Origin of the sequence: Hymenobacter cheonanensis (genome assembly GCF_030581075.1) — a bacterium.
Lineage (GTDB): Bacteria > Bacteroidota > Bacteroidia > Cytophagales > Hymenobacteraceae > Hymenobacter.
The window spans coordinates 57,101-111,525 of sequence record NZ_JAUQSW010000013.1 but is presented as its reverse complement, the minus strand read 5'-3'; the positions used below and the strand labels follow the sequence as shown (position 1 = coordinate 111,525).

Sequence of the window (54,425 nt, the reverse complement as noted above, 5' to 3'; positions counted from 1 at the left end):
AACATCGGCTCAGTGGGTAAGCCCAAGGACGGCGACCCGCGAGCGGCCTACCAACTGCTGCACCTCGACTCAACCACCAAGCTCACCGACCCCGGCAGCGTGCGCGCAGAACTGATTCGCGTCGAATACGACGTGGAGAAAGCGGCGCGGGCGGTGGAGGACTCCCCGCTGCCGAATGAATACGCCGATATGCTGCGCAAAGCCTATTAAGCTACTCGCCCGATGACCATCCAACCACTCGCGGAAGACCACTGGCCCGCCGTGCGCGCCATTTACGAGCAAGGCATTGCCACGGGCAACGCCACCTTTGAAACGCAGGCCCCCGAATGGCAGGCCTGGGACCGGGCGCACCTGGCCCACAGCCGCTTGGTCGCCGTTGATGACGCTGGCACGGTGCTGGGCTGGGCCGCGCTTTCGCCCGTGTCGAGCCGCTGCGTGTACGGCGGCGTGGCCGAACTCAGCATCTATATCGCCGCCGGTGCCCGGGGACAGGGCGTGGGCCGGCAGCTGCTGCAGGCCCTGATTGCGGACTCGGAGGCCCAGGGCATCTGGACGCTACAAGCCGGTACTTTCGAGGAAAACGCAGCCAGCATTGGCCTGCACACGCAGGCGGGCTTTCGCGTCATCGGCCACCGCGAACGAATCGGCCAGCACCACGGCGTGTGGCGCAACACGGTGCAGATGGAGCGGCGCAGCACCACGGTCGGCGTCGCATAAATCACTTCTTTCCATGACAACCCTGAATCAACCCCTGCCTGCCGTCCCGGCCCCCGCCGCGCTGGCCGAGAAGAAACTCTCCGGCCTCGACCGGGGCCTCACGCTCTGGATATTCCTGGCCATGGCGCTGGGCGTCGGCCTGGGCTACTTCGTGCCCGGCATCAACGGGGCCATCAACTACTTCTCGGTAGGCACGGTGAACGTGCCGCTGGCCATCGGGCTGATTCTGATGATGTATCCGCCGCTGGCCAAGGTGAAGTACGAGCAGCTGCCCACCGTCTTCAAAAACACGCGCATCATCGGCCTCTCGCTGTTCCTGAACTGGATTCTGGGGCCGCTGCTCATGTTCCTGCTGGCCATCTGGCTGCTGCCCGACAAGCCGGAGTACATGATGGGCTTGATTCTCATAGGCATTGCCCGCTGCATTGCCATGGTGCTGGTCTGGAACGACTTGGCCGATGGCAGCCGCGAGTACGCCGCCGGCCTCGTAGCGCTCAACTCAATCTTTCAGGTGCTGTTTTACTCGGTGCTGGCCTGGCTGTTCATCACCGTGCTGCCGCCCTACTTTGGGCTAAAAGGCTACGTGGTGAACATCGGCATCTGGGACATTGCCCAGAGTGTACTCATTTACCTGGGCATCCCGTTTGCGGCTGGGTTTCTCTCGCGCACCGTCCTGCGCCGGCTGAAAGGCGATGCGTGGTACGAGAACGTGTATATCCCGGCTATCAGCCCCATTACGCTGGTGGCGCTGCTGCTCACCATTGTAGTCATGTTCAGTCTCAAGGGCGAAACCATTGTGCAGGTGCCGCTCGACGTGCTGCGCATTGCGCTACCGCTGGCCCTGTACTTCGGCATCATGTTCGTACTCAGTTTTGCCGCTGGCAAGTACCTGGGGGCTGACTACGCCGAAAATGCTTCCATTGCCTTCACCGCTACCGGCAACAACTTTGAGCTGGCCATTGCGGTGGCCATCGGCGTGTTCGGGCTCAACTCGGGCCAGGCCTTCGCTGGGGTCATCGGCCCGCTGATTGAGGTACCCGCCCTGATTGCGCTGGTGAATCTGGCCTTCTGGTTCCGCCGCCGCTGGTACGGCGGCAAAACGGTGGCCGCGGCCGTCTAACCCTTTGCTGCTTTTCCCCCTTCACATGTCAGACAAGAAAAACGTGCTAGTGCTGTGCACCGGCAACTCCTGCCGCAGCCAGCTACTACACGGCTACCTCCAGCAAGAACTCGGCGACAGGGCCGCCGTGTACAGCGCCGGCGTCGAAGTGCATGGCCTCAACCCCCGCGCCGTGCGCGTGATGGCTGAGGACGATGTAGATATCAGCTACCACACCAGCAACCACGTCGATGAGTACGCCGCCGTGCCATTCGACTACGTCATTACGGTGTGTGACCACGCCAACGAGGTGTGCCCCGTATTTCCGTCTGTTGCAAAGAAACTGCACCACAATTTCCCCGACCCGGCAAAAGCCACTGGTACTGAAGAAGAAATAATGGACCAATTTCGCAGCGTGCGTGACCAGGTCAAGACTTACGCACACGACTTCCTGCGGGCGCAGTTCCAAGCCTCGTAGGCCAGCCCTGGCAAGCGCAGTCAGCAGGCCTAGCTGTCACGCTCGCTATTCACTACGTCCGGATTGAGGTCAATCAGAATGCGGAGAGGGGCAAAGCCATCGGGCAGGAAATGGTCCAGATTGTTGTAGTCCCGATAACTTGCATCGCCTTTTTCTCGCGCGTAAACCTGGCGGTAAGCGGGCGTGTATATCTCGGCCGCACTGTACTTTCTTGCGGTCGGCGGCAAGGGGCGAGGGCAGCAGAAGATGCTCCGCAGCGGTTCCACCAGGTCAGGAAACACTTCGCTGAACTTCATTGGAGTGGTGCGAGTGACCGTTTTATGGATGTCGAGCGCTTTCACCAGGCTCAGGCCATAGTCTCCGATGGGGGCTACCCCGTGGCAATCCTCCTTCGTTGGGCGGGTCGATGGCAAGTTGGTCTTCGATTTCCCCACGTAGAGCAAGTAAAACGCCTGACTACCGAACAGTCGCTCGTGCAGCAGCAGCTTGTGCCACTGATGCAACTCACCCTTCACCTTTACTTTCAAGTCGTTGAACTCCCCTTCGTGCGACATTACCTTGGCTTGCAGCGCGTACCAATCGTACTGACCGGTCCCGTCCCCTATGAACAAATCAATGTCGTTGCCAAACGCGGTTTCCACCGGCCACGAAGTTTTGTACACCTTAACAGTGGCTGGACTGCTCCGATGAGTGAACCTTACCAAATCCAGGATGAAATGGTCGGTCATCCCCAACTCCGAGAAACTCAGCTCATGGCGAAAAACATCCGAGAGATGGCGGTATACCCGTTGGGATAAGTAGCTGGAATACTCACAAAGGCTCAAAGGCGGGTAGCCAAGCAGAATCGCCTCCAAAACTGGGTCGTTTAACATCATCGGGGGGGTAACTCAGGAAACCGAGCGCGCAATTTTGAGCATGGCCGCCGGCGAATCGCCGAACTTGCACAGCGCCTCGCAGTGCTTGCGCAGCTCCGAAAACAGAATGTAGCGGATGGTCGCGCCGGCGGCCCGGATGGCCGGGCGCGAAAGCTGGGCCTGCACTTCCTTTTCGCGGGCGTCGGGCACCACCAGGTACAGCGCCGTTTCGTGCTCGGGCATGGAGAAGGCCAAATCTGTGAGGCGCAGAATGCCGCTGTAGATGCTGGTGCTTTTCTCCACCTCGAAGGCCGCCACCACGCGGTTGGTGCCGGGCGCGAACCACACGATGTCGATGAGGCGGATGGTGCTGGCCACGTCGGCGGGCACGGGCAGCTCGGGGTGCTGGTCGAGGCACAGGAAAGACAGTTTCTGCCCACCGCAGAGGCGGTTGCGGTCGTTGATGGCCGTGGTCACGTCGCAGCCCAGGGCCTTGCCCACGCGCAGCAGGTGGTGCTGCATCTCGGTGTGCTGGTTTTCCTCCTGGGCTTCGGTCTGGACCTCTTTGTGGCGCTTTTGGGCTTGCTGCTGGTACTTGTCGCGGTCCTCGTCGGTGGCAAACTGCTGGTCGCCGGCAATCATCTTTTTCACGCCCACGTCGAAAAGCAGCCCGCTCAGCGCGCCGTAGTCGAGGCTCAGGTGCTGGCGGTGCTCCTGGTTGAGGTCGCGCAGCCGGTCGCGCATGCGCAGGTACTCGGACCAGGAACCGAGCTTGATTTTCTCCCCGAACAGGGCATTGAAGCCGTTGACGATGGCCGTGTTGCAGGGCGGCATCAGCGTGGGGTGCAGGAAATACAGGATGCTGGCCACGGCCGGCCCCAGCCCCTTTATTTTGCGGCGGTCGAGAATATCAATTTCGCGCAGCAGCTGCTGCTCGGTGGTGGCGGCCAGGCAGCTTTCCAGAAACTGGCCGAAGGCGCGCTTGTTGTCCTCGTGCTCGTAGATGTCGGGGATGCGCAGCTTGGGCTTCCAATAAAAGGGATGCGCCGCGCCCTGAAACACCTGCTTCTGCTCGCTGATGACGCTGAGCACAAATTCGAGTGAAGTCCCTTTAAAGTCGTTGCCGAAGCTGCCGGCTTTGATGTCCTTCACCACCTGCTGCACCCCGCGCCGGATGGAGCGGAAGGCTTTCAGACGTTCCTCGTTGTTGATGAACCAGGTGTTGTAAACAGACTCGGAATCAGCTTTGTATTGCTGGATGAGCGGCGGTAGCGCGGCGGACATAAAATGGGATAGGCCAATGGAACCACTAAGATGCGCAGAACCCCGGGGTCCACAAGCTAGCCGCCCGGAATTCAGTGCCTGAGTCGGCTGCTACGGCCTAATGTGTCATGCCGGGCATGGCCATTTCCGGCATGTCCATCGGCTGGCCGGGGCGCATCGAGAGGTCGCCATACCGGGCAGCCACGTAGTAGCCCGCCGCCAGCATGAGCAGGGTGAGCACCGTGACCAGGGCTTTGCGTCCGGCCGACACCTGACCGTCGCCGGCCATATTCATGCCGGGCATGGCGTGCCCAGCGTGCGCGCTGGCGGTCTTTGGGGGCATAGCGTGTGACATGCCGGCCATGGCCATGCCCGCGTGCTGGTGCTCAGCGGCCACCGTAGCCCCGCCTTTGCCCAAGGCCCGCTCGGTGCCCATGCCGTGCTTGAGTTGATGCTTGACCAGCCACCAGTTGATGGGGTAGGCCATGGCTACGCCCACCAGCGTGGCGGCCGACATCGATGCCCAGAACCAGGGCGAGCTGGCTTCCATTGCCCGCATGTCGCGGCTCATCAGCAGCACCATCGTGGGCAGCATGCCGGCCATCATGGCATTCATCGACATCCACTCCGGCAGAAACGAGCTGCGCAGGGCCTGCCAGTAGCTCATGTTCATCATGTCCTTCATAAACAGGGCCTGGAAGATGAATAGCCCGAACAGGAAGCCTGCCGCGTATTCAATCCAGATGTCGGTGCCCATGCTCAGGCCGAAGTAGCCGGTGATGGCGGCGGCCACAATGATGCCAGTGGCGTCGCCGGCGGCGCAGTGAATCGTCGAGCCCACGGCCTGCTTCCAGAGCGGAGCCACGAACTGCTCGTGGGTGCCGGGCGACGGCTCGCGGCACGAAAACCAGTACACCAGCAGCCCCACCGGCCCGGTGTAAAGGGTGACCAGCACCCAGCCCCACTTCATGACTTTCATTTCCGGGGTGCGGGTAAACAGGTCCCAGGCCACGTAGGCGACAGATAAGAGCGTGAGGCCGAACCAGACCCATAACAGCCATTCCGGGGCCCAGGGAGTATGATGCATGTTCATAGGCAGGAGCAATACCCTTGACAGGGGAGTAGCCGAACCAGCTCCTGGCCCCCTGCAAATCCGGGTTATGGGTTGATAGCTTCTACAAACGAGCGGCTTTCACACAGGATTTGCACCAACCAAGCTCCCGCTTGCATAATTTTTAACCGCTGACCAGCGGCGCTTACACAACAGAAAAGGCAGCCCTGGCGGGGCTGCCTTTTCGTGCGAGCTGTTGAGCGAAACGCTACTTGTTGCGCGTGAGCCAGTCCTGCAGCGCCAGGATTTCCTGCCGCTGGTCGGCAATAATGGCCTGGGCCAGGGCGCGGGTGGTATTCTCGCGGCCGTGCACCAGCAACGCCTCCGAGTTGTCGATGGCGGCCTGGTGGTGGTCGACCATCAATTGCGCGAAATCATAATCCGGCCGGCCCGTGATGGTGCGCTTGTCGCTGCTGGCCATCATCTTGTCCATGTTGGTCTTCTGCAGTTGGGTGAATTGCGGCACCAGCGGCGAGCGGGGCTGGTGGCCGCTGAGGAAGGCGTTGAACTGCGTGATTTCGGCCTGCTGCTTGGTAATGATGGTCTGGGCCGTCGTTTTCATCTCCTGGTTGGTGCCGCTTTTCAGCTCCTCCTGCGCCATTTTGATGGCCGCTTCGTGGTGCAAGACCATTTGGGCCGCGTAGTCGTGGTCGGGGTCCTGGGTTTTGGCCTGCGCGTCCATCTTCGTCATCATGTCCATCATGATGGTCATGTACACGCTGTCGTGGGTGGGGTCCATGTCGTGGCTTTTGGAGCAGGAAGCCGCGAAAAGCCCCAACAGGGCCAGCAGGAGCAAGGGTAAACGGAGACGGGGCATAGTCTTTATGAAGCTTTGATGAACCCCCATAACACCAGGACCCGCCCGTTGGATTTTACAAATCCCCGCCATTTCCTTGCATAATTTCCGGGGTCGTTCACTGTTCCGGCTCGTCGGCCGCGCCGCGGTTGATGATGGGCAAAATCTGGTACAGCATGTCCTTGGGAATGCCCAGCATATCGCGCTTCTCCGCGTAGTTCTCCAGAAACAGGGCAAAGGGATGCACGCTTTGCATCTGCCGCTGCTCGTCCTCGGCGTCGCTGATACCAGCCCAAGTTGGGGCCCGCAGATAGGCCACGTACTCTTCCAGCACGTCTTCGAATACCAGCCGCCCGTCGCGGAAATCCTCGTGGTAGGCCAGAAGCGTATCCACGTCGATGATAATCAGCGGGCGCACGTTGTGCACCAGCAGCCCTTCCTGTGCCAGCTTGGCCAGCTCTTCCTGAAACCAGTCGTTGACGACCACGTTCAGGCCGGGTTGGTTATAAAGCCGGTCGTGCACCACCAGCACCGGGTAGATTATCAGCTCGGCCGGGTCAAAATCGGTATCGAAAGGCAGCTTGTGGCGGAGCAGCCGGTCCACGTTGTTGGCCAGCTGCCTCGCGGCTTTGGGATGCTGGTCTTCGTCTTCGTAGAACTTCTTCTTTACCTCGTCCAGGTAGGTGGCGAAGTCGTGGCCGGCCTTGGCAACCTTGTTTACCCACACATCTTTCGACTCGAACAGCACGGCCCGGTTGGCGTGGCGGAAATAGTAGTCGGGCTCGGATTGCCCTTTCAGCTGCCAGCCGTCGAGGATAGCCCGGCCGCTCAAGGCCAATCCCCGGCCCCGAAAGGTGGCATCGAGCAGCATATACATGAGGTACTGCTCCGAGAACAGGTCGCAGTACACCGAGCGCCAGTCGGGCTCCCGCTGGCTTTTCGGCAGGGACTGGTTGGCCAGATTAAACTGAAAATACAGCCCCTTGTGCATGGCTTCCACCACCAGCACCGGGTAGGGCAGCACAAAAGTGCCCGGCGTTTCCTCTACCAGCGGGGTAGCCCGCAGACTGGTGAAATCGGCCTTATCCAGCTTCTGGCCTTCGCGCAGCGCAAAGCGCTGCAGGAAGGCCCGGTCAGCTTCATAGTCCGGCTGACTATCGGGTATCTCCACGGAGATGCGCCCCGGATTTTCCGCCTGCATGACGGGCTTCGTGACGCCGCTGAGCTTCCGGAAATACTCGGGCCAGTCCTGGCAGCCGAAGCGTTGCAGAAAGGCTTGCAGCAACGGGGCAAAACGCGCCTCCGCCTCCAAAAACTCGAATAGCCGGACGGACTTAATGAGCTGCAGGACGGCGATATTGAGCAGGCGCAGGTTCACCAGCTCAAAGTCGGAGAACGTCAGCGCCAACGTCATGGCCGCCAGTGGCTGGGTCGGGAGCAGCACCTTCGCCGCGGCCGACGCTTGCTCCTGCTCCGCGATGTACGGGCCGTTCAGCACCAGACACGCTTTAAACAAGCTCTTCTCCAATTCGGCCGACGACTTGGTGTCGGGCTCATCCGGCAGCTCGAAGCAATAATAGTAGAGCTGCAGCACCGTTTTGGGGTGCAGAAAGCTCAGCCGGCCATGCCCCCGGTTTTGGAGCACCTTCGCCCGGCAATACACCTCGTTGGCAAACAGCTGGCTGTGAGTGCCAAAGAACTGCTGCATGTCCGTGATATGGTTTCGCTTGGGGGCCGGCACCTGGCTGAGGTAGCCCAGCAGGTGCGACACGCATTGCAAGCGCCGGAGCCGGCTGATGCCCGCGAGGTACTGCTCAATGGGCAGGGCGGGCTCGGAAAAGAGGTAGGTGAAATCGACAAGTAATCCTCGGGTCATAAGCAGTGCAGGAGCCGGAAAGCTAAGTGAATGGCTCCTGGTTTGATGAACAGAAAAAAACAGGCCGGCGTTAATTACGCCGCCGCTTTTCTCCTGCTAATCCTGCACCTACCCACTTACTCGCCACTAAATCAGCGAGTCGAGGCTGCGGCGGGCGTGGCTGGCCGGCCCCAGCCGCTGAAACTCGGTGGGCGTAAGGCCGGTCACCTGCCGAAACTGCCGCGAGAGGTGGGCCGGGCTGCTGTAGCCCAGCTGCTGGGCCACTTCGGCAATGGACAACTCCCCGTAGCCAATCAGCTCCTTGGCGCGCTCCACCTTCTGGCGAATGATGAACTTCTCAATCGTGAGGCCTTCGGAAGCGGAGAACAAATGGGAAAGATAGTGGTAGTCCTTGCCCAGGTGCTCGACCAGATAATCCGAGTAGTTGAGCAGACGCGGGCCGGGTGGCGGGTAGTGAATCAGGGCCACCAGCAGGGTTTTAATGCGGTCCACGAGCTGGTCGCGGGGGTCTTCCAGCAGCTCGAAGCCGGCCTCCTGCAGGCTGGCCCGAATGGCCGCCCAGTCGGGAGCCGTCCCGTCGGGCGTGGACACGTCGGCCTCGCCCAGCGCCACGCGGTGCACCTGCAGGCCCAGCGCGGCCATTTCTTCCCGCACCACCCGGATGCATTGCGGGCACACCATGTTTTTAATCAGCAGGCGGTGCGAGCCGGGTGGGGGCAGGACGTGGGCAATGCTAACGTCGGCGTGCATAGGATGCGGCATTATTTCACGACCAGGCTACCCCGCAGCATGCCCATGCCGCAGGTAAACTCAAACTTGCCCGCCTGCTGGGGCAGCAGCTCCACCAGCGTGGTTTTGAAGGCCGGCAGGTCGCGGCGGATGCTGAAATCGGGCATCAGCAGCTCCTCCGAGCAGCTGTTTTCCTCGTCGCGGTAGAAGCTCAGCTGCACGGGCTTGCCGCGCTCCACCTCAATCACGTCGGGCGAGTAGCCGCCCTTCACGGTGATGGCCACCTCCTGCACGCCACCCGAGGAAGACACGGCGCTGGCCGTCTGGCGGGCCGAGAAAAAGAAGTACCACAGCACAAACCCGGCGAGGGCCAGGCCGCCGACGGTTACCAAAATGGCGGGCGTATCCATAAGAAAGCGAAATTAATGATTGTCGAAGCTGCGCAGGCGCAGCGAGTTGGTCAGCACCGATACCGAGCTGAGGGCCATGGCCCCGGCCGCGAGCATGGGCGAGAGCAGGATGCCGAAGAAGGGGTAGAGCAGCCCGGCCGCCACGGGAATGCCGAGCGTGTTATAGATGAAGGCGAAAAACAGGTTCTGCTTGATGGTGCGGATGGTTTGGCGGCTCAGCTCGATGGCCGTCACCACGCCGTTCAGGTCGGAGCGCATGAGCGTAATGCCGGCCGCTTCCATCGCCACGTCGGTACCCGAGCCGATGGCCAGCCCGATGTCGGCCTGGGCCAGCGCCGGCGCGTCGTTGATGCCGTCGCCGACCATGGCCACGGTACGGCCCTCGCCCTGCAGCTCCTTCACCTTGCCGGCCTTGTCCTGGGGCAGCACCTCGGCGAAGAAGCGCGTGATGCCGACCTGGCCGGCCACCTGGGCCGCCGTTTCAGTGTTGTCGCCGGTCATCATCACCACCTCGATGCCCAGCGCCTGGAGCTTTTTGATGGCGGCAGCCGACGTGTCGCGCACGGTATCGGCCACGCCCACCAGGCCCACGGCCTGGCCCGCCACGGCAATGTAGAGCACGGTTTTGGCCTGGCTCAGCAGTTGCTCGGCCTGGGTTATCAGACTCGGGGCGAGGCTTACGCTTTCGTCGGCCAGCAGGCGGCGGTTGCCAATCAGCACGGCCTGGCCGTTTACGGTGGCGGCGGCCCCTTTGCCCTCCACGGCCCGGAAGCCGGTGGCGGTCAGGCTGGCGGCACCCTGCGCGTCGGCGTGGCGCACCACGGCCTCGGCCAGTGGGTGCTCGCTCTGGCGCTCCACGGCGGCCACTACCGGCAGCAGCTGGGCGGCCTCCTGGCCGGGCAGCGTCCAGAAGTCCGTCACGGCGGGCTCGCCCTTGGTAATGGTGCCGGTTTTGTCGAGCAGCACGGTGTTTACCTGGTAGGCTTTTTCCAGCGCCTCGGCGTTACGCACCAGTACGCCGTGCTCCGCGCCCTTGCCGGTGCTCACCATGATGGCCGTGGGCGTGGCCAGCCCCAACGCGCAGGGGCAGGCAATAATGAGCACGGCCACGAAGTTGACCAGCGCCAGCGGCAGGCGGGTGCCGGCCGGGGCCAGGTCAAACCAGATAACGAACGTGAGAATGGCAATGACTACCACCGTGGGCACGAAGATGGCGCTGACCTTGTCGGCCAGTCGCTGAATGGGGGCGCGGCTGCCCTGGGCGTCTTCCACCAGCTTCACAATCTGCGAGAGCATGGTATCGGACCCCACTTTGGTTACCCGAAAGCGGAAGGAGCCGGTTTTGTTGAGTGTGGCCCCGAACACGGGGTCACCCACCTGCTTCTGCACCGGCAGGCTCTCGCCCGTGAGCATGGCCTCGTCCAGCGCCGAGCTGCCTTCGGTGATGAGGCCATCGGTGGCCACCTTCTCGCCGGGGCGCACCACCACCAGGTCGCCCAGCTGTACCTGCTCGATGGGCACATCGACTTCCGCGCCATCGGGGCGCACCACGCGGGCGGTTTTGGCCTGCAAACCGATGAGGCTGCGCATGGCGGCCGAGGTCTGGGTCTTGGCCCGCAGCTCCAGCACCTTGCCCAGCAGAATCAGGGCAATGATGGTGGCCGTCGTGTCGTAGTACACCTCGGGCATCAGGCCCCGGCTGGTGAAGAAGCCGGGCACCACCGTCGCCGCCAGGCTATACAGAAACGCCGCGCCGGTGCCCACGGCAATCAGCGTATCCATGTTGGCGGCCCGGTGCTTAAAGCCGTTCCAGGCCGACACGTAGAACTCGCGGCCGCTGTAGAGCAGCACGGGCAGCGTGAGCAGCAGCAGGGCGTAGTTGAGCCACTGCATGTTGACGCGCGCCATCATGGCCGGCCAGAGCATGAGCATGCTCAGCGGCATGATGATGAGCGCCAGCCCCACGGCCACCCAGAAGCGGCGCTTGAGCTTCTGGTAAGCCAAGGCTTTCTGGCGGTCGATTTCGGCGCTGCGCTCGGCGGCGCTGGTATCGGGGGCGCGCTCCACCACGCCGTAGCCGGCGTTGATAACGGCTTCCTTCAGCGTAGCCGGAGAGGCCTGGGTGGGCACGTAGTCCACGGTGGCCTTCTCGGTGGCAAAGTTGACCATCGCCCGCTGCACGCCGGGCGTGCGGCTGAGCGACTTCTCGACGAAGGACGCGCACGAGGCACAGGTCATGCCTTCGATGTCGAGGGTTTCGGTTTTAGTGGCAGGTTCCATAAAAAGTAGCGTAGGGAGTGGTTTTTGGGCAGTTCAATCGGTTGGCGAAAGCCCATAATCACGCTACAAAGGAACGGCTACCCCATGGCGAAGTTGGTACTAAATACCGCCGCAGAATTGCATAATTTGACGGGCGGGCAAGGTCAGCCGGCACCGTGTTTGACTATTATTTATCGTCGGTATCCGGATATTCGTCCTCGTGCGCAGTAGAGGCTACCGCGTTGCGAAAGAACAGCAGATTGGCCTGCTCAGCCAGCGCTTCCTCCTGCTCCCCCCACTCTTCGCCCTCCAGATACATAAGGTCGTAGCTTTCCAACGAATCAAATCCGCCGGCCTCCGTGGCAATGCCTACAAACTTCTTCGTCTTACCAAAATTACGAAACTTCACCGCCAACCCGTAGGCTTGCAGCATCTCAAATCGCTCGGCTCGGTACTCCAGCTTGGTCTGCTCTGCTCGCCGTGGAAGCAACAGGAAAATGTACTGCACCCCACTGTCCTCAAGTGCACCGGTATGCCGCACCCGGTACTGGTCAGGCTCTGATTGCACAATCATATCCCGAAAAGCCCGGGCCAACATCCGGCGGCTCAGTCGGGGTTCCCGCGCCATGATGCGCAGGCCGGCCTCCCGGTCAGCAAATGTTGAGGTGGCACTCAGCGGGTATGCTTTGTCCTCGGCGGTGTTTTCGTAGATGTACTTAATCAGGCCATCCCAGCCATAGCTGACCTGGTCGGCCGCAAGTCGGGCCCGGAACTGGTCGCTGTGAACGAAGCCATCCCAAAAGCCTTCTTCGATGTGCAGCCCCTCGTACCCCGGGGAAATCGGGAAAATATGCCGCCCGAAGGTGGGGCTGTTCTCGTCGTGGTCGGTATTGCGCAGGTAGTAGGCCAGCAAATCATCTTCGCCAGCGGCCCACACTTTCAGGCCTCGCTTCGATAATAAGGCTTCCTTTTTCTCCAGGTAAGCCACAAAATCAGAAACGGTATCCAGCATGCGCATCACAGCTGCCAGCGACGCATCATCAAAAACGTGTACGTACTCTTTGGCAGGGTCTACCAAACCCAAGGTGAAAGGTTTGGGCTTAAAGCGCCGGGTGTCGTAGTGAGCCGCGCCCGTAATTTGATTGTCGAGCATCAGGCTGCCGGTACCGCCATATTCTGCCTGACAGGGTTCTGAAGCGCCGTGCGCGACCACGATTCGGTGGACCTTCATGACCGCAGCCGCCGGCAACGGTACCGGAAATGGATGTTGGCATTCTTTATCCAGAAACACACGGTCAGGGTACTGCTTCAGCCACCGCTCGGCCCCGTAAAGCTGGTCGGCCCCGGCGGCGACGGCCCGCTTATACCACCGAGTCCAGTTGAGCACCGGGTCGTCGGTGGTGGGGTACTCGCAATGTTTGCTGGAAAAGATAATGACGTGCTCGTCAAACACCACCAGCATGTCGCACAGCTCTTTGCCTTCACTGCCTTTGGCACTGGCACTCTGGTCGCGAAACGGACTGGCGTAGCTCCACAGGGTTAGAAAAGACCGTTCGCCAAGCTGGGTGAGGTATTGCTCAGCGGGCGTCCCACCGGGGTTTTTGGGTAAAGAGGGCATAAGCTGTCTGGGGTAGGAAAGTCTGGCCAGCCTGTTTTCAGGCAGCCCGGAAGAAAGAACACCAAACTACCTACTTTCGCTCCTTATCCTGCATTATCCATTATCCCCCACCTCGCTTAGCCTATGTTGAATCCTAGCAAATTTGAAGACCTTTTCGCCAGCGACGATGCCACCTACGAAATCCCCAAATACCAGCGAGCCTACGCCTGGATTGACAAACAGTTGGACCAGCTACTGACTGACCTACGCGAGCAGCCCGTGGGCAAGGATTACTACTTGGGGCACTTTCTACTGGAACGGCCGGACATTTCGAAACGACACTACTACGTCATTGATGGGCAGCAGCGGCTGACTACGGTGGCCGTATTTTTCAGTTGCCTGATTGCGGAGCTGGAAAAGCGAAAAGCCAACGGGGAAACGCTGGTCGACCTGGATGGGGGCCCGGTGGATACGTGGCGCTGGGAAGAACGGTACCTGATACGGCGAGGACTGCGCCGGTTCCGAACGGTGGCCGTGGACGATGAGTTTTTCCGGCGCGCCTTCATTGACCGGCAGCCCAATGCCGAGCCCGACCCAGGCCGCCAGTCGCAGAAGCGGCTCCTCAACGCCCGGCAGGTATTGCAGAAAGCATTGGCCGCAGAGGCCGAAACAGCCACCTTACTACGCTGGGCGCATTTGCTGGCGACGGCCAGCGTTTCGGCGTTTGAGGAATCCGACAAAGTGCGGGCGACGCAGATTTTTGCTTTTCAGAACGACCGGGGGGCCAAGCTCACTACGCTTGAAAAGCTAAAGGCCTACGTGATGCACCGCGCGTACCTGGATGATGAGACGGCGCAAGCTTCTCACACGATTGACCACGTTGAGCGCATTTTTGCGGATATCTACACCCTCACCGAAGAAATTGACCTGGGCGAAGACACCGTCCTGCGCTACCATAACATCGCCTTCGGGGCGAGTTGGGAGGATGCTTTTGAGAACTTCAAGGTAGGGCTCCGCGCTGCCGCGCCCGCCGCCAAATCCTCCTGGATTACCGAGTACTGCGACAGCCTGCGGCAATCATTCCTGACGGTTCGGGAAGTAACCCGGCAGGCAGCCGGGCATAGCCATGTCACCGGGCTGCTTTTTCTACGCAGCGAAGACAACTGGCCCCTCATCCTGAAAATCCAACGGCATCACGGCCGCGACCAGGCACTGTGTGAGCGCCTGTACCGGCTCATGGAAATCGTGAGCTTCAAGCTGGAATTTTCGACCGGCGACTACCGCACGCATGAATTTCACGGGCTAGCTAAGAATTATCATGGCAAACCCGAGGCATTGAGCCAGACGTTGCGCGAGCAGGCACAGAATGGTTTCCGGTGGTGGTGGACCTTTACCCAGAACTTTCACGACCGGCTCGACGGGGACCAACACTACGACCGAGTGACCCGCTACCTGCTCTGGCAGTACGAAAACTGGCTGCGCCGCGCTTCGCCCAATAGCATGCCGGTTTCAGGAGCCGACTTTCTCAACGTATGGCAGGTGGCACGTTGGGAAGGCACGCTCGACCACATCACACCGCAGCACCCTCACGACACTTCATACGAGGAGGAATTCAGTAAAACGCGCTTGCACAACCTGGGTAATCTGGCGCTGCTGATGCTCGGCCCCAATGCCAGCAAGCAGAATAAGCTGCCACAACACTGCATTCCCATTTTTGCCAACTCGACCTACCTGGCCGACCGGGAAATCGCGGGTATCCTCCAAGCGGAAGGCAAATGGGAGGAGCCACAGATTCTTGCCCGCAAGCAGCGTATCGTCGACTTCGCCAAATCCTATTGGGCGGTGCCGGCCAACTAGTCAATTACCACTATTCACAAAGCGGCCGGGGTTCAGCAGCGGGGCAAATACCTCGCTGCCGAACCCCGGCCTGCAATTGCTTCGAGCACGCCGACTTATAGAGCCACTACTCGACTTTGCCGGGTTTTAATCGTTGTGGACGCCGAAACGCTCAGGCCAAAGGCTTGTCGCATGAACTCCAGCAGCACTGCCGTGCGCGTCACCAGCAGATGGCGTTGCCGGCCACGGCCGCTGTTCACTTCCTCGGTGATGATGCCCGCCAGCTTTTTCTCCTGGGCCGGGTCGTGCCGCAGGTAGTTGCCGGTGTCCCACACGCCGCCACCACTGATGCCTTCTAGGTCCGGGGTTAGGTGTGGGTCAGGATTGGTAGCGGAAACCACTAGCCCCGTGGCGTTGAGCACCAGATGGGCAGCGCGTTGCAGTCCCTTGCTTGCCAGGTTGAAGTCCGTTGCCTCCGGCGCTTGCAGGAAGTATGGCTTCGGATGAACCGCACCGCCGTAGACTTTGGTCTTAGTGGCCGGATAGCCAACCAGCAGGTAGTTGCCGGTGAGGGTCTTCTGCCGCAGGGACAAGTCACCCAGCACTAAGAACTGGTGGGCCTGCTGCAACTCCGCTATCTGCGGTGCGTCGCTCAGCTCAAGTACGGCCAGGTCAATGACGGTCGGTTTCGTGGAACACCACTTGCCGGCCAGCTTCACTTCGTAATCGCCCAGCACCACGTAGGTGTTGCTGGTGGCACCCTTCATAACATGGGCGGCCGTTGCCACGAAGTAGCGGTTGTCAATGGTCAGCAGCACGCCGCTGCCGAGGGCTTCGAATCGGTCGTCGCCGTTGTACCAGTAGAACTGGATGGTTGATTGCAGTATCGCCTCGGTGGCGATACCTAGTTGTTGGGCTTTCAACTGCGAAAGCGCTTGGATTTCCGGCGTAGTAGCCATACGTAAAAAGGGTAAAAAATTAAGTTATTGATTGGGACGGCTAGAATTCACTCTTAACAACCCCTCTCACAGATAAATACGAAATCCACCCTGCCACTTGGAAAATGGCCCTGAATTATTTTTGATGCCCCTTGGCTTTATCAGGCAGTTACCAGCAAACAGCTTATAAAATCACGCCAGCAACTTGCATAATTTTGCTTTTCCGCTCGGACTAGGATATATCCAAAATGGAAGCTGATGGCCCTGAGTTGCTCAGTAACGCCATTTTATCAACCTGCGCCCACCTCGCGCAAACCACCACCGGAACCCTTTCGCGGCATTGCGGGTAAAGAAGCAGCTCTACTCTTCTGAGGAGAAGAGTCTAATTTTGCGGTTGCTTCATGCCCGTTATGTTCCGTAGCCTGTTCCCCTTCCGCCGTTTGCTGGCGACGAGCTTCCTGCTCGTCTTCGTCAACGTGTTCGTGGGGCAGTGCTGGTGCGCAACGGTTAATCCGCTGCCGCCGGCTCCGCTGATGGCGGCCACGGACCACCACCAGGCCGAGAAGCCGGCGCACCCCGGCTGCCATGGCCACGGCGCGGTGGCGAAGCATTCGACCAAGCAGCACGGCCACGGCCACCCGACCAAGCCGGGCACCAGCCACGACTGCTGCAAGGACAAATCGGCGTCGCTGCTGTCCTCGCTGACGACGCCCGCCCAGAAGCACTTATTCATGCCCGCCCCGGCTGTACTGCCGGCGGCTATCGAGTTTCATTTCCGGCCCCTGGCTGGCAAGTGGGACCGCACGGCTACGGTGGCCCTGGTTCCGCCCCGGCACCTCAAGCCCAAAATACCCGACATCCGCATTTTCATCCAGTCGCTGACTGTCTGATTCTTCCGACGCGCTAAGGCTCGCGCCGGCATAGCTATGCTATGTCCGGGGCGGGCCTTTTCGTTTGCTCGCTCGCGTGGCTAAGCTGCGCCCCCTTCCCCCATTTTCCTAGTTTTCCCTCCCCCGCAATGAAGAGTTGCTGTCAGGAGGCCGGTGCGCCGCCCTCCCGTGGGCCGGGCCGTCGCTGGCTGTCCTACCTGCTCTACGCCGGGCTGGCTGCCGCGCTGGGCTTCGTGCTCTGGCAGCAGTGGCAGGCGTAGGCCCCAACGGCCTTTTCGGCCCCGCATTTCCCATCCCATACCCGTTCTCATGAACCGCTTTCTTGTTCCGCTGCTGGCCGCTGCCAGCGTTATCACCGTTGCCAGCTGCTCCTCGGATTCGTCCAGCAGCAGCGCCACCAACACCGTTACCACGCCCACCGGCACCGCGCCCGACAGCACGGCCGAACACGCCGGGGGTCACACCTACGCCTGCCCCATGCACCCGGAGGTGACCAGCACCAAGCCCGGCGAGAAGTGCCCCAAGTGCGGCATGGAGCTGGTCCACAACGACCAGGTGAGCAACGGCAAAAGCTACCAGATGCAGTTCGAGCCGAAGCCCATGCAGCTGGTGGCCGGCCAGCCCGCCACGCTGACCTATACCCCGCAGGAAGTCGGCAACGAGAAAGCCCCGGTGCCGCTGGCGTTAGTGCACGAGAAGAAAATCCACCTCATCATCGTGCGCAAGGACCTGTCGGTGTTCGACCACGAGCACCCCGAATTCACGGCCGATGGCAACTACAAAGTACCGTTCACCTTCCCCAAGGGCGGTGAGTACGTGCTGTTTCAGGACTACACGCCTGACGGCAGCGGCCACCAGCTCGGCCGCCAGGTGGTGAGCGTGCAGGGACCCAAGTACACGCCCGTCAAGTTCAGCAAAGACCAGCTGCAGTGGAGCCAGGATGGCTACCAGGCCACCCTCGCATTTGACAAAGAACTGAAAGTAGGGCAGCTGCTGGGCATGAAAATCAGCCTGAGCAAGAACGGGCAGCCGGTGACGGACCTGGATAAGTACCTCGGGGCGCTGGGCCACGTGGTGGTCATCAGCGAAGACACCGAGCGCTACCTGCACGTGCACCCCAACGACCAGGCCGACAAGGGCCCGGTCATCGGCTTCAACACCAACTTCGAAAAGCCCGGCCTGTACCGCGTTTTCCTGCAATTCAACCACGGCGGGCAGATTCACACCGGCGACTTCACCATCAACGTGAAGGCCTAGCCCGCGCCCATACACCTCATTTTTTCACCTTCAATCCCAACCCAAACCCCATGAAAAAGTCCGCATTTATCCTCGCCGCCCTCTGTTCGGGCACCCTGCTGCTGGGCAGCTGCAACGCCGACAAATCGGCCGACACCACGGCTACTGAGACGACCTCGGCCACGGCCGACACCACCGTTGCGGGCGGCGACATGGCCGGCATGGACCATTCGAAAATGGCGGACGGTGCCGCCGGCGCTTCGCCCCTGATGGCCTCCATGAACGACATGATGGCCAAGATGGACGCCATGAAAATGAAGGGCAACACCGACCACGACTTTGCCCACATGATGCTGGAGCACCACAAGGGCGCGGTGGCCATGGCCGACATCGAGCTGCGCGACGGCAAGGATGCCACCATGCGCCAGATGGCCGAAAAAATCAAGGCCGACCAGCAGAAGGAAATCGGCGAAATGGAGCCCATCGCTGAACGCCTCGACTCGGCCCCGACCAACTACAAGACCCAGGACCCGGCCGACCCCTTCACCGCCCAGATGAAGGCCTCAATGGCTGGCATGATGAAAAACATGCCCCAGATGGTGGCGGACCCGGACATGAACTTCAACATGCTCATGACGGTGCACCACCAGAGCGCCGTGGACATGGCCAAAGCCGAGCTGGCCCACGGCAAGGACAGCAAGCTCAAGGAGATGGCGCAAATGATGATTGATGCCCAGCAGAAGGAAATCCAGCAGTTCAAGGACTGGCACACCAAGAACGAGGGCAAGATGAAGACCTCGGCCGCCGTGTACGAGTGCCCGATGGGCTGCGAAGGCAGCCGCAGCAACAAGCCCGGCAAGTGTCCCACCTGCGAGATGGATTTGGTCAAAAAAGCCTAATCCCACTCCAAATACACCGCTACAGTCCTCCATGAAAATGCTTCGCACCCTCTTCGCCGCGCTGGCTTTGCTGGCCGCCGCGCCCCTCGCCCACGCCCAGCACGCCGAAATGGCGGCCGGCGAAACCCACGCTCACGTGGCCCCCCACGGCGGCGTGGTGCGCTCGGCCAGCCCCTACCACCTGGAGCTGGTGGCCCAGCCCACCGAGTTGGCCTTCTACCTGCTGGGAGCCAAGATGAGCGCCGTGCCCAACAAGGGCATGAGCGGCTCGGTGCTGGTGCAGCTGACCACCAATGCCACCGTGACCGTGCCGCTGGCCCTGGCCGGCGACGACCACCTCACGGCCAAGCTGCCCGCCGGGGCCAAGGTGCGCACGGCCATCGTGACGCTGAACACGGCCGACGGCAAAGCCCTGACCGTGCGCTTCGACAAGCTGGACGAGGCCCACGCCCACAAAGCCGTGGGCGCGGCCTTTGCCTGCCCCATGCACCCCGAAGTAGCCGCCACCGCGCCGGGCAAATGCCCGAAGTGCGGCATGGCGCTGGTCAAAAAATCCTAGCTACCGGCGCGGTCCGACTCCGGGCCGCCCTTCGTGTCCCGCTCCCCTCCGTCGGCTGCCGGCGGAGGGGCCAGCGGCCTAACTCATGCTTATGAACAATCTTCCCATTCGCCAGCGCCGGTTCGGGCTCTTGCTGCTCCTGCTGGTACTGCTGGCCGGACCGGCGGGGGCGCAGCAGGTCGTGGTGCGCCTCGACAGCGCCGAGCAGCAGGCCCTGCGCCGGCACCCGCGCCTGCGCCAGTCGGCTGAGGAAATCGCGGAGCAGCGCGCCCTGAAGCGCGGCAGCTTCTCGCCCACCAACCCGGACTTTCTGTTTTCCGCGCCCACGGGCGAGCGGTGGGCCCCGGGCGTAGTGCAAACCATTGATTTCCCCACGGTGTACCGCCGGCAGGCCCAGGCCGCGCAGGCCGGCATCACCCTGGCCGAGCGGGGCCTCGACGTGAACCGCGCCACCGTGCGGCGCGACGTGCGCCAAGCCTACCTGAGCCTGCAGTTCGCCGAGGCACAGGTGCGCCAGCTCACCTACCAGGACAGCTTGTTTCAAACGCTGCAAGTGGCCACCGACCGCCTGTTCAAGGCCGGCGAGGTAACGGCCTTGCAGCGGGTGAGCACCGAAGCCGAAGCCCGGCAGGTGCGCAACCAGCTCGACCAGGCCGTGGTGGACCAGCGTTCGGCGCAGCGCCGCCTAGGCCTGCTGCTCGGGCAGCCGGAAGCCAACCTCACCGCCGATGCCGACCTGCGCCAGACCGGCCCCGAGCTGGCCCGCGCCGGCGCGGAGCTGCTGGGCACTCTACCCCAGCAGGACAGCGCCGCCGTGGCCCTGAGCCCCACGCTGGCTTACTACGGCCAGAACGTGGCGCTGAGCCAGTCGGGCATCAGCCTGGTGCGGGCGCGGCGTACCCCGGCCCTGACGCTGGGCTATCAGAATCAAGCCTATGAGAACTCCGTAGTTAAGTACCGCTTTCAGTTCGGCGTGTCGGTGCCCATCTGGTTCTGGACCTACCGCGCGCAGCTGCAGGCGGCCACGGCGCGCAGCAAGGCCGCCCAGGCCCAGCTGCAGGTGCAGCGCCTCGACCTGGGCACCCAGTACCAGCAGGCCCTGGCCGACACGCGCAAGTTCGCCGCCTCGCTCACTTACTACGAGCAGACCGGCCTGCCCCAGTCGCGGGCCATCATCAGCCAGTCGCAGCGCCTGTTTAAGGCCGGCGAAATCAGCTACCTGGTGCTGATTCAGAGCCTGAACCAGGCCTTTACCATTCAGAATACCTACCTGACAACCATCCGTGACTACCGTCAGGCCATCGTTGCACTTAACTACCTGCGGGGACAATAATGAAGAATCTCCTCCTGCTTTTGCTGGCCCTGCTGCTGGCCACCGGGGCCCGCGCCCACGGCGGCGAAGACCACGGCGACGCGGCCAAACCCTCGGCCGGGCCGGTGGCTACCACATTCTCGGTGGCGGCGCTGTCCGAAAGCTTCGAGCTGCTGCTGCGCTTCGAGCCCCTGACCAAGGGCAAAGACGCGGACATGCGCCTTTTCATTTCGGACTACGCCACCAACGCGCCCATCAAGGGGGCTAAGCTGACCGTGACCTGCCCGGAAGCGGCCGACCTGAAGTTTGCCGTCAGTGAAAAGTCGCCGGGGGCCTATCTGGTCGAGGGCGTGTTTCCGGCTAATAAGAAGTATAGCCTGGCCGTGAACATCGTGGCCGGCGACAAGGCCGATTTGATGCTGCTCTCGGGCATCGAGGTCGGCAAGCTGCTGCCCGTAGCGGCGGCACCGGCCGCCTCGGCTCCGGCCCTCATCGGCTCCTGGAAAACCGTGCTGCTCCTCTTTGGGGCCTTTGCGCTCGGCATTGCCGCCACTGCCCTGGTTATGCGCCGCCGTCGCCCAGTAGCGGCCGTCCCCACTTCAACGCCCGCTGTTTATGAAAACCACGCATAAGTTTCTCGCCGCCACGGCCGCCCTCAGCCTATCCTTTTCCGTGCTGCTGCCCCCGCCCGCCGCGCTGTGGGCCCACGGCGGCGAAGACCACGGCGGAGCCGCACCGGCTTCGACCGGTGTGGCCCTGACCGATGCCGTAGCTCTGCCCAAGGAAAGCCAGTTCCTGTTCGGGGTGCGCACGGCCCTGGCCGGCTACTCCGATACCTATAACCGGCTGACACTCTATGGCACCGTGGCCTCGGCCGCCGGGGGCGAAGGCCGGGTAGTGGTGCCCCAGACCGGGCGCATCGTGAGCCTTTCGGCCAAGGTGGGCCAGCCGGTACGCGCCGGGCAGGTGCTGGCTGTCATCGACCAAACGCTCGATGCCACCCAGCAAATCGGCCTCAGCACCGAGCGGGCCAACGCCCAGGCCGAACTGCGCGCCGCCCAGCAGGACTACGCCCGCCTGCAAACCATCGCCGACATCGCGGCCCGCAAGGACGTGATAGCCGCCGAGCTGCGCCTGCGCCAGGCCCGCCAGAACGCGGGCATTCTCAACGGGCAGGCCAGCAACCGCCGCGTCACGATTACCTCGCCCATCAGCGGCACGGTGGACGTGTTCACCCTCGCGGTGGGCCAGCAGGTGACCCAGGGCGACGAGCTGTTTCGGGTGCTCAACCCCGGCAAGCTGCGGGTAGAAGCCCAGGTGTTCGCCCAGGACTTGGACAAGATTCCAGAAGGAGCCCAGTTTCAGGTGGAAGGCCTGCAAGGTCAAACCGGAAGCGCCCCGGCCCGGCTGGTGGTGTTCAGCAATGTGGTGAACCCGGTGAACCAGGCCCGCCAGCTGGTGCTGGAACTCGACCCCACCGGTACCAACCTGTTCCGCGCTGGCCAGGCCGTGAACGTGCAGGTGCTGGGCCGCAGCGGCGGCGGCAAAAAGCAGCTGGTGGTGCCCACTTCGGCGCTGACCGATTTGAACGGCAAGCCTGTGGTCTTCGTGCACACCGACCCCGAAACCTTCAAAATCCACTACGTGCAGCCCGGCTCCGCCAACGGCGAGCAGACGGTGCTGCTGGGTGGCGACGTGAACGAGAACGACCGGGTGGTGAGCGTGGGCACCTACCAGCTCAAATCCATCTACCTCAACCAATAGCGGATGCTCGATAAAATCATTCGTTTTGCCCTGCAAAACCGCCTGCTCATGCTGGCCTTTGCCGTGGGCCTGCTCATCGCCGGCACCTACACGGCGCGCCAGTTGCCCGTGGACGTGCTGCCCGACCTGGACCGCCCTCGCGTGACCGTGTTTCTGGAGGCTGCCGGCATGGCCCCCGAGGAAGTGGAAGCTCTGGTAACGCTGCCCGTGGAAACGGCCCTGAACGGGGCCACCGGCGTGGCGGCCGTGCGCTCTAACTCGGCCATCGGCCTGGGCATGGTGTTCGTGGAGTTCGACTACGGCACCGACATTTTCACCGCCCGCCAGATTGTGGCCGAGAAGCTGCAAACCGTGAGCGGGCAGCTGCCCACTGGTATCACGCCGGTGCTGGGGCCCATTTCCTCGGTCATGGGCCAGATAATGCTGGTGGGCCTCTCGGGGGGCAGCCAGACCAACGCGGCCGACCTGCGCACGCTGGCCAACTACACCGTGCGCCAGCGCCTGCTCAGCATCCCCGGCGTGGCTCAGGTCATCCCCATCGGCGGCGATAATCTCCAGTACCAGGTGCTGCTGGACATGCCCCGTCTCAACGCCACGGGCCTGACCGTGACGCAGGTAGAGGAAGCCCTACGCCGCTCCAACCTCAACACCACCGGCAACTTCTTCGACCGCAACGGCTCGGAAGTCCTCATTCGCAACCTAGGGCGGCTGCGCTCGGTGGCCGACATCGAGAATATCATTGTCGGCTACCGCGAAGGCTCGCCCATCAGCGTCAAGCAGGTGGCCAACGTGGCCTTCGGGGCCCGCTTCAAGCGCGGCGACGGTAGCGTAAACGGCAAGCCCGCCGTCATTCTGAGCATCGAAAAGCAGCCCGGCACCGCCACCGTGGGCCTGACCCAGGCCGTGGAAAAAGCACTGGTCGAGTTGAAGCCCTCGCTGCCCAAGGATGTGCAGGTGAACACCCGCCTGTTCAAGCAGGCCGACTTCATCGAGTCGTCGATTACCAACGTCGAAGAGGCCCTGCGCGACGGGGCCATCCTGGTGGTCATCGTGCTGTTTGCCTTTCTGCTGAACGTGCGTACCACCTTTATTTCGCTGGTGGCCATCCCACTATCGCTACTGGTCACGGCGCTGGTGTTCCGCTTCGCGGGCATTTCCATCAATACTATGACCCTAGGGGGGCTAGCCATCGCCATCGGCGAGCTGGTCGATGACGCCATTGTGGACGTGGAAAACGTGTTCCGGCGACTGCGTGAAAATCAGCATTTGCCCAACCCTAGGCCAGCCTTACAGGTGATTTACGCGGCCTCCTCGGAAGTGCGTAATTCTATCGTGTACGCCACCATCATCGTGGTGCTGGTGTTCCTACCGCTGTTCGCGCTCGAAGGCATGGAGGGGCGCATTTTCGCGCCGCTGGGCATCGCCTACATCACCAGCATCGTGGCCTCGCTGTTCGTGTCGCTGACCGTGACGCCGGTACTCTGCTACTACCTGCTGCCCCAGATGAAGCAGATTCGGGCCGCCGAGCAGGAGGGTGGCCTCGTGCGCTGGCTCAAGCGCAAGGACACGGGCCTGCTCAACTGGGGCCTGACCCACCCGAAAGTAGTGCTCACGGTCACCGGGCTGCTGTTTGCGCTGGCGGCCTCGCTGGTGCCCTTCTTCGGCACTGAGTTTCTGCCGCCCTTCAACGAGGGCTCGCTCACGGTCAATTTCTCAGCCCCGGCCGGCACCTCGCTCACCGAGTCCAATAAGCTGAGCACCCTGGGAGAGGAGCAGATTTTGCAGCTGCCGGAAGTGGCCTACACGGCCCGCCGCACCGGCCGCGCCGAGCTGGACGAGCACGCTGAGTCGGTGAACAACTCCGAAATCGAGGTGGCCTTCAAAACGGAGGCTGAGTTGAAACAAGTGGGAAAAAAGATGCGCAGCCGGGAGGAAATCCTCTCCGACCTGCGCCAGCGCCTGGCCCTGATTACGGGCGTTAACGTCAATATCGGCCAGCCCATCAGCCACCGCCTCGACCACCTGCTGAGCGGCGTGCGGGCGCAGGTAGCGATTAAAGTATTTGGTAACGATTTGCTGGAATTGCGCCGCTACGCCAACGAAATCCGCACGGCCGCCGGCGCGGTGCCTGGTGTAGTAGACCTGCAGGTCGAAAAGCAGGTCCAGATTCCGCAGCTGCTGGTGCGTCCCCGCGACGCCGCCCTGCGGGCCTACGGTCTGGAGCGCGGCCAGGTGGTGGCCACGCTGGAAACGCTGTTTCAGGGCGACGTGGTGTCGCAGATGCTCGACGGCCAGAAGCGCTTCGACCTCATCGTAAAGCTGCCCGAAGCCCAGCGCAACGACATCGCCACCATCGCCCAGACCCGCATCGAAACGCCCTCGGGGGCCCTGATTCCGGTAAGTCAGGTCGCTGACGTGAGCTACGAGCCCGGCCCAAACACCGTCAACCACGAAAACACCCAGCGCCGCATTACCATCTCGATGAACGTGGCCGGGCGCGACCTGGGCAGTACGGTGAAGGAAGTACAGGCCCGCATCAACCAGCAGGTGAAGCTGCCGGCGGGCTACTACTTGACCTACGGCGGGCAGTTCGAAAGCCAGCAGTCGGCCTCGCAGAAGATACTTTGGCTGAGCCTATTCTCGCTGGCCGGCATCTTCCTGGTGCTGTACGCGCACTTCAAGTCGGGGCTGCTGGTGGGCCAGATTATGCTCAACATTCCGCTGGCCCTCATCGGCTCGGTGGTGGCGGTCCTGCTCACGGGCGGCACGTTCAGCATTGCCTCGCTGGTGGGCTTCATCACGCTCACCGGCATTGCCTCGCGCAACGGCATCATGATGATTTCGCACTACATCCACCTCGTGGAGCACGAAGGGGAGCAGTTCAGCAAGGAGATGATTATCCGGGGCTCGCTCGAACGGCTGGTGCCGGTGCTGATGACGGCCCTGGTGGCGGCCCTAGCCCTGGTGCCGCTCACGCTGGCCAAAGACGCGCCGGGCAAGGAAATCCTCTACCCGGTGGCCACCGTCATCCTCGGCGGCCTGCTCAGCTCCACTTTCCTCGACATCGTGGTGACGCCGGTCGTGTTCTGGCTTTTCGGCGCTAGGGCCCTGGCCCAGTACCAGCGCGGCCACCACGAGGTCAGCCTCGAGGCCCACCCGCCGGAGCTGGATGCCCAGCCCCTGACGCCGCCCGCCGACCTGAGCCCAGTAGGCCGGACTTATTAAGCTATTAGCCAACCCTTCACGCTCACTACTATGTCCACGTCGAATGCGCAGCAGCACTGGGAAACGGTGTATGCCACTAAACAGCCCGACCAGGTTAGCTGGACCCAACCCGTGCCGGCTACCTCGTTGGAATTCATTCACTCGTTCCCACTTGACAAGCAGGCCCGGATTATTGACGTGGGCGGTGGCGACAGTTGCTTGGTGGACTTTTTAGTAGCGGAGGGCTACCAGAATATTACCGTGCTGGACATCTCAGCCACGGCCCTGGCCAAAGCGCGCCGACGCCTAGGGGCCCGCGCCCAGCAGGTAACGTGGGTGGTATCGGATGTGCTGGCCTTTACCCCCAGCGTGCCGTTCGATGTGTGGCACGACCGGGCGACGTTCCATTTTCTGACGACGGCCGACCAAATCGCCCGTTACCTCTCCCTGGCTCAGGCGGCTATCCGGCCGAATGGCTACCTGACCATTGGCACTTTCTCGACGGCGGGCCCCACGAAGTGCAGCGGCCTGGAGGTGCACCAATACGACGAGCAGGAGCTGGCAGCGACGCTAGCACGCGGATTTACGAAAATCCGATGCCGGACCGAGGACCATGTTACGCCTTTTGAAACGACCCAAAACTTCCTTTTCTGCTCCTTCCGGCGGCTTGTATCGCGCCTGGCAGCTTAGCCCATCCGATACTATGCGGCTTCCCTTATCCACCCTTCCTGAAGATGCCGGCTGTGTGCTCTACATCAAGCACATGGTCTGCGCGCGGGGTATTCGGGTAGTACGGCGGGAGCTGGAAAGCCTGGGGCTGCAGGTAGTGGAGGTGCGGCTGGGCGCCGCAATGGTTATGGGCCCAGCCGAGCAGCTCGACTGGGCCCGCATTCGCCAGGCGCTGGCCACGGCTGGCTTTGCCCTGCTGGAAAGCCCCACGCAGGCGCTGGTTGACCGGGTGAAGCTGGCCGTGGCCCAGCTGCTGCGGCAATCCGGCAACACGCTGCGGCACCGCGAGTTCATTCCCGCCCTGGCCCTGGAAATAGGCCTCAGCCGCCGCCGCCTGCATACGGCCTTTGCCCAGCTGCCCGGCCACGAAAGCCTCCTCAGCTACATCACCTGCCAACGGCTGGCCTATGCCCAGGAATTGCTGGCGACTTCCCGGCTCGACATCGGGCGCATAGCCCGGCAGCTGGGCTACGGCAGCCTGGCGCACTTTTCCGGGCAGTTCCGGCGGTTTGCGCAGTGTGCTCCGTCAGCCTACCGCCAGCAGGTGGCAGTCGGCCTCCAGCCCGAAACCGAAGCCCCAGCGCTAAATGATGCAAGCCTTGAGGCAATTGATATAAAACCAGGCCAAGCACGGCGGGTATAAGCAAGAATAGCTGCGGCTTACCCTGCTCCACTTTAACGTTTTTACTCATGCACGCTCAAAACCAATCTCTCCTCGACGCCCTCAACGCTTGCATTGCCGCCTGCGAGCACTGCGCTACCGCTTGCCTGCAGGAAGACGATGTAAAGATGATGGCCCGCTGTATCAGCCTCGACCGTGACTGCGCCGACGTGTGCGCCCTGACGGCCCGGCTAGTGGCCCGCGGTTCGGAGCACGCTGCTCATTTGCTGCGCGAGTGCGCCGAAGTGTGCAAGGCCTGCGGCGACGAGTGCGCCCAGCACACCCACATGCCGCACTGCCAGGCGTGCGCCGAAGCCTGCCGCCGCTGCGAAGAAGCCTGCCGCCAGGGGCTGCAAGCGGCCTAGGCTGGTGATAGTGGCGAACGGCCGCCGGAAATCATGCAAGCCAGGAGCGCAATTCTACACCCTTTGAGGGCCACTTTGGCCACCGCTTTGCGTGTTGTATTGCCATGGGCCCGGTTCGGGTACCCTCACCCCACTTCGTCATGAAAACCCTGCGCTTCACCACCAATATCAATTGCGGCGGCTGCCTCAAGGCCGTTACGCCGGCTCTTAACCAGCAGGTCGGAACCGGCAACTGGCAGGTCGATACGGCTAACCCCAGTAAGATTCTAACCATTACCTCGGCTACGCTCACGCCAGAGGAAGTAGTGCACGCCGTCGAGCAGGCCGGTTTCCGGATTCAAGCTGCGTAAGCTTGGCACCTAGTTCATTACCGCGCCCGGCAGCATTTTGCCGGGCGCTTTTATTTCCAGCACCGATGAAGAAAAGCAGCTATACCACCTTTTTCCTGATGCTGGCCGCCTCCTTCGTGGTCATGCACGTCATCACGTACCTGAACACCTACGAGTGGGACCATATCTACCCCAGTATCAACCGCTTCTACATGACCACACTCATGGTGTCGGCAATGGGGCTGCTAATGCTGGGCTTTATGCGGCACATGTACCTGGAACCGGGCAAAAATCGGCTCATTGCCGCTGGCTGCGTGGCCGTATTCCTGGGTACGCTGGCCCTGCTGCGCAGTCAAGCGCTGGTCAATGACACGCGCTTTATGGAATCCATGATTCCGCACCATTCCATTGCCATCCTGGTCAGTAAGCGCGCTACCATCCAAGACCCCGAAGTACGTACGCTGGCCGACAGCATCATCAGCGCCCAGCAACGCGAAATTGGCCAAATGAAGCGTATGTTGGCCCGGTTAAAGCACAAGCAGTAGCATCGTGCAGGTAAGCCCCCAATAACATCGAAGCAGTCGGGCCGGAACCCGTCGAGCTACCAGGCCCAGGCCATGGAGAAGAGATGAACAGCTCCCCGTACACGGCGTAGGTTTTGCCAAACGAGGTGGGCTGCCAGGTAGCCACGCCGCCTATCACCGAGCGCCAGCCCGCCGTTTGAGGGGGCTAGCTACTGATTACAGACGATGAGTCGCCGAGAAGTAGAGCGAGCGATTTGTAATGTTTTGCAGTAAAAAAACTTTACACCTTTGCTATCTTTACCGGCCGCGACCAATGCCAGAGCCAACCAGACCGACAACTGCCCGCCAGAAGATGCTCAACCGCTTGCAACAGCTTGCGCCGGGCTCGCTCGTGCGCTATAGTGACTTTGCCGGCCTGGGTATTGCGCCGGGCACCGTCGCCGTGAATCTGAGCCGGCTGCGCCAGCAAGGGGTGGTGCAACAGGTTACTAAGGGTACCTATCGCCTACCCCTGCAAAGCCGGTTCGGACCGGTGCCGGTTTCCGAGCAGCAGGTGCTGCAAGTACTCCTGCAAGCGTCCAACAAGAAACTACGGGGCTACCCGACCGGGGTAGCCGCCTTTAATCGATTGGGCTTGACTACGCAGGTGACCCAGGAAATCGAAATCGCTACTTCCCGGCCGGGCCGACCCAAAAAAGTCGGGAACGTGCGCGTGCGCTTTGTGCAGAGTCGGGGCGAGGTGAAGCTGGAGGAAGTGACGCTGCGCCAGCTGCTCGACGCCCTGCGGCAGCTCAAACGCCTACCCGACACCTCGCCGGCGACGGCCCTGCTACGCCTGCGCGAGCAGGTAAACCAGCTGCCCCCAGCTGACAAAACCAAGGTGGTTCGCCTGGCGCAGGGCTATAACCCCGCCACTCGAGCCATACTGGGCGCGCTGCTGGAAGGGCTGGGCGAAAACAAGCTGGCCACCAAGCTAAAAGCTGGTTTAAATCCCCTAACCTCCTACAAGCTTGGCCTGTCTGAGCAGGTATTACCTAACCGTGCGCCATGGCGAATCCAATGACCCTGCATACCCAAGAGCAGGACTTTCGCAACCTGATTACCATTACCGCGACGGCGCGGGGCATGCGGCAAAGCTTTATTGAGAAAGACTACTGGGTGACGTGGGTGTTGCGCAACCTTGCCGATTCTGCCGTTGCCGAGCAGGTCGTGTTCAAGGGCGGCACATCGCTTTCCAAAGGCTACGGGCTCATCGAGCGCTTTTCAGAGGATGTGGACCTGGCGGTTATCCTACAGGAGCAGCAAAGTGACGGCGCGCTGAAGAAACTCATCCGAGAAATTCATAAAACCGCAGCCGGCGACCTACCGGAAGTAGAACTAGCCGGCTTGACCAGCAAACGCGGCCACAACCGGCTGGTGTACCACCAGTACCCGCACCTGTTCACCGACCCGGTGCCGACCACTACGGAGCACATCTTGCTGGAAATAACGGCCTTCGGCGAGCCCGAGCCGCATAGCAAGCGCCCGCTGCTATCTTACCTGGGGCAATACCTGCTCGACCAGGGGCAACCGGAAGCCGTGCGGGAATACGGCCTGGAAGCATTCGATTTCAACGTGCTGAGCCTCGCACGCACGTTTGCCGAGAAAATAATGGCCCTGGTGCGAGTTTCCTACGAAACAGACCCGGTCGCGGCGGCCGGCCGCAAGGTGCGCCACCTCTACGACCTGCAGCAGCTGGTCAGTCACCCCGAAATAGTAGCCCTGCTAGCTGGCCCCGGCCTGGCCCAGCAGCTGGCGGCCGTACAGCGCGACGATGCGCGAGCCGGTGTCATTGGCCCCACCCGGGAATGGAAAACCCGACCCCTGACGGCCTGCTGGGCCTACACCGAGCAGGCGGCGAACCTACGCCAGCTTCAACAGCCTTACGAGCGGGATTTACCAAGGCTGCTGCACAGTCAACTCCCCGCCTTTGACCAGGTGCTGCTCACCATGCGGCGGATAGCTCAGCTGCTGCGCAGCTACGACGGGCTATAAGCTGTCGCAAAACAGACCCAGCGCCTTTTACGGCTCGGGCCACCTGCGCATCAGCCACCTGCATCGGCACGGCCAGCAGATTGGTCGCCTACTAAGGTTTTTTTGGCGCGGATTGTCCCGCTATTGTTCCGGCAAGCTGCGGGCGACTTCCCACTGCTCCACCGGCCGGAACACCACGACTTTGCCCCGCAGTAGCTCCTGTTGCTGCTGGCAGAAGGCGAGTAGGCGCGTGCGCTCGTCGAGCAGTTCCACGCATAGGGCCAGTTGGCCCGCTTCTACTTCGAGGTGGCGGGCACGCACGGCCCCGCCCAGCGCGTAGCCGTAGCCGCTGGTGTGGGTAGTAGCTTGTAAAATGCCGAAGGCGTGCGCCTTGTCGACCAGCGCGTGGGCCAGCGGGTCAGGGAAGAGGCGGCCGCGCAGGCCCGGCGCGGCGTGCTTGTCGGCCTGGGTGAGGTAGATGCGCAATTCGCCCAGCTCGCGCACGGCGGGCAACGGGGGTGGGGTAGGGGCCATTAGTCAATACTTAATAATGCGCGGCTTGTACTTCGGTCAGCGTGAGTAGCCCGCCGCTGCCGGCCTCGCTAAACAGGCGCTCGACTTCGGGCAGGAAGCGGGCGATGGCAGCCGGGCTGTCCACGAAGTCCAGCACCAGGGGCAGGTTTTCGGCCAGGGTCAGCAGCTTGGCCGATTCCACCTGGCCCTGCGCCCCGAAGCCCAGCACGCCCTTGGTGACGGTGGCCCCGGCCAGGCCCGCCTGCCGCGCCGCGTATACCAGCGCCTCGTAGAGCGGCTGGTGCTGGTGCTTGTCCTGCTCGCTCACGTAGAGGCGTAGCAGCTGCGCCGGTTGCAAAGTAGCCATGCGATAAAAGGGTTAAGAAGAGAAGTTTATAAAAAGCGCACCGCCACCACGCCCGCAAACGTGGCCCCCAGCCCCAGCAGCACGCTGCCGGCCACGTAGAGCGCCCCGTAGGCGTATTCGCCGTCGGTGAGCAGGGCGATGGTTTCGTAGGAGAAGGTCGAAAACGTGGTGAAGCCCCCGCAAAAGCCCGTGGTGAGCAACAGTCGCAGCTCGGGCGAGCCGATGGTGCCCCGCTCGGCCGCCGCGTAGAAGAAGCCAATGAGCAGGCAGCCCAACACGTTGACCAACAGCGTGCCCAGCGGAAAAGGGTGCACGAAGTGCCGCGCCACCAGCAGCTGCAACAAATAGCGGCCCACGCTGCCCAGGGCCCCGCCCACGGCGATGATGGCTAGCAATCGAAACATAAGGTGCACGTGAGAAGTCAGCCCCGGCGGACTACTGGCGCCAGTAGCCCGCCGGGGCAATCGCCGTCATTTATTGATTCTTAAAGGCCTTGATGCCCGCAAAGCGCCCCGCGCCGCCCAGCTCGCGCTCGATGCGCAGCAGCTGGTTGAACTTGGCGATGCGCTCGGAGCGCGAGCCGCTGCCGGTTTTGAGGTGGCCCGCGCCGGTGGCTACCGTCAGGTCGGCCACGAAGGTGTCCTCGGTTTCGCCCGAGCGGTGCGACACGAACTGGTTGTAGCCGTTGGCCTGCGCCAGGCGCACGGTGGCGAGCGTTTCGGTGACGGTGCCGATTTGGTTGAGCTTGATGAGCACCGAGTTGGCGATGTGCTGGTCAATACCGGCTTGCAGGATGGCGGGGTTAGTGCAGAAAATATCGTCGCCCACCAGCTCGATTTTACTCCCTAGGGCCTGGGTGTGCAGCTGCCAGCCGGCCCAGTCGTCCTCGCCCATGCCGTCTTCGAGCAGGATGATGGGGTACTGGCTTACCCAGCTCACCCACAGGTCGTTGAACTGCGCGGAAGTGAAGGTTTGTTGGGTCGATTTGAACAAGCGGTACTGGCCCGGCTGGCCATCCTTGCCCTTCTCCCACAGCTCGCTCGACGCGGGGTCGAGGCAGAGCGAGATGTCGGTGCCCGGCCGGTAGCCAGCCTTCGTGATGGCTTCGAGCAGCAGCTCCACGGCCTCCTCGTTCGACTTCAGATTGGGGGCAAAGCCGCCCTCATCGCCTACCCCCGTGTAGTAGCCCTTCTGCTTGAGCAGGGCCTTGAGGGCGTGAAACGTTTCCACGCTCATGCGTATGGACTCGGCAAAGGTGGGCGCGTTGTGCGAGGCAATCATGAATTCCTGAAAATCCACGTTGTTATCGGCGTGGCGGCCGCCGTTGAGCACGTTCAGGCAGGGCACAGGCAGCACGTAGCTGGCCTGGTCGGCCAGCTGCCGGTAGAGCGGTTTTCCGTTAGCGGCGGCCAGGGCGCGGGCGTAGGCCATCGACACGGCCAGGATGGCGTTGGCCCCGAGGCGGCTCTTGTTGGGGGTACCGTCGAGGGCGATGAGGCGGTGGTCGAGGTCGGCCTGGTCGGTAAGGTCTTGGTTGAGAATAGCCTGGCTGATTTCACCCTGCACGTTGGCCACGGCCTTTTGCACGCCCAGGCCGCCGTAGCGTTTGGGGTCGCGGTCGCGCAGCTCCACGGCTTCTTTCTCGCCGGTGCTGGCCCCGGCGGGCACCAGGGCGCGGCCGGTGGCCCCGCCTTCAAGGGTAATGTCGGCTTCGACGGTGGGGTTACCGCGCGAGTCGAGCACTTCGAGGGCGGTTAGGGAGGTGATTTTCATAGGGGATTGAAAAAATGAAGTAGGATAAAATGGCCGGACCAACTTGGTCAGGGCTAGGCGGGGGGTGAATCGGGGGCGTTGGCTTGCGCCAGCAGCTGGTTGGCTAACTCGGTGAGGCGCAGCACACGGGCATCCCAGTCGGGAGCCAGGGCCGGGGGTAGGGCCCCATAGCTGCTGAACTTGGCGGCCGGCGCGTCGCCCAGGATTTCCCAGAGCTGGGCGGCGCGGAAGGCTACCTCGTGGCGGGGCGAGCGGGTCTGCGTGTCGAGGCGGTAGGCGGCGTGCAAGGCGGCCAGCTCGGCGTGAAACGCCTCGGCCGTGGCGGCCAGGGCGGCGCGGTCGGCCGCGGGCAAGTCGGCAGCCCAGCGCTGGGCAATGCCGGGCGCGGGCGGCCCCAGCACCGCCCGCAGGCTGGCCAGGCGGTCTTCGAGCAGGAGCATCAGCGAGCTGAGCACCCGCTGGTGCGTGGCCGAGAGCGGGAACCCGGCCGGCGGGGTGGGCAAAGGACTAGGCATCAGACAACTGGTGGGGAAGAAGCGGGGGAAAGTGGCACATAGCGCGCGATAATCCAGGTATAGAGCCAACTCACGCCGTAGGCCAGGGGCAGGCTCAGCAGCGCGGGCACCAGCACGTCGGAAGGGTAGTGCACACCCAGGTACACCCGGCTGTAGGCCACCAGTGCCGCCCAGGGGAATAGCACCCAGGCTAGCCCCGGCAGCCGGTGCCGGGCCGTGAAAAACAAGTAAAACGCCAGCGCAAACACATTGCCTGCGTGCGACGACACGAAGCCGTAGGGGCCGCCCCGGTAGCCGTGCAGCAGGTGCAGCTGCCCCACCAGACCGGGCTCGTGGCTGGGCCGCAGCCGGTGCGCCCAGGGCTTGAGCAGCCCGGATGCCAGCTGGTCGCTGGCCAGAATAAGCACCGCAATCAGCGGCACCAGCACCCAGGCCCGCCGGCCGAAGCTGCCCACCAGCACGGCCAGCAGCGCGGCGTAGAACGGCACCCAGGTAAACGTCTGGCTTGCCCACCACAGCAGGCCGTCCCAGAAGGGCGTGTGGTGGCCGTTGACCAGCAGAAGCAGGCGTGTGTCCAGGGTTTGCAGCTGGTCGAGTATGGCGAGGAAAAGGAGGGTGGTGAAGAAAAAGGCCGCGGCCTGCCCTAGGGCCGCCGGTCGGCCGGCTGGTGCAGCGCCCCCAGGCGGCGGCCCCGGTGGCGGCCCAACAGCGGGTGCTTAGGCTGGCCCACCTGCTGAGAGGAGTAGATGCCGCTGTGGCCCGAAAACAGGTAGGCCACCACGCAGCTCAGCCCCAGGTAGATGCCCGCGTGGGTACCAAATAGCTCCAGGCCCATGAACAGGCAGGCCAGTGGCGTATTGGCCGCACCCGCAAACACCCCCACAAAGCCCATGCCCGCCAGCAGCGCCACCGGCAGCGGCAGCACTACGGCCAGCGCCGAGCCCAGCGCCGCCCCGATGAAAAACAGCGGCGTGACCTCCCCGCCCTTGAAGCCCGCCCCCAGCGTGAGGGCCGTCAGGGCCAGCTTCCAGGCAAAATCCTGGGGCGGCAGCGGGTGCTGAAACGCCTCCACGATGACCGGCACGCCCAGGCCAGCGTAGCGCATGGTGCCCAGCGCCCACATGATGCCCGCTACCAGCACGCCGCCCACCACCGGCCGCAGCGGCGCGTAGGCGATGCGGGCAAACTGCTTACTTATCCAGTGGGTGAGGGTAGCGAAGCTGCGGGCCGTGAGGCCAAACAAGGCCCCCACCAGCAGGGTGCAGCCCAGTCCTGGGGCCGTGAGCGGCAGGGCCGCTAGCGCGGGGTAGGCGGTGTGGCCCACGCCCCAGGCCCGCGTGACGGCATCGGCCACCATAGCGGCCAAAAAGCTGGGCAAAATGGCCTCGTAGCGCATCGAGCCGAGCAGAAACACCTCCAGCCCGAACACGGCCCCGGCTAGCGGCGTGCCAAACACGGAGGCGAAGCCCGCGCTCATGCCCGCGATGAGTAGCAGCTGCCGCTCGCGCCGGGGCAGCCAGCGCGAAAGCTGGTCGGCCAGCGCCCCGCCCATCTGCACGGCCGTGCCCTCGCGGCCCGCCGAGCCGCCAAACAGGTGCGTGAGCAGCGTGCCGCCCAGCACCAGCGGCACCAGCCGCAGCGGAATTACTTCGCTCGGGGCGTGTATTTCGTCCAAAATCAAGTTGTTGCCCTTCACCACCCGGTTGCCAAAGCGGTGGTAGGCCAGCCCCACCAGCAGGCCGCCCACCGGCAGCAGCGCCAGGGCCCAGGGGTGGGTTTCGCGCCAGCGCGTCACCCATTCCAAACTCACTAAGAAGCCGGCCGAGGCAGTGCCGGCCAGCGCGCCGACCAAGCTGGAGAGCAGCAGCCAGCGCCCCACAAACCAAGCCGTGGGGGTAGGCGAGAGGGCCCGTAAACGGGCGGGTACTAAGCGGGAGTAAAGGGGGTGATAAGCCACGGGAGCGAACGCTAAGATGAACTACTCGGCGTAGCCACCAGGGCCAGCCGTCTCGTAGGAATCATCAGCGCAGCGCACCAGGCGCCGGCGGTTCGCGGTGGAAATCCATCACCGTACTGCGCCCTTATACGAGGCGACGACGGGCGGGTTGTGATAATTGGGCAGCCTGCCGGCTATTATTGCTAAAAACCTGTGGCGGGCCCGGCCGTTAAGGAGGCTTCTTTGCCTGCTGCCATGACCAGTTTCCCTTTCTTGTCTGCGGCCCGGCGGTGGCGTGCGGCGGCCGGGGCCGGCTTTGCCCTGCTGGCCTGGCTGAGCGGCTGCGTGGTAGCGCAGGTAGGCGCTTCGCGGGCGCTGGACGCGCCGGCGGCTGCCGTGGCGTGTGCCCCCGCCGAGCTGCCTTACGCGCTCCCCGGCCCGGTGCTGACGGCCCCGCAGCTAGCGGCCGATACCCTGCTGCGCCGCCACTTCACGGCCCCCACGCTGGCCGCTGCCAACCGCTACGGCCTGGCGCCGGCCCTGCATCAGCTGGTGGCGGCCCCACTTGGCTCGCTGGCCCGCCTGAGCGCCCGGCAGCGCGTGGGCGAGCAGCTGGCGGCCCTGGCCCTGCTGGTGGGCAGCACCACCGCCGAACTGGACTGCGAGGAGGAGCGCGCCGACCAGGTGGCCGATTACCTGCTCGACCAGGCCGCTCGCCGCATCCGGCGCTACACGCTGCTGGCCATCGTGCTCGGGGCCCTGGGCACGGTCGTCACCGGCGGGCTGGCGCTGCTGGAAGTGCGCAAGTCGATTTACCGCCCGGTTGGCATCGCGTTTGGCCTGGCCGGGGCGGCGCTGGGGTTGCTCAGTCTCTACGTCCCCGATGCGCGCATTTCCTACGCACACCGCCGCAACGCGCTGGCCAACATTGGCTTAGTGGACCTAGGGCCGGTGACTACGCAGCCGCGCACTCTGGCCGCGCCGGTGTGGGCCTACCTCACGGCCCCCGCTGGCGCGACGGGCGCGCTTTCGCGGCGCGAAGCCCTGCTGCACCGCTGGCAAACCACCGGCGAGCTAGGGGCTAGAAGTTCCGCCGACCGGCAGCGCCTGCTGTACCTGCTCTTCGGCCGCGGCGGCACCTACGCGGCCAGCGAGCTGCAAATGCGGGCCAACTTCTACGACCAGCTCGAAGCCAGCGTGGCGCTGCTGAAGCAGGAGCTGGCCCAACTGGCCGCGCAGGTGGCGGCGCTGCCGTAGCCCTATTCCGTTAGCAAATAATGGTTTACCCGCTCCAGGTTGTCATTGAGCTGGTACACCATCGGCACGCCGGTTACGATGTCGAGCTGGGTCACCTGCTCGTCGGTGAGCTTGTCGATGTACTGCACTAGGGCCCGCAGGCTGTTACCGTGGGCGCAGACGATAACTTTTTGCCGCTGGCGCAGGGCGGGCATTACCGTCTCGGTCCAGAAGGGCAGGACGCGGGCCAGCGTTTCGCTCAGGTTCTCGGTCAGGGGCAGCTCGCGGTCGGTGAGGTGCTGGTAGCGCGGGTCGTGGCCGGGGTAGCGCGGGTCGGCGGGCGTGATGGCAGGCGGGTGCGCGTAGGGGTCGCGCCGCCACAGCAGTACCTGCCCGGCCCCGTACTGGGCTTCGGCGGCGGCCTTGTTCTGGCCCTGCAGCGCCCCGTAGAAGCGCTCATTGAGCCGCCAGGTCTTCTGCACCGGAATCCAGAGCAGGTCCAGCTCTTCCAGCACGATGTCCATCGTTTTGATGGTGCGCTTGAGGTAGGAAGTGTAGCCCACGTCGAAGCGGAAACCGTGCTTGTGCAGCAGCTGGCCGGCGCGGTGGGCCTCGGCCACGCCCTGGGGCGTGAGGTCCACGTCGGTCCAGCCGGTGAAGACGTTGGCCAAATTGGTGGTGCTCTCGCCGTGGCGAAGCAAAACGATGTCGGGCATGGGGTAGGGAAAAGTAGTAGGGTTGTTAGTGACTGATAGCCAGCAGCCCCAGCATACCCAGCGCATATAGCGCGAGCACTGCCAGCGAGTCGAGGCCCATGCGGGCCACCTGCCGCTGCGGCCGGAAAACCAGCCCATAGACGTACACGCAGGTGAGCAGCATGCCCAGGCCTGTGAGGTAGAGGTCAGCCTTGCCGGCGTGGGGCAGCGCGGCCTGGCCCGAGAGCGCGCTGGCCACCACAAACAGCACCGGCAAAAAGGCGTTGCCCCCAAAAATATCGCTGACGGCCAGCTCATACGCGCCCGCTTTCATCGAGGCCAGGCCAGTCGATACCTCGGGCAGCGAGGTAGCCGCCGCCAGCACCGTGGCCCCAAACAGCAGGCCGCTCAAACCCCAGTGGGTGGCCAAGGCGTCGCCGCTGCGCTCCAGCACCACGCCGGCCACCAGTGTCACCACGGCCGAAGCCAGGAATACGAGCCCCGTGCGCCCGGTGCTGGCCGGGGGCTGTGGTTGGGCCGGGGCCGGGGGCTTAGGCGGCGGGCTGCCAGTTGGGGCCGCGTCGTGCGCCTGCCAGGGCAAGCCTTTTTGCGCTTTCCCAATCAGCCACAGGCCCACCACCCAGAGCCCTAGGATGAGCAGGCCCGCCGGGGTCGCGCGGGCCACGATAACGGCGGCCGGCAGTTGGCTGCCCACCAGCACGGCCGCCAGCACGGCCAGCACCAGCACGCCTTCCAGCGCCAGCGCCAGCGAGGCGGCCCGGTAAGTGAGGGCCGCTTTTTTGCCCAGGCCAAATACGTCGAGCACCACCAGCACCAGCGTCTGCATCGCAATGCCGCCCAGGATGTTGCCGATGGCCAGCTCCAGGTGCTGGCTCAGGGCGGCGCTGACCGTGATGGCCAGCTCGGGCAGGTTGGTGACCACGGCCAGCAGCAGCAGGCCGCCCAGCGCCTGGCCCAGCCCGAAGCGCTTGGCCAGCACCGAGGTAGTATTGGCCAGGTAAATGCCGGCCACCCAGACGGCCGCCCCGGCCGCCGCAAAGGCCAGCAGCAACAGGGGAATAGATAAGTGTGCGAACATGCGGGAGCAGGTAAAGTAGGAGGCCCATACGGCCCGCCCGCCCTTTTTGCCGGAAAATCCGCGCTACGGCCCCGACCTTCGCGCCCATGTCCGATTTTCGCTTGCGCGTATTCGCCGCCGTGGCGCGGCACCTGAGCTTTACCAAGGCCGGCCAGGAGCTGTTCGTGAGTCAGCCAGCCGTCACCAAGCACATCCGGGAGCTGGAGGCCCAGTACGGCCAGCGCCTGCTGGAGCGGCGCGGCAACCGCGTAAGCCTCACCGAGGCCGGCCGCCTGCTGCACGCCCACGCCGAGGCCGTGGCCGCCTCGGCCCAGCAGCTCGACGAGCAATTGGCGGGCCTGCGCGACCCCGAAGAAGCCGCCGGCCGCCTGCGCCTGGGGGCCAGCACCACCCTGAGCCAGTACGTGCTGCCGGGCTGGCTACCGGCCTTTCAGGCCCGCTACCCGCAGGTGCAGCTTACCTTATTTAATGCTAATTCCGAGCGCATTGCCGACGCGCTACTGCGCGGCGAGCTGGATTTGGGCTTCGTGGAGGGCCGCACCAAAAGCCGCGACCTGCACTACGAATTGCTCTTGCCCGACGAGCTGGTAGCCGTGCGCCGGGCCACGCCCGCCGGGTCGCCCACCAAGCCCCTACCCCTGGCCGAGGCCCTGGCCAGCCCGCTGGTGCTGCGCGAGCGCGGCTCCGGCACGCTGGAAGTGCTGGAAATGGCTTTGCGTGAGCGCAAAATCAAGCTTTCCGACCTGCAAGTGGCTATTTACCTTGACAGTACGGAGGCCATCAAAAGCTACCTAGAGGCGGCCCCCACGGCCCTAGGGTTTGTGTCGCGGCAGGCACTGACGCGCGAGCTGGCGGCGGGCCTGCTCGAAGTGGTGCCCATTGCCGGGCTGGCCCTGCCCCGGCAGTTTGAGGCCGTGTGGGTGCAGGGCCAGCCGCTGCCCCGCCCGGCCCAGCGGTTCTGGCTCTTTGCGCAGGCCCAGGGCAGCGTTTCCATAACCAAAGGGAATAAGCGATAACTAATCAACTGAACGCCGGGCGAACAACCGGCGTAGGTGGAAGGGTTACGTAGCCGCTACTTACCAGCGGCACAGCCCGCATATTTCCCCCTTTCACCATGCGAAACCACCCCGCCCCCGACGCCGAACAGCCCACGCCGGAAACCGCCCACCCCGCCGCCGACAGTGCCCACGCCGGCACCCCGCACTACGGTACCTTTGGCGACCCGGCCACCGTGCCCGCTACCCCGGAGCACCACCCTAACCGCCAATACGTGGGCGGCTACATGGACCCCGAAGGCACCCACGGCGGCTGCGAAACCGGCCCCTACGACCCTGCCCAGCAGCGCGGCCACGCCGACCAGAACCGGGCTACCGACGCCGTGCTGGCCGCCCAGGGCAAGGACGAAGATGTGGAGCGCGCCGCCTTTGCCGAGGACGACCCGCGCTATGCGGGCGGCGACAAATTCGATTTAAAAGACGAGCAGACGGGCTTTTAGGACAAGCCTATGCTACGCCTAGACACTAGCCGTCCCCCGTTTCCCTTCTACCTACGCGCAGAACCGGAAGCGGGAAACGCCTGGTTTTCGGGCGCTGAGCTGTCAACAGACTGCTCAAAATGGTTATTCGTAATAACTATTTTGAATAACCTGACCACGCAGTTCGCCCGCTACTTTTGAGTTCGCCAGCCCCTGTCAGTGCCCACTGGGCGATTCGGCGGCGCGGCTACAACGTGGCTACTAGCTTTTTCCAATCACCTCTTTTGCTCTTTTCACGCATGAGCCAGCACCCCGAAAACCCCGCTACCCCCGCCGCCGAAGCCCACGCCGGCACGCCCCACTACGGCGACTTCGGCCACCCCGCCGACCCCCACGCGCCCCGCACCTACCGCGCAACCAGCTACGACGGCTCCAACGATAACCCCGACGAGTTCAGCGCGTTTCGCGGCAAGCACGCCGCCAATACGGAGCACTACTGCATGAGCGATGCCCAGGCCGACCCCGCCCAGCAGGTTGGCCACGTGGAGCAAAACCAGGCTACCGCTGCCATCATCGCCGCCCACGGGGCCGACGACGACGTGGAGCGCGCCGCCTACGCCCTCGACGACCCCCGCTACGCCGGTGGCGACGTGTACGACCTGAAAAACGAGCAAACCAGCCTGTAGCGCCCGGCTGGCCGCGTGCCTAGGCCCCTGCCCGGTTGCCGTTGGTTTGGCCAGCTGGCAGCCGGGCAGGCGGCATTTAGGGACTGGGAACAAGCAGCTGGCAGACGCCTATCCATAATTTTTGGTTATGCTGAATAAGCATTTGGAATACACAAGGTGCGGGGTAGCCAGGTAATTTTGACGCACAATCAACGCCGGCCGCCTGGTACTAGCGGGCTGGCTGGCAGTTGATTGGCCGGGCGGAACAGGCCGCCCGGCTACTTTTTACCACCCGCCCCGATGTCATCCGATTCCCTGGTGCTGCGCCTAGGAGCCAGCGCCACGCTGAGCGGCTACGTGCTGCCCGTTTTGCTGGCCAGCCTGCAACGGCAGCTGCCCGGCCTGCAGGTGCAGCTGCGTCACCTGCCCACCGGCCAGGTGGCCGACTGCCTGCGCCGGGGCGAGCTGGATTTGGGCTTTGTGGAAGGCCTGGAGCGCTGCCCCCGCCTGCACTACGAGCACCTGCTGCACGACGAGCTGGTGGCCGTGCGCCAGGCTACCCCTGGCGGCCCCCCGCCGCGCCCGTTGCCGCTGGCCCAGGTGCTGGCCGGGCCGCTGGCGCTGCGCGAGCCGGGGTCGGGTACGCTGGCCTGCATCGAGCAGCACTTGCGGCAGGCGCACGGCGTGGAGCTGGCCGCGCTGCCGCAGGTGCGCTACCTGCCGCAGCTGGCGGCCATCAAGGAGCGCCTGTTGGCCGCGCCGGGTACCATCGGGCTGCTGCCGCGCCGGGCGGTGGCCCGCGAGCTGCTGGCCGGCGCACTAGAAGAAGTGTGGGTGCTGGGGCTGCGCCTGACGCGCCCGCTGGTGAGCGTGCGCCGCCCCGACCAGCCGCTGCCCCCAGCCGCCGCGCGGCTGCTTACCCTATGCCGGGAGCGCTACGGCTCCCTGTCATAACCATTGGTTATTCGACATAACATTTTGAGATAAACTAGTAAGGGGTAAGCGCCGTAAATTTGCTCCAGATAACAACCACTTCCCCATGAGCCACCTCACCACTCCCGCGCCTCCTACTCCGCAGCCTGAGCACAGCGCCGAGCCGATGCTCTTCGCCTCGCCGGCCGAGCAGGACCACGCCGCCGCCGCCCTTGATGAAGGGGTAAATACCACCGGCATCTTCCGCCACCTGCACACGCCCCGCGTGGCTTTCGGCCAGGACTTCACCTTGCGGCAGGTGGTGTTCGGGCTGTTTCTGGTGTTCTGCCTCACGCCCTGGGCCTCGCCGCCCATCGCCCTGGCCCTAGGGCTGGTGCTGGCCCAAACAGTGGGTAACCCCTTCACCAGCCACACCAAAGCCTTCACCCACAAGCTGCTGCAATTCTCGGTGATTGGCCTGGGCTTTGGTATGAATGCCCACGCGGCGGTGCAGGCCGGCAAGGAAGGCATTTTGTTTACAGTGGTGTCCATCTTCGGCACGCTGTTTCTGGGCTACTTCGTCGGTAAGTGGCTGGGTCTGGGCAAGCACGTGGTGCACCTGATTTCGTGCGGCACTGCTATCTGCGGCGGCTCGGCCATCGCGGCCATCGGGCCGGTGCTGCGGGCCAAGGACGAGGAAATGTCGGTGGGCCTGGGCACGGTGTTCGTGCTCAATGCCATTGCGCTGTTTGCCTTTCCGCCCATCGGCCACGCCCTGCACATGAGCCAGAATCAGTTCGGCCTCTGGTGCGCCATCGCCATTCACGATACCTCGTCGGTAGTGGGCGCGGCGGCCGCCTACGGCAACCAGGCGCTCGAAGTAGCCACCACCGTGAAGCTGGCGCGGGCGCTCTGGATTATCCCGGTGGCCATCGGCACGGCCATGATTTTCAAGCAGAAAGGCGTTAAAATCAAGATTCCCTACTTCATCTTCGGCTTCATTCTGGCTATGCTGGTCAACACCTTCGTGCCCGCCGCCAAGCCCCTGGGGCCGGTGATGGTGAACCTGGCCAAAATCGGCCTCACGGTCACGCTGTTTTTCATCGGCGCGGGGCTGTCGGCTAAGGTCGTGAAGTCGGTGGGCATCAAGCCCTACGTGCTGGGCATCCTGCTGTGGGTGGTGATTTCGACCGCCTCGCTCTACGTCATTCTGCACGCCGTCTAGGCTGGTGCGCCGGGCCGGTGGCGAGTGCTGCTGGCCCGGCCAATACGGGTAATAGCCCGCTGATAAACAGGCTCTCTTAGCAATCCTCTCCGCCATGGCCACGTTTCCTGACCCTACCCCCCGTCTGCAACCCGAAGACAAGCAGGTGTTTGTGAAAGTAGCCGGCCTGCTGACCTGGCTCACCGGCCTGCTGGTGCTGGTAGTGGCCGTGACGGCCTACCTGCTGGTGTTTCCGCCCCAGCCCGCCGCGCCGCTGGCCGCTACGGCGGCCGCGCCGGTTGCAGGGGCTGGGGCGGCCCCGAAGCAGTCCGTCAATTTCTTCGCCCCGGCCCGGTTCCTGCTCGACAGCGTAAAACACAACCCCGAGGGCGAGCTGATTCGCTACGGCCACGAGCTGATTGCCCACACCCCGCAGTACCTGGGCCCCCAAGTGAAAGACCCGCTACTGCGCCTGGCGGGCAGCAACCTGGCCTGCCAGAACTGCCACCTGCAAGCCGGCCAAAAGGCCTTTTCGGCCCCCTACGTGGGCATCTGGGGCATCTACCCCACTTATAAAGGCCGCGAAAACGCCATCAGCACCCTCGAAGACCGCATCAACGGGTGCATGACCCGCAGCCTCAACGGCCGCCCGCTGCCCCTCGACGGCAAGGAGATGAAGGCCCTGGTGACCTACATGAAGTGGCTGGGCCGCCAGGTGCCGGTGGGGGAGAAGGTGAAGGGCCAGAGCTTCGTAAAAGTCACGTTTCCGAACCGGGCGGCCGACCTGGGGCAGGGCAAAGTACTGTATTCCCAGCAGTGTGCCAGCTGCCACGGGGCGGGCGGCCAGGGCCAGCGCGCCAGCTCCGACGCGCAGTACCAGTACCCGCCCCTGTGGGGGCCCGACAGCTACAACGACGGGGCCGGCATGCACCGCCTGCAAACGGCGGCCCGCTTTATCAAGGCCAACATGCCCTTCGGGGCCACCGCCGAGCACACCATTCTCTCCGATGCCGATGCCTACGACATCGCGGCCTTCATCAACTCGATGCCCCGGCCCCGCATGGCCCACCTCGAAAAGGACTACCCCGACCTGAGCAAGAAGCCCGTCGATTGCCCCTACCCCCCTTACGCCGACCAGTTTACCCAGCACCAGCACCAGTTCGGACCCTACGCGGCCATGAGCCAGGGCAAGAAGGGCGCGGAGTAACCGCGTCGTAGCAAACATTTTAGCACAAATTCCTGCTCATGAAAACCCTGATGCTGACCGCCGCGCTCGCCGCCGGCCTCGCCTTTTCCAGCCACGCCCAAACTCCCGCTGCCATGCACGATGCCGAAGCCTTTCAGAAAGGCACCTTCGCCGGGGCCACCGCCGACCTGGCGCACTACAACGCCATCTACCAGCTCGACAGCGACGACCTCAAGCTGATTCAGCAGACGCTGCGCAACATCAGCAACGCGCTGGCCGACACCCGCTTGAAAGGCAAGGTGACCATCGAGCTGATTGCCTTTGGCAACGGCACCACGCTCTACCGCAAGGACCAGCCCTACGAGGCGCAGCTCACGGCCCTCAAGCAGCAGGGCGTTATCCTGGCGCAGTGCCTGAATACGCTCAAGGAGAAGAAGATAAGCAAGGACGAGCTGCTGCCGCTCATCGCCTACGTGCCCAGCGGCAACGGGGAGCTTATAATCCGGCAGGCCCAGGGCTGGTCGCTGGTGCACCCCTAAAGCGCTCGTTCGCCCCTAGCCACGCCCATGAAACGCCTCCTCCACCTGCTCGCCCTGGCCGCGCTCACGCTGGCCCCGGCCGCCGCGTTCGCCCAAGCCATGCCCATTCAAAAGCCCGCCCCGCCCGACGCGGCCCACAGCTTCGACCCGCCCTGGAACGCGCCGTTCCAAACCGGCGAGGCCTTCACGGTGCCCGGCATCGACAACGTGCCCGACCTCTACGGCGACGTGGTGGACCCGCAGCTGGTGGTGTTTTTTGGCGGCAACCAGTTTATGGTGCTCGATGACTTGCTGCGCGAATTTCGTAAGGCCTACCCCCAGTACCAGCGCATCTTCGTCGAAACCCTACCCCCTGGCATCCTGGCCAAGCAGATTGAGCAGGGTGGGGCCCTGGTGGTGGGCAACCTACGCATCGCCCTCAAGCCCGACGTGTACGCGGCCGGCAAAAGCCGGATGGACATGACCCCCGAGTGGTTTGCCCGCACCAGCAGCTACGCCCAAAACCGGCTGGCCATCCTGGTGCGCCAGGGCAACCCCAAAAAGGTACAGAGCCTGCGCGACCTGGGCCGCCCCGAGGTGCGGGTGAGCATGCCCAACCCCGAGTGGGAGGGCATCGGCAAGCGCATCGAGGAATCGTATGAGAAGGCCGGCGGCGCGGCCCTCAAAACGGCCGTGATGACCACCAAAGTGCAGGCGGGCAGCACGTTTCTGACCCAAATTCACCACCGGCAGTCGCCCATGCGCGTGCTCTATGACCAGTCGGATGCCGCCCCGGTGTGGTACACGGAGGCGTTTTACCAGAAAATGCTGGGCCACCCGGTGGAGAACATCGAGATTCCGGCTAAGGAAAACATCACGGCCAACTACGTGGCCGGGGTGCTGAAAGCCGCGCCCCACGCCCAGGCCGCCGAGGACTTCGTGGCCTTCCTCACCAGCCCCGCCGGGCAGGCCGTGTACCGCAAGTACGGCTTCCTGCCCCCGGCCAACTAACCGCTTTTTTCGTCATGCAAACCCTGTTTCGCCCCCGGCTCGGCCGGGTTGCCCGCTGCCTTATGCTCACTACGTTATTAGCCGCGCCGGCCCTGGCCCAGTCGGCCCCGCCGCTTTCGACTCCCCCGCTGCGCGTGTACGGCCCCGGCGGCCCGGCCACGGCTATGAAGGAGTGCGCTGCCGCTTTCACCAAGCAAACCGGCCTGGCCGTGGAAGTAACCGCCGGCCCCGAGCCGCAGTGGCTACCCCAGGCCGCGCAGGATGCCGACCTGGTGTACGGCGGGGCCGAGTACATGCTCACCCAAACTGCGCTGGCCCACCCCGGCCTGGTGGACGAGGCCAGCCGCACCAGCCTCTACGCCCGCGCATCGGCGGTGCTGGTGCGCACGGGCAATCCCCTGCACATCAAGCGCCTCGAAGACCTGACCAAGGAAGGCGTGCGCCTGCTCGACGTGAACGGGGCCGGCCAGATGGGCATGACCGAGGATATGGCCCGCACCCCGGCCCTCATCGCCAACCTCCAGCACAATACCCGCACCTCCGTTAAGACCAGCGCCGAGGCCGTGGCCCTCTGGCAGCAGCAGCCCCAGGCCTACGACGCCTGGATAACCTACGCCTCATGGCAGCCGCGCCTGCCCGGCTCGGCCCTGGTGCGCCTGCCCCGCGCCCAGCGCGTGAGCCGGGGCACGCCCATTGCCCTGACCCAGCGCACCACCCAGGCGGCCACCGCCCGGCAGTTCGTGGCCTTTCTGAAGTCGGCCGAGGGCCACGCCATTTTTCGTCGCAATGGGTGGGAATAGGGGGTAGGCCCCCAACAGCATCGTTTTTTCTTCCCGCTCACCCATTCACTCCTTTCCTAACATGACTATTCTCTCCACCTCTACGAGCGCCCCGCGCCGGCTGGCCCTAGGGCTAGCCACGGCCCTGCTGGGCGGCGTTACCCTGCTGGCTGGGTGCAAAAAAGACGATACCCAGGCCGCCGATACCTCGCCGCTGCTGCACATCGTGTCGCCCGTGGCCGGGGCCGTGGTAGCCCCCGGCGTGGGCCGCACCGGGGCGGGCAGCTTCGATGGGGCGGGTTTCCTAGTAAACCTGGAAATCGTGACCCAGGACACGGTGACCATCCCCACCAAGGAAGGCCTCAACATCCGCAACGCCGCCGCCGTGGGCAGCCCCAACGTGAACCTGCCCGGCCTCACGGTGAGCCTCGACGTGGACCTGACCAACCCGGCGGGCGTGGTCATCGCCAAAGGCACCAACCTGGCCTCGCTCTTCAACATCGCGGGCACCGACGACACGCCCGGTCCCGGCGTCACGACCTGGGTGAGCTGGCACGTGCTGGAGTCGCTGCCCGCCGGCACCACCAGCTTCAACCTTACGGCCGCCATCAAGGACCGTTCGGGGCGCACTACCACGACCACCCAAAAAGTAAGCGTGGGCACCGGCCCCGGCGGGGCCGCCAGCGGCCAGGCTCTCACGCCGGCCCCGCTCACTACGACCCTCACGCCCGGCGCCGACGACCCGGCTGGCCCCACGGTGACGCTGCTGGCCCCGCGCACGGGCAGCAGCATCAGCCCCGGCATCCAGACGGCGGGCGTGCTGCCCACGCCGCCCAGCCAGGGCGCACTGTTCTTTGTGCAGGTGTCGGCCCTCGATAAGTCGAAGAACGGCATCGGGGTGAACGAGAACGCCCTGGGCAAGGCCGATGCCGACCGCGGCACCATCGTGGACGGCACCCAGTCGTCGAAGGGGCCGAACCGCTACGCGCCGGGCCTGGTGGTGACCTTCGATGTGCCGCTGCTGCAACCCAACGGCAACGTCATTGCGGCCGGCGGCAACCTGGCCCCGGTCTTTAACACGGCCGGCAGTGAGATGGACCCTAGCGGTTACGTGCGCACCACCTTCGGCTGGACGGTGGGCGGCACCCTGCAGCTGCCGGCCGGCAAAACCAGCGTCACGGTAAAGGCCGCCGTGGTGGACAACGCGGGCAAGACCGGCAGCGCCACCCAGGTACTGCAAATCAGCCCCGTGGCCAACGGCCAGCTGCTGACGCCCGCCCCCTAGGGGGTAGGCCCTGGCGCGCTATTCCACCAACTCCCATTCCTATGAACCCCACATCCTTTCCCCTGCTCGACTGGCGGGTGTGCCCCACTGGGCGGCCCGACGAGCCGCTGCGGATGCAGCGCCTCGAAGCCTTGGCGGCCCGGGCGCCGGGCGTGGCCCACGCCCACCGCTTCTGGCTGCTGCTGCACGTGGCGCGGGGCGCGGGCGTGCTGCACCTGCCGGGGCAGGCGCTGGCGCTGCAACCGGGGCAGCTGGTGCTGCTGCCGCCGGGGCCGGTGCTGGGCTGGGCGCTGGCGGCGGGCTGCCGGGGCGAGGTGGTGTGCTTTCTGGCCGACTACTACCTGGCCAGCTTTCCCGCGCCGGGGCTGCCGGTCGGGCCGGGGCCGTGGGCGCTGGTATTGCCCCCGGCCGAGCGGGCCGAAGTGCCGGCCCTGCTGCGCGGCCTGGCCCGCACCCTGGCCGAGCCGGCCGCCGACCCCGCCCAGGCCCGCGCCTACCTGCACCTGCTGCTGGCGCTGGCTTTTCCGGCCGCGCCGGCCCCGCAGGGGGGTAGGGGGGCGGCGGTGGCCCGGCAGTTTACGCAGCTGCTGGAAGCGCACTTTCGCACCCTGCACGCGGTGCGCGACTACGCCGCCCGCCTGCACCTGAGCCCCGACCACCTCTGCGCCTGCTGCCGCCAGCACCTGGGCCGCCCCGCCCGCCAGCTTATTGGGGCGCGGGTGCTGGCCGAGGCCCGGCACCTGCTGGGCACCACGGGCCTGTCGGTGGCTGAGGTGGGCTATGCCCTGGGCTTCGAGGAGGCCTCGCACTTCGGGCGCTTCTTCCGCCAGCACGCGGGCTGCTCGCCCCGGGCCTACCGCCAAAACCCGGCTTTGTACCAGAAAAACCTGGAAAACGACCAGTTGCCCGGTAGACCGGGCGGGTAAGTTTGCCTTGGGCCAGTTGCTGTAGCGTGGGCTTGGTAGTCCGAGGACTCGCGCAGCGAGCAGCCGGCATCGGAAATCGTTCGCCCGCAACTGCTCGCTGCGCTCGTGCTCGGACTACCACGTCCACGCTACCTCCTCCCCAGGGCGCCCTTTTATTTCCACTCCCTGGCGCGGGCCGCTGGCCGGCCGGGGGCAATTTGCACTACGCTATGGCTACTGAGTTCACGGCTTCCTCGCAGGCGCAGGGGGGCATCGGCACGGCCGCCGCCCCGGCCACTACCCACGCCGACCACCTGGCCGGGCCCGACCACCACGAGGCGCAGCACTGGCTGTTCAAGTACGTGTTCAGCCAGGACCACAAGATGATTGCCCGGCAGTTTTTGCTCACGGGCATGTTCTGGGCGCTGGTGGGCGGGGTGCTCTCCACGCTTTTTCGGCTGCAATTGGGCTGGCCCGAGGCCACCTTGGAGTGGCTCAAGCCGCTGCTGGGCAAGTGGATTGAGGGCGGTAAGCTCAACCCCGAGTTTTACCTGGCCCTGGTGACGATGCACGGCACCATCATGCTGTTTTTCGTGCTCACGGCAGGGCTCAGCGGCACGTTTGCCAACCTGCTCATTCCCTTGCAGATTGGGGCCCGCGATATGGCATCGGGCTTTATGAACATGCTCTCGTACTGGTTCTTTTTCCTGTCGGGGGTCGTCATGTTCACCTCGCTCTTTATCGAAACCGGCCCCGCCGCCTCGGGCTGGACGGTGTACCCGCCGCTCTCGGCCCTGCCGCAGGCCATCGACGGCTCAGGCCTGGGCATGACCCTGTGGCTAGTGAGCATGGTGCTGTTCGTGGTGAGCACGCTGCTGGGCGGCGTCAACTACGTGACCACCGTGCTCAACCTGCGCACCAAGGGCATGAGCATGACCAAGCTGCCGCTCACGGTGTGGGCCTTATTTATCACGGCTATTCTGGGCATTCTCACGTTTCCGGTGCTGTTTGCGGGCTTGCTGCTGCTGGTGTTCGACCGCTCGTTTGGCACCTCGTTCTACCTCTCTGATATCTACATTGCCGGGCAGGCGCTGCACAACCAGGGCGGCTCGCCGGTGCTGTTTCAGCATTTGTTCTGGTTTTTGGGCCACCCCGAGGTGTACATCGTCATCATGCCGGGCATGGGCATCGTGTCCGAAATCCTGGCTACCAACGCCCGCAAGCCCATTTTCGGCTACCGGGCCATGATTGGCTCGCTCTTCGCCATCCTCATTTTGTCGTTTGCCGTGTGGGGCCACCACATGTTCGTGACGGGCATGAATCCCTTCCTGGGGTCGGTGTTCATGTTTCTGACCCTGATTATCGCCGTGCCCTCGGCCGTAAAAAGCTTCAACTGGATTGCGACGCTCTGGCGCGGCAACATTCGGTTTACGACGGCCATGCTCTTTAGCATCGGGTTCGTGTCGCTCTTCATCGCGGGCGGCCTCACGGGCATCGTGCTGGGCAACGCGGCGCTCGATATTCAGCTGCACAACACGTACTTCGTCATTGCCCACTTTCACCTGGTGATGGGCTCGGCAGCCTTCTTCGGAATGTTTGCCGGGGTGTACCACTGGTTTCCGAAGCTGTTTGGCCGCATGATGGACGAGAAGCTGGGCTACGTGCATTTCTGGCTCACCTTCGTGGGCGTCTACCTCATTTTCATGCCCATGCACTACCTGGGCATTGCCGGCTTCCCGCGCCGCTACTACTCCTGGACGGGCTTCGACGCCTTTTCGCAGTTTGCCGACCTCAACCGGATGATTTCGCTGGCGGCCATCGCCGTGTTCTTCGCGCAGTTTATTTTCCTCTTCAACTTCTTTTACAGCATATGGCGGGGCCGCCGCGCCACCCAAAACCCCTGGAATTCCAACACCCTGGAGTGGACCACGCCCATCGACGTGCCGCACGGCAACTGGCCCGGCGAGGTGCCCACCGTGTACCGCTGGCCCTACGACTACAGCAAGCCCGGTGCCGATGCCGACTTCATCCCCCAAACCGTGCCCTACTCGGCCACGCCCGAGTCGAACCTGCTCGGGGAGGAGGTGCAGCTGGGCCAGGCCAGCGGCGAGTAGACGCGCCCCAACCCAGTGGCCCGCCCCTGCCGTACACGGCGGGGGCGGGCCCTTTTTTACGCTCTTTCTTACGCTTATGACTTTTCTTCGTCCCCTGGCTGCTGCGGTAGCCCTCGCCCTCAGCATGCCGGCCGCCGCCCAAAACACGCCCCGCGGCGTGCAGAAGCAGGAGCGGGCCGACCGCAAAATGGACCGCGCCCACACCATCCGGCACGGCGAAAGCCTCAGCAAAGAGCCGAAGCTGGTGCGCCGGGAAGACCGCCGTGACCACCGCCGGGCCAAGCCCCGCCGCTAGCCCGTGGCCCGGCTGCACGCCCCGCCCGTGGCCTACACCACCGTGGCGGGCCAGAACCTGCGCCGCATCGAGTCGCTGAGCGACGGCGTGTTTTCCATCGCCATGACCCTGCTGGTACTCAACCTGCGGGTGCCGGCCGCCGCCCTCGTGCGCACCGAGGCCGACGTAGGGCCGGCCTTGCTGGGGCTGTTGCCCAGCATCGGGGGCTACGTGCTGGGGTTTCTGTCGCTGGGCATCTTCTGGGTGTGCCAGAGCACGCAGTTCACGTACCTGGAGCACAGCGACCGGCGGCTGGCCTGGTGGCACATTGCCTTTCTGCTGGTGGTGGGCCTGCTGCCGTTTTCGACGGCCTTTCTGACCACGCATTTCCCGCTGCGCGGGGCGGTGCTGGTATACTGGGCCAACCTGCTGCTGGTGGGCGCGGCGCTTCTGGGCAGCTACCGCTACGCCCAGCGCCACAGCCTGCTGCGGGCCGTGGATGCGGCCGTGAGCCAGGCGCTGGTGCGGCGCATCGTGCTCATGCAGGTGCTCTACGCGGCGGCGGCGGGGTTGTGCTTTCTGAGCGTGTACGCCGGGGCCATCCTGCTGCTGCTGGTGCAGCTCAACTACTCCCTGGGCCTGGTTGCCGACCGCTGGCTGGGCGACTGAACTTACTGGCATTATCCAGCATACCAGACTTTTATCTCTAACCCCTCCCATGCGCATTACTAAGTACATCCACTCCTGCCTGCTGTTTGAATTGAACGGCGAGCAGCTGCTGTTCGACCCCGGCAAGTTTTCCTTTAACGAGGGGCTGGTGCAGCCGGAGCAGTTCCGCGACGTGGCCACGGTTATCATCACCCACGACCACCCCGACCACCTCGACGTGGACGCGCTCCAGCGCATCGTCGAGCTAAGTGGAGCCATCCTAATTTCCAATGGCGAAGTGGCCGCCAAGCTGAAGAAGCAAGGGCTGGCCGTGAAAATTCACGAGGAAGGTCCGCTCGACCTAGGCGCGTTTCAGCTGCAAGCCCTGCCGGTGCGGCACGAGGCCATTCTCGACAGCCCGCTGCCCCAAATGACGGCCTGGCTGGTCAACGGCCGGGTGCTGAACGTGGCCGACTCCTTCGCCGAGAACCTGCTCCAGTTTGCGGGGGTAGAACTGCTGATACTGCCCGTCACTGCGCCCTTCCTCACGGAGCTACGCGTGGCTGACTTTGCCCTGAAAATGCGGCCCAGGCAGATTCTGCCGGTGCACGACGGGTACCTCAAGCCCTTCTTTGTGCAGCAGCGCTATGACAATTACGGGCCGTATTTCGAGAAACACGGCATCAGGTTTCTGCGTTTGGCCGAGCCGGGTGCGGCCGTGACGCTGGCCTGAAAAACCAGGTTTCCTTATGCCCGCTTCCACCCCCAAGCCTGACCTGCCGCTCTCCGACCGGCTGGCCCTGCAACGCACTCGCCTGGCCAACGAGCGCACGCTGTTTACCTACGTGCGCACCAGCCTGGCGCTGGTGGGCTTCGGCCTGGCGCTGTTGCAGCTGCACCCCGAGCGGGGCGGGCGGCTGGGCTACACGGCGCTGGCCGTAGCGGCCGTGGTGCTGGCGCTGGGCGGGTGGCGCTTTCGGGTGCACCGCCGCCAGCTATTAGCCAGCGAGGCGGCTGGTTAGGTGGCTGTCGGCTAGTTGCGTGGCGACCAGGGCGTGGACCTGGCGGCCACAAGAAGGCCCCTGGCGCAGGGTGCGGCAGGGGCCTTCGGCGGGAGTGGCGGCGCGGGCTTTAGGATACGACTACCTCCACGGCCCCGATTTTATTGACCATGTAGGTGCGGCGGTCGGGGTCGTGCATGGTGGGCTGGGTGTGGCCGGCGCGGTCGGTGGCGCGGGCCTGCAGGGTGTAGCGGCCCGGCGCGGCGGGCGGCGTCCAGCTGAACTCCCAGAAGCGCCAGGCAAAGGGTACGGCGGCTTCGAGGAGCTGGGCGGGCTGCCAGCTGCCGCCGTTGTCGGTGCTGACTTCCACGCGGGTAATCTCGCTCTCGCCGGTCCAGGCCGCGCCGTACACGCGGTAGGGCTGGCCGGCGGGTACTTCTTCGTGCAAGGCGGGGCGGGCAATTTCGGCTTTCACCAGCATTTCCGTCACGGGCGTGAGGGTGGGCAGGCCGCGCTCGCGCTTCCAGTAGGCGTATTCCAGGGTTTGCCAGTAGCCGTCGTAGGGCACGGCGCTGACCATGATTTTGCTGAGCCATTTCACCGAGGCCATGCCGTACCAGCCGGGCACCACCAGCCGCACCGGGAAGCCGTGCTCGGGGGGGAGGGGCTGGCCGTTCATGAGGTAGGCCACCAGCACCTCGGGCTGCCGGGCCTTGGCCAGCGGCAGGCTGCGGGCAAAGTGGATGGTACCCGGCGACTTAGGCTCTTCGGTGACTTCGCCCTGGTCGGTGCCTTCGAAGATGATTTCCACGGCCCCCGGCTTCACCCCGGCCCGCTCCAGCAGCGCCGAAAGGGGTACGCCCGTCCAGGTGGCGTTGCCCACGCCGCCCTGCTCCCAGAGCAGGCCCTTGACCTTGGGGGCGAGCCGGGCGCGGCCGTTGCCGGCGCATTCCAGGGTAGCCGTCACGGTTTTGGAGGGCATTTTGCGCAGCTCGTCGTAGCTGATGTTCAGTAAATTGCGCACCTCGCCCTCGATGCTGAGCTGCCAGCTCGCCGCCGCTATCGTGGGAATGTGGAAGTGGCTGCGCACGTAGAATCGGTTATTGGGCACCAGCCGGTCTTCCAGCGTGGGAAAGGGCAATTCCAGGTTCAGCGGCTCCTTTTCGCGGGTGATGAGGCCCGGGAACGTGCCGCGGCCCAGGGCGGCCGGGGGGCTGGCAACAGGCGCGGCGCTGGCCCAGGCCGACGAAGTGCCGGCCACGGCCAGGGCCGGTACCAAGCCACTCAAAACGGCCCGGCGGCTCAGACCCTGGCCCGGGGTGTGCGTAGTCTTTTCCATAAAGCAGTTCGTAAACAATCCGTAATAGCGCACCACGCGCATCCCGAACGGGAGGCATCGCCTACTAGTACTTCAACGGGGCACGGGCGTCAGCAGTTGGCCGCGGGGCTGATTGGCACCACTTGGGTAGCGCGGCCGGTTTTGCTTGCGTTGTCCACCACGGCGGCCTGGAGGATAAAAGTCCGCCTTATGGCCCAAAAAGCCCGTCTACTCGCTAATCAGCGTCGGTGGGCCGTCGGTTGCCTTCGGGGCCACGACCACCCGCGTAAACGCCTTGCCCGCCGGGTGCAAGTCGCCGCTGGCGATGCGCTGCACGGGGCCGAGCGCTTGGCCCATGGCGCCGCCCTTGGCGTCGGTGTGCACGGTGGTGAGGGGATAGTCGTGGGCGTAAGGGGCCTGGGTGGAGTTGGTGAGGAAGATGTCGTAGTCGGTATTCGGGGCCAGGGCGCGCAGGTTGAAGGTGGCCAGGTCCACGAGGCCCTCCGAGCGCAGGTTCATGGTGCCGGCGGCGGGGCCAGGGGTAGGGGG

The 54,425-nt window shown here is 64.0% G+C and carries 59 protein-coding genes and 1 riboswitch (2 of these 60 running past the window's edge); of the genes, 38 read left to right on the top strand and 21 right to left on the bottom strand.

What is annotated here, in order from left to right; translation table 11 throughout:
• The 4 genes in view from Q5H89_RS20625 to Q5H89_RS20610 are tightly spaced (at most 25 nt apart) and all read left to right on the top strand, a layout consistent with a single transcriptional unit that may run on beyond the window.
• Positions 1-210 carry the final stretch of a metallophosphoesterase family protein gene (locus tag Q5H89_RS20625; protein WP_305021235.1) on the top strand. 564 nt of this gene lie to the left of the window's left edge, so the window shows 210 of its 774 coding nt (coding positions 565-774); its start codon lies beyond the left edge, outside the window; its stop codon occupies positions 208-210.
• Between the two features lie 12 nt (positions 211-222).
• Positions 223-717 carry a GNAT family N-acetyltransferase gene (locus Q5H89_RS20620; RefSeq protein ID WP_305021234.1) on the top strand — a complete coding sequence of 165 codons (495 nt, stop codon included), beginning with the start codon at positions 223-225 and terminating at the stop codon, positions 715-717.
• Positions 718-730: 13 nt separating this feature from the next.
• Positions 731-1,837, top strand: coding sequence for an ACR3 family arsenite efflux transporter (arsB, locus tag Q5H89_RS20615; protein ID WP_305021233.1), 1,107 nt, complete (start codon positions 731-733; stop codon positions 1,835-1,837).
• A 25-nt stretch (positions 1,838-1,862) separates the two neighbouring features.
• Entirely contained in the window at positions 1,863-2,294 is a 432-nt protein-coding gene (locus tag Q5H89_RS20610) for an arsenate reductase ArsC (RefSeq protein WP_305021232.1), read from the top strand.
• A 29-nt stretch (positions 2,295-2,323) separates the two neighbouring features.
• On the opposite strand, the gene Q5H89_RS20605 is transcribed toward Q5H89_RS20610, so the two are convergent.
• The 9 genes from Q5H89_RS20605 to Q5H89_RS20565 all read right to left on the bottom strand — a co-directional run bounded on the left by Q5H89_RS20605 (position 2,324) and on the right by Q5H89_RS20565 (position 13,210).
• On the bottom strand, positions 2,324-3,166 hold the full coding sequence (locus tag Q5H89_RS20605; RefSeq protein WP_305021231.1) for a DUF6615 family protein: 843 nt from the start codon (positions 3,164-3,166) through the stop codon (positions 2,324-2,326).
• Between the two features lie 15 nt (positions 3,167-3,181).
• Positions 3,182-4,432, bottom strand: coding sequence for a hypothetical protein (locus Q5H89_RS20600; RefSeq protein WP_305021230.1), 1,251 nt, complete (start codon positions 4,430-4,432; stop codon positions 3,182-3,184).
• A gap of 97 nt (positions 4,433-4,529) precedes the next feature.
• Positions 4,530-5,504 (bottom strand): DUF4396 domain-containing protein, encoded by a 975-nt coding sequence (locus tag Q5H89_RS20595; RefSeq protein ID WP_305021229.1) that lies wholly within the window; start codon positions 5,502-5,504, stop codon positions 4,530-4,532.
• 226 nt (positions 5,505-5,730) lie between these two features.
• Positions 5,731-6,339 (bottom strand): DUF305 domain-containing protein, encoded by a 609-nt coding sequence (locus tag Q5H89_RS20590; protein WP_305021228.1) that lies wholly within the window; start codon positions 6,337-6,339, stop codon positions 5,731-5,733.
• Positions 6,340-6,436: 97 nt separating this feature from the next.
• Positions 6,437-8,194 carry a hypothetical protein gene (locus tag Q5H89_RS20585; RefSeq protein WP_305021227.1) on the bottom strand — a complete coding sequence of 586 codons (1,758 nt, stop codon included), beginning with the start codon at positions 8,192-8,194 and terminating at the stop codon, positions 6,437-6,439.
• A gap of 126 nt (positions 8,195-8,320) precedes the next feature.
• Positions 8,321-8,944, bottom strand: a complete 624-nt coding sequence (locus Q5H89_RS20580) for a helix-turn-helix domain-containing protein (RefSeq protein WP_305021226.1) — start codon at positions 8,942-8,944, stop codon at positions 8,321-8,323.
• Between the two features lie 11 nt (positions 8,945-8,955).
• Positions 8,956-9,333 carry a cupredoxin domain-containing protein gene (locus tag Q5H89_RS20575; RefSeq protein ID WP_305021225.1) on the bottom strand — a complete coding sequence of 126 codons (378 nt, stop codon included), beginning with the start codon at positions 9,331-9,333 and terminating at the stop codon, positions 8,956-8,958.
• Between the two features lie 12 nt (positions 9,334-9,345).
• On the bottom strand, positions 9,346-11,613 hold the full coding sequence (locus tag Q5H89_RS20570) for a heavy metal translocating P-type ATPase (RefSeq protein WP_305021224.1): 2,268 nt from the start codon (positions 11,611-11,613) through the stop codon (positions 9,346-9,348).
• 166 nt (positions 11,614-11,779) lie between these two features.
• Positions 11,780-13,210, bottom strand: coding sequence for a hypothetical protein (locus Q5H89_RS20565; RefSeq protein ID WP_305021223.1), 1,431 nt, complete (start codon positions 13,208-13,210; stop codon positions 11,780-11,782).
• 123 nt (positions 13,211-13,333) lie between these two features.
• Between Q5H89_RS20565 and Q5H89_RS20560 the strand changes: the two genes are divergently transcribed.
• Positions 13,334-15,046, top strand: coding sequence for a DUF262 domain-containing protein (locus tag Q5H89_RS20560; protein ID WP_305021222.1), 1,713 nt, complete (start codon positions 13,334-13,336; stop codon positions 15,044-15,046).
• A gap of 95 nt (positions 15,047-15,141) precedes the next feature.
• Here Q5H89_RS20560 and Q5H89_RS20555 read toward each other — a convergent pair whose 3' ends face one another.
• Complete coding sequence (locus Q5H89_RS20555; protein WP_305021221.1) at positions 15,142-15,984, bottom strand: hypothetical protein; 843 nt, start codon at positions 15,982-15,984, stop codon at positions 15,142-15,144.
• A gap of 389 nt (positions 15,985-16,373) precedes the next feature.
• Here Q5H89_RS20555 and Q5H89_RS20550 point away from each other — a divergent pair, with 389 nt between their 5' ends.
• The 16 genes from Q5H89_RS20550 to Q5H89_RS20475 all read left to right on the top strand — a co-directional run bounded on the left by Q5H89_RS20550 (position 16,374) and on the right by Q5H89_RS20475 (position 30,469).
• Positions 16,374-16,853, top strand: a complete 480-nt coding sequence (locus Q5H89_RS20550) for a hypothetical protein (protein WP_305021220.1) — start codon at positions 16,374-16,376, stop codon at positions 16,851-16,853.
• A 128-nt stretch (positions 16,854-16,981) separates the two neighbouring features.
• Entirely contained in the window at positions 16,982-17,113 is a 132-nt protein-coding gene (locus Q5H89_RS20545; protein WP_305021219.1) for a hypothetical protein, read from the top strand.
• A 49-nt stretch (positions 17,114-17,162) separates the two neighbouring features.
• Positions 17,163-18,110 carry a heavy metal-binding domain-containing protein gene (locus tag Q5H89_RS20540; protein WP_305021218.1) on the top strand — a complete coding sequence of 316 codons (948 nt, stop codon included), beginning with the start codon at positions 17,163-17,165 and terminating at the stop codon, positions 18,108-18,110.
• A gap of 50 nt (positions 18,111-18,160) precedes the next feature.
• Complete coding sequence (locus Q5H89_RS20535; protein WP_305021217.1) at positions 18,161-18,988, top strand: DUF305 domain-containing protein; 828 nt, start codon at positions 18,161-18,163, stop codon at positions 18,986-18,988.
• Between the two features lie 31 nt (positions 18,989-19,019).
• On the top strand, positions 19,020-19,547 hold the full coding sequence (locus Q5H89_RS20530; protein WP_305021216.1) for a heavy metal-binding domain-containing protein: 528 nt from the start codon (positions 19,020-19,022) through the stop codon (positions 19,545-19,547).
• A gap of 91 nt (positions 19,548-19,638) precedes the next feature.
• The gene (locus tag Q5H89_RS20525) at positions 19,639-20,880 is read left to right on the top strand and encodes a TolC family protein (protein WP_305021215.1); all 1,242 of its coding nucleotides are present in this window, start codon (positions 19,639-19,641) and stop codon (positions 20,878-20,880) included.
• Complete coding sequence (locus tag Q5H89_RS20520) at positions 20,880-21,491, top strand: hypothetical protein (RefSeq protein WP_305021214.1); 612 nt, start codon at positions 20,880-20,882, stop codon at positions 21,489-21,491. Before Q5H89_RS20525 ends, Q5H89_RS20520 begins: the two co-directional genes overlap by 1 nt.
• Positions 21,475-22,623: an efflux RND transporter periplasmic adaptor subunit gene (locus Q5H89_RS20515; protein WP_305021213.1), complete on the top strand. Its 1,149-nt coding sequence runs from the start codon at positions 21,475-21,477 to the stop codon at positions 22,621-22,623. Before Q5H89_RS20520 ends, Q5H89_RS20515 begins: the two co-directional genes overlap by 17 nt.
• Before the next feature lie 3 nt (positions 22,624-22,626).
• Positions 22,627-25,848 carry an efflux RND transporter permease subunit gene (locus tag Q5H89_RS20510; RefSeq protein WP_144853251.1) on the top strand — a complete coding sequence of 1,074 codons (3,222 nt, stop codon included), beginning with the start codon at positions 22,627-22,629 and terminating at the stop codon, positions 25,846-25,848.
• A 30-nt stretch (positions 25,849-25,878) separates the two neighbouring features.
• A complete protein-coding gene (locus Q5H89_RS20505) occupies positions 25,879-26,517 on the top strand; it encodes a class I SAM-dependent methyltransferase (RefSeq protein WP_157569745.1) in 639 nt (212 codons plus the stop codon).
• Between the two features lie 13 nt (positions 26,518-26,530).
• Positions 26,531-27,199, top strand: coding sequence for a helix-turn-helix transcriptional regulator (locus Q5H89_RS20500; RefSeq protein WP_198172997.1), 669 nt, complete (start codon positions 26,531-26,533; stop codon positions 27,197-27,199).
• A 47-nt stretch (positions 27,200-27,246) separates the two neighbouring features.
• On the top strand, positions 27,247-27,582 hold the full coding sequence (locus Q5H89_RS20495) for a four-helix bundle copper-binding protein (protein WP_144853244.1): 336 nt from the start codon (positions 27,247-27,249) through the stop codon (positions 27,580-27,582).
• A 140-nt stretch (positions 27,583-27,722) separates the two neighbouring features.
• Positions 27,723-27,932: a heavy-metal-associated domain-containing protein gene (locus tag Q5H89_RS20490; protein ID WP_144853242.1), complete on the top strand. Its 210-nt coding sequence runs from the start codon at positions 27,723-27,725 to the stop codon at positions 27,930-27,932.
• Positions 27,933-27,997: 65 nt separating this feature from the next.
• Entirely contained in the window at positions 27,998-28,456 is a 459-nt protein-coding gene (locus Q5H89_RS20485; protein WP_144853241.1) for a DUF305 domain-containing protein, read from the top strand.
• A 331-nt stretch (positions 28,457-28,787) separates the two neighbouring features.
• Complete coding sequence (locus Q5H89_RS20480) at positions 28,788-29,498, top strand: type IV toxin-antitoxin system AbiEi family antitoxin domain-containing protein (protein WP_305021212.1); 711 nt, start codon at positions 28,788-28,790, stop codon at positions 29,496-29,498.
• Positions 29,483-30,469 (top strand): nucleotidyl transferase AbiEii/AbiGii toxin family protein, encoded by a 987-nt coding sequence (locus Q5H89_RS20475; protein WP_305021211.1) that lies wholly within the window; start codon positions 29,483-29,485, stop codon positions 30,467-30,469. Before Q5H89_RS20480 ends, Q5H89_RS20475 begins: the two co-directional genes overlap by 16 nt.
• A 120-nt stretch (positions 30,470-30,589) precedes the next feature.
• Here Q5H89_RS20475 and Q5H89_RS20470 read toward each other — a convergent pair whose 3' ends face one another.
• The 7 genes from Q5H89_RS20470 to Q5H89_RS20440 all read right to left on the bottom strand — a co-directional run bounded on the left by Q5H89_RS20470 (position 30,590) and on the right by Q5H89_RS20440 (position 35,495).
• Positions 30,590-30,982 (bottom strand): DUF190 domain-containing protein, encoded by a 393-nt coding sequence (locus tag Q5H89_RS20470; RefSeq protein ID WP_144853233.1) that lies wholly within the window; start codon positions 30,980-30,982, stop codon positions 30,590-30,592.
• Positions 30,983-30,992: 10 nt separating this feature from the next.
• Positions 30,993-31,328 (bottom strand): DUF190 domain-containing protein, encoded by a 336-nt coding sequence (locus Q5H89_RS20465; RefSeq protein ID WP_157569748.1) that lies wholly within the window; start codon positions 31,326-31,328, stop codon positions 30,993-30,995.
• Between the two features lie 26 nt (positions 31,329-31,354).
• Complete coding sequence (crcB, locus tag Q5H89_RS20460; protein ID WP_305021210.1) at positions 31,355-31,732, bottom strand: fluoride efflux transporter CrcB; 378 nt, start codon at positions 31,730-31,732, stop codon at positions 31,355-31,357.
• A gap of 70 nt (positions 31,733-31,802) precedes the next feature.
• On the bottom strand, positions 31,803-33,101 hold the full coding sequence (eno, locus tag Q5H89_RS20455; RefSeq protein WP_305021209.1) for a phosphopyruvate hydratase: 1,299 nt from the start codon (positions 33,099-33,101) through the stop codon (positions 31,803-31,805).
• A 53-nt stretch (positions 33,102-33,154) separates the two neighbouring features.
• The gene (locus tag Q5H89_RS20450) at positions 33,155-33,616 is read right to left on the bottom strand and encodes a hypothetical protein (RefSeq protein WP_157569750.1); all 462 of its coding nucleotides are present in this window, start codon (positions 33,614-33,616) and stop codon (positions 33,155-33,157) included.
• The gene (locus Q5H89_RS20445; protein WP_305021208.1) at positions 33,616-34,104 is read right to left on the bottom strand and encodes a phosphatase PAP2 family protein; all 489 of its coding nucleotides are present in this window, start codon (positions 34,102-34,104) and stop codon (positions 33,616-33,618) included. The genes Q5H89_RS20450 and Q5H89_RS20445 overlap by 1 nt, the downstream gene beginning before the upstream one ends.
• 155 nt (positions 34,105-34,259) lie before the next feature.
• Positions 34,260-35,495, bottom strand: a complete 1,236-nt coding sequence (locus Q5H89_RS20440; RefSeq protein WP_305021207.1) for a voltage-gated chloride channel family protein — start codon at positions 35,493-35,495, stop codon at positions 34,260-34,262.
• 126 nt (positions 35,496-35,621) lie between these two features.
• A riboswitch (Fluoride riboswitch) is annotated at positions 35,622-35,695 on the bottom strand.
• Between the two features lie 112 nt (positions 35,696-35,807).
• On the opposite strand from Q5H89_RS20440, the gene Q5H89_RS20435 reads away from it, so the two are divergent.
• Positions 35,808-36,809: a hypothetical protein gene (locus Q5H89_RS20435; protein ID WP_305021206.1), complete on the top strand. Its 1,002-nt coding sequence runs from the start codon at positions 35,808-35,810 to the stop codon at positions 36,807-36,809.
• A gap of 2 nt (positions 36,810-36,811) precedes the next feature.
• Here the strand turns inward: Q5H89_RS20435 and gpmA are convergent, their stop codons facing one another.
• Together gpmA and Q5H89_RS20425 are read right to left on the bottom strand one after the other, a co-directional pair.
• Positions 36,812-37,504, bottom strand: a complete 693-nt coding sequence (gene gpmA, locus Q5H89_RS20430) for a 2,3-diphosphoglycerate-dependent phosphoglycerate mutase (protein ID WP_144853218.1) — start codon at positions 37,502-37,504, stop codon at positions 36,812-36,814.
• A 25-nt stretch (positions 37,505-37,529) separates the two neighbouring features.
• On the bottom strand, positions 37,530-38,582 hold the full coding sequence (locus tag Q5H89_RS20425) for a sodium:calcium antiporter (protein WP_305021205.1): 1,053 nt from the start codon (positions 38,580-38,582) through the stop codon (positions 37,530-37,532).
• Between the two features lie 86 nt (positions 38,583-38,668).
• Between Q5H89_RS20425 and Q5H89_RS20420 the strand changes: the two genes are divergently transcribed.
• From Q5H89_RS20420 to Q5H89_RS20345, 16 genes are all read left to right on the top strand, one after another.
• Positions 38,669-39,598, top strand: a complete 930-nt coding sequence (locus Q5H89_RS20420) for a LysR substrate-binding domain-containing protein (protein ID WP_305021204.1) — start codon at positions 38,669-38,671, stop codon at positions 39,596-39,598.
• Positions 39,599-39,696: 98 nt separating this feature from the next.
• A complete protein-coding gene (locus Q5H89_RS20415; protein ID WP_305021203.1) occupies positions 39,697-40,077 on the top strand; it encodes a hypothetical protein in 381 nt (126 codons plus the stop codon).
• Positions 40,078-40,355: 278 nt separating this feature from the next.
• Positions 40,356-40,742, top strand: coding sequence for a hypothetical protein (locus Q5H89_RS20410; protein ID WP_305021202.1), 387 nt, complete (start codon positions 40,356-40,358; stop codon positions 40,740-40,742).
• 279 nt (positions 40,743-41,021) lie between these two features.
• The gene (locus Q5H89_RS20405; protein WP_305021201.1) at positions 41,022-41,675 is read left to right on the top strand and encodes a LysR substrate-binding domain-containing protein; all 654 of its coding nucleotides are present in this window, start codon (positions 41,022-41,024) and stop codon (positions 41,673-41,675) included.
• A gap of 85 nt (positions 41,676-41,760) precedes the next feature.
• Positions 41,761-42,858 carry a YeiH family protein gene (locus Q5H89_RS20400; protein WP_305021200.1) on the top strand — a complete coding sequence of 366 codons (1,098 nt, stop codon included), beginning with the start codon at positions 41,761-41,763 and terminating at the stop codon, positions 42,856-42,858.
• A gap of 94 nt (positions 42,859-42,952) precedes the next feature.
• A complete protein-coding gene (locus Q5H89_RS20395; RefSeq protein ID WP_305021199.1) occupies positions 42,953-44,044 on the top strand; it encodes a c-type cytochrome in 1,092 nt (363 codons plus the stop codon).
• Between the two features lie 38 nt (positions 44,045-44,082).
• Complete coding sequence (locus Q5H89_RS20390; RefSeq protein WP_305021198.1) at positions 44,083-44,562, top strand: DsrE family protein; 480 nt, start codon at positions 44,083-44,085, stop codon at positions 44,560-44,562.
• A gap of 27 nt (positions 44,563-44,589) precedes the next feature.
• Entirely contained in the window at positions 44,590-45,552 is a 963-nt protein-coding gene (locus Q5H89_RS20385; protein ID WP_305021197.1) for a molybdate ABC transporter substrate-binding protein, read from the top strand.
• A 14-nt stretch (positions 45,553-45,566) separates the two neighbouring features.
• Positions 45,567-46,352 (top strand): substrate-binding domain-containing protein, encoded by a 786-nt coding sequence (locus Q5H89_RS20380; protein ID WP_305021196.1) that lies wholly within the window; start codon positions 45,567-45,569, stop codon positions 46,350-46,352.
• A 61-nt stretch (positions 46,353-46,413) separates the two neighbouring features.
• The gene (locus Q5H89_RS20375) at positions 46,414-47,616 is read left to right on the top strand and encodes a hypothetical protein (RefSeq protein WP_305021195.1); all 1,203 of its coding nucleotides are present in this window, start codon (positions 46,414-46,416) and stop codon (positions 47,614-47,616) included.
• 41 nt (positions 47,617-47,657) lie between these two features.
• Positions 47,658-48,542, top strand: coding sequence for an AraC family transcriptional regulator (locus tag Q5H89_RS20370; RefSeq protein ID WP_305021194.1), 885 nt, complete (start codon positions 47,658-47,660; stop codon positions 48,540-48,542).
• A 209-nt stretch (positions 48,543-48,751) separates the two neighbouring features.
• A complete protein-coding gene (locus Q5H89_RS20365; protein ID WP_305021193.1) occupies positions 48,752-50,635 on the top strand; it encodes a cytochrome c oxidase subunit I in 1,884 nt (627 codons plus the stop codon).
• A gap of 76 nt (positions 50,636-50,711) precedes the next feature.
• Positions 50,712-50,930, top strand: a complete 219-nt coding sequence (locus tag Q5H89_RS20360) for a hypothetical protein (RefSeq protein WP_305021192.1) — start codon at positions 50,712-50,714, stop codon at positions 50,928-50,930.
• Between the two features lie 3 nt (positions 50,931-50,933).
• Positions 50,934-51,578 carry a TMEM175 family protein gene (locus tag Q5H89_RS20355; protein ID WP_305021191.1) on the top strand — a complete coding sequence of 215 codons (645 nt, stop codon included), beginning with the start codon at positions 50,934-50,936 and terminating at the stop codon, positions 51,576-51,578.
• A 49-nt stretch (positions 51,579-51,627) separates the two neighbouring features.
• Entirely contained in the window at positions 51,628-52,290 is a 663-nt protein-coding gene (locus Q5H89_RS20350) for an MBL fold metallo-hydrolase (protein WP_305021190.1), read from the top strand.
• A gap of 16 nt (positions 52,291-52,306) precedes the next feature.
• Positions 52,307-52,579 carry a DUF202 domain-containing protein gene (locus Q5H89_RS20345; RefSeq protein ID WP_305021189.1) on the top strand — a complete coding sequence of 91 codons (273 nt, stop codon included), beginning with the start codon at positions 52,307-52,309 and terminating at the stop codon, positions 52,577-52,579.
• A gap of 109 nt (positions 52,580-52,688) precedes the next feature.
• Here the strand turns inward: Q5H89_RS20345 and Q5H89_RS20340 are convergent, their stop codons facing one another.
• Positions 52,689-53,897 (bottom strand): sulfite oxidase, encoded by a 1,209-nt coding sequence (locus tag Q5H89_RS20340; RefSeq protein ID WP_305021188.1) that lies wholly within the window; start codon positions 53,895-53,897, stop codon positions 52,689-52,691.
• A 207-nt stretch (positions 53,898-54,104) separates the two neighbouring features.
• On the bottom strand, positions 54,105-54,425 hold the 3' portion of the coding sequence (locus Q5H89_RS20335; protein ID WP_305021187.1) for a YncE family protein. The gene runs 1,086 nt beyond the window's last position; the window shows 321 of its 1,407 coding nt (coding positions 1,087-1,407); its start codon lies beyond the right edge, outside the window; its stop codon occupies positions 54,105-54,107.

Excerpts from the sequence above, each read along its gene's own strand:
- Q5H89_RS20620 (WP_305021234.1), top strand. The coding sequence starts at position 223 with ATGACCATCCAACCACTCGCGGAAGACCACTGGCCCGCCGTGCGCGCC.
- arsB (WP_305021233.1), top strand. The coding sequence starts at position 731 with ATGACAACCCTGAATCAACCCCTGCCTGCCGTCCCGGCCCCCGCCGCG.
- Q5H89_RS20610 (WP_305021232.1), top strand. The coding sequence starts at position 1,863 with ATGTCAGACAAGAAAAACGTGCTAGTGCTGTGCACCGGCAACTCCTGC.
- Q5H89_RS20605 (WP_305021231.1), bottom strand. The coding sequence starts at position 3,166 with ATGTTAAACGACCCAGTTTTGGAGGCGATTCTGCTTGGCTACCCGCCT.
- Q5H89_RS20600 (WP_305021230.1), bottom strand. The coding sequence starts at position 4,432 with ATGTCCGCCGCGCTACCGCCGCTCATCCAGCAATACAAAGCTGATTCC.
- Q5H89_RS20595 (WP_305021229.1), bottom strand. The coding sequence starts at position 5,504 with ATGAACATGCATCATACTCCCTGGGCCCCGGAATGGCTGTTATGGGTC.
- Q5H89_RS20590 (WP_305021228.1), bottom strand. The coding sequence starts at position 6,339 with ATGCCCCGTCTCCGTTTACCCTTGCTCCTGCTGGCCCTGTTGGGGCTT.
- Q5H89_RS20585 (WP_305021227.1), bottom strand. The coding sequence starts at position 8,194 with ATGACCCGAGGATTACTTGTCGATTTCACCTACCTCTTTTCCGAGCCC.
- Q5H89_RS20580 (WP_305021226.1), bottom strand. The coding sequence starts at position 8,944 with ATGCACGCCGACGTTAGCATTGCCCACGTCCTGCCCCCACCCGGCTCG.
- Q5H89_RS20575 (WP_305021225.1), bottom strand. The coding sequence starts at position 9,333 with ATGGATACGCCCGCCATTTTGGTAACCGTCGGCGGCCTGGCCCTCGCC.
- Q5H89_RS20570 (WP_305021224.1), bottom strand. The coding sequence starts at position 11,613 with ATGGAACCTGCCACTAAAACCGAAACCCTCGACATCGAAGGCATGACC.
- Q5H89_RS20565 (WP_305021223.1), bottom strand. The coding sequence starts at position 13,210 with ATGCCCTCTTTACCCAAAAACCCCGGTGGGACGCCCGCTGAGCAATAC.
- Q5H89_RS20560 (WP_305021222.1), top strand. The coding sequence starts at position 13,334 with ATGTTGAATCCTAGCAAATTTGAAGACCTTTTCGCCAGCGACGATGCC.
- Q5H89_RS20555 (WP_305021221.1), bottom strand. The coding sequence starts at position 15,984 with ATGGCTACTACGCCGGAAATCCAAGCGCTTTCGCAGTTGAAAGCCCAA.
- Q5H89_RS20550 (WP_305021220.1), top strand. The coding sequence starts at position 16,374 with ATGTTCCGTAGCCTGTTCCCCTTCCGCCGTTTGCTGGCGACGAGCTTC.
- Q5H89_RS20545 (WP_305021219.1), top strand. The coding sequence starts at position 16,982 with ATGAAGAGTTGCTGTCAGGAGGCCGGTGCGCCGCCCTCCCGTGGGCCG.
- Q5H89_RS20540 (WP_305021218.1), top strand. The coding sequence starts at position 17,163 with ATGAACCGCTTTCTTGTTCCGCTGCTGGCCGCTGCCAGCGTTATCACC.
- Q5H89_RS20535 (WP_305021217.1), top strand. The coding sequence starts at position 18,161 with ATGAAAAAGTCCGCATTTATCCTCGCCGCCCTCTGTTCGGGCACCCTG.
- Q5H89_RS20530 (WP_305021216.1), top strand. The coding sequence starts at position 19,020 with ATGAAAATGCTTCGCACCCTCTTCGCCGCGCTGGCTTTGCTGGCCGCC.
- Q5H89_RS20525 (WP_305021215.1), top strand. The coding sequence starts at position 19,639 with ATGAACAATCTTCCCATTCGCCAGCGCCGGTTCGGGCTCTTGCTGCTC.
- Q5H89_RS20520 (WP_305021214.1), top strand. The coding sequence starts at position 20,880 with ATGAAGAATCTCCTCCTGCTTTTGCTGGCCCTGCTGCTGGCCACCGGG.
- Q5H89_RS20515 (WP_305021213.1), top strand. The coding sequence starts at position 21,475 with ATGAAAACCACGCATAAGTTTCTCGCCGCCACGGCCGCCCTCAGCCTA.
- Q5H89_RS20510 (WP_144853251.1), top strand. The coding sequence starts at position 22,627 with ATGCTCGATAAAATCATTCGTTTTGCCCTGCAAAACCGCCTGCTCATG.
- Q5H89_RS20505 (WP_157569745.1), top strand. The coding sequence starts at position 25,879 with ATGTCCACGTCGAATGCGCAGCAGCACTGGGAAACGGTGTATGCCACT.
- Q5H89_RS20500 (WP_198172997.1), top strand. The coding sequence starts at position 26,531 with ATGCGGCTTCCCTTATCCACCCTTCCTGAAGATGCCGGCTGTGTGCTC.
- Q5H89_RS20495 (WP_144853244.1), top strand. The coding sequence starts at position 27,247 with ATGCACGCTCAAAACCAATCTCTCCTCGACGCCCTCAACGCTTGCATT.
- Q5H89_RS20490 (WP_144853242.1), top strand. The coding sequence starts at position 27,723 with ATGAAAACCCTGCGCTTCACCACCAATATCAATTGCGGCGGCTGCCTC.
- Q5H89_RS20485 (WP_144853241.1), top strand. The coding sequence starts at position 27,998 with ATGAAGAAAAGCAGCTATACCACCTTTTTCCTGATGCTGGCCGCCTCC.
- Q5H89_RS20480 (WP_305021212.1), top strand. The coding sequence starts at position 28,788 with ATGCTCAACCGCTTGCAACAGCTTGCGCCGGGCTCGCTCGTGCGCTAT.
- Q5H89_RS20475 (WP_305021211.1), top strand. The coding sequence starts at position 29,483 with ATGGCGAATCCAATGACCCTGCATACCCAAGAGCAGGACTTTCGCAAC.
- Q5H89_RS20470 (WP_144853233.1), bottom strand. The coding sequence starts at position 30,982 with ATGGCCCCTACCCCACCCCCGTTGCCCGCCGTGCGCGAGCTGGGCGAA.
- Q5H89_RS20465 (WP_157569748.1), bottom strand. The coding sequence starts at position 31,328 with ATGGCTACTTTGCAACCGGCGCAGCTGCTACGCCTCTACGTGAGCGAG.
- crcB (WP_305021210.1), bottom strand. The coding sequence starts at position 31,732 with ATGTTTCGATTGCTAGCCATCATCGCCGTGGGCGGGGCCCTGGGCAGC.
- eno (WP_305021209.1), bottom strand. The coding sequence starts at position 33,101 with ATGAAAATCACCTCCCTAACCGCCCTCGAAGTGCTCGACTCGCGCGGT.
- Q5H89_RS20450 (WP_157569750.1), bottom strand. The coding sequence starts at position 33,616 with ATGCCTAGTCCTTTGCCCACCCCGCCGGCCGGGTTCCCGCTCTCGGCC.
- Q5H89_RS20435 (WP_305021206.1), top strand. The coding sequence starts at position 35,808 with ATGACCAGTTTCCCTTTCTTGTCTGCGGCCCGGCGGTGGCGTGCGGCG.
- gpmA (WP_144853218.1), bottom strand. The coding sequence starts at position 37,504 with ATGCCCGACATCGTTTTGCTTCGCCACGGCGAGAGCACCACCAATTTG.
- Q5H89_RS20425 (WP_305021205.1), bottom strand. The coding sequence starts at position 38,582 with ATGTTCGCACACTTATCTATTCCCCTGTTGCTGCTGGCCTTTGCGGCG.
- Q5H89_RS20420 (WP_305021204.1), top strand. The coding sequence starts at position 38,669 with ATGTCCGATTTTCGCTTGCGCGTATTCGCCGCCGTGGCGCGGCACCTG.
- Q5H89_RS20415 (WP_305021203.1), top strand. The coding sequence starts at position 39,697 with ATGCGAAACCACCCCGCCCCCGACGCCGAACAGCCCACGCCGGAAACC.
- Q5H89_RS20410 (WP_305021202.1), top strand. The coding sequence starts at position 40,356 with ATGAGCCAGCACCCCGAAAACCCCGCTACCCCCGCCGCCGAAGCCCAC.
- Q5H89_RS20405 (WP_305021201.1), top strand. The coding sequence starts at position 41,022 with ATGTCATCCGATTCCCTGGTGCTGCGCCTAGGAGCCAGCGCCACGCTG.
- Q5H89_RS20400 (WP_305021200.1), top strand. The coding sequence starts at position 41,761 with ATGAGCCACCTCACCACTCCCGCGCCTCCTACTCCGCAGCCTGAGCAC.
- Q5H89_RS20395 (WP_305021199.1), top strand. The coding sequence starts at position 42,953 with ATGGCCACGTTTCCTGACCCTACCCCCCGTCTGCAACCCGAAGACAAG.
- Q5H89_RS20390 (WP_305021198.1), top strand. The coding sequence starts at position 44,083 with ATGAAAACCCTGATGCTGACCGCCGCGCTCGCCGCCGGCCTCGCCTTT.
- Q5H89_RS20385 (WP_305021197.1), top strand. The coding sequence starts at position 44,590 with ATGAAACGCCTCCTCCACCTGCTCGCCCTGGCCGCGCTCACGCTGGCC.
- Q5H89_RS20380 (WP_305021196.1), top strand. The coding sequence starts at position 45,567 with ATGCAAACCCTGTTTCGCCCCCGGCTCGGCCGGGTTGCCCGCTGCCTT.
- Q5H89_RS20375 (WP_305021195.1), top strand. The coding sequence starts at position 46,414 with ATGACTATTCTCTCCACCTCTACGAGCGCCCCGCGCCGGCTGGCCCTA.
- Q5H89_RS20370 (WP_305021194.1), top strand. The coding sequence starts at position 47,658 with ATGAACCCCACATCCTTTCCCCTGCTCGACTGGCGGGTGTGCCCCACT.
- Q5H89_RS20365 (WP_305021193.1), top strand. The coding sequence starts at position 48,752 with ATGGCTACTGAGTTCACGGCTTCCTCGCAGGCGCAGGGGGGCATCGGC.
- Q5H89_RS20360 (WP_305021192.1), top strand. The coding sequence starts at position 50,712 with ATGACTTTTCTTCGTCCCCTGGCTGCTGCGGTAGCCCTCGCCCTCAGC.
- Q5H89_RS20350 (WP_305021190.1), top strand. The coding sequence starts at position 51,628 with ATGCGCATTACTAAGTACATCCACTCCTGCCTGCTGTTTGAATTGAAC.
- Q5H89_RS20345 (WP_305021189.1), top strand. The coding sequence starts at position 52,307 with ATGCCCGCTTCCACCCCCAAGCCTGACCTGCCGCTCTCCGACCGGCTG.
- Q5H89_RS20340 (WP_305021188.1), bottom strand. The coding sequence starts at position 53,897 with ATGGAAAAGACTACGCACACCCCGGGCCAGGGTCTGAGCCGCCGGGCC.